The organism is Pseudactinotalea suaedae (assembly GCF_009733815.1).
GTDB classification, from domain to species: Bacteria; Actinomycetota; Actinomycetes; order Actinomycetales; family Beutenbergiaceae; genus Pseudactinotalea; species Pseudactinotalea suaedae.
Window position 1 is genome coordinate 1 of record NZ_WNXY01000011.1, and the last position, 56,432, is coordinate 56,432.

The 56,432-nt window shown below is 72.1% G+C and carries 51 protein-coding genes; 29 read left to right on the forward strand and 22 right to left on the reverse strand.

Annotated elements, in window-relative coordinates; genetic code table 11:
- Positions 1 to 346: 346 nt before the first annotated feature.
- On the reverse strand, positions 347 to 1,009 hold the full coding sequence (locus tag GPA04_RS17410; protein ID WP_156225490.1) for a hypothetical protein: 663 nt from the start codon (positions 1,007 to 1,009) through the stop codon (positions 347 to 349).
- A gap of 104 nt (positions 1,010 to 1,113) precedes the next feature.
- Here GPA04_RS17410 and GPA04_RS17415 point away from each other — a divergent pair, with 104 nt between their 5' ends.
- Positions 1,114 to 1,764 carry a TetR/AcrR family transcriptional regulator gene (locus tag GPA04_RS17415; RefSeq protein WP_156225491.1) on the forward strand — a complete coding sequence of 217 codons (651 nt, stop codon included), beginning with the start codon at positions 1,114 to 1,116 and terminating at the stop codon, positions 1,762 to 1,764.
- A gap of 78 nt (positions 1,765 to 1,842) precedes the next feature.
- Here the strand turns inward: GPA04_RS17415 and murJ are convergent, their stop codons facing one another.
- The 4 genes from murJ to GPA04_RS17435 form a co-directional block, all read right to left on the reverse strand.
- Positions 1,843 to 6,363: a murein biosynthesis integral membrane protein MurJ gene (gene murJ, locus GPA04_RS21245; protein WP_206674269.1), complete on the reverse strand. Its 4,521-nt coding sequence runs from the start codon at positions 6,361 to 6,363 to the stop codon at positions 1,843 to 1,845.
- A gap of 8 nt (positions 6,364 to 6,371) precedes the next feature.
- Complete coding sequence (locus GPA04_RS17425) at positions 6,372 to 8,471, reverse strand: DUF6049 family protein (protein WP_156225492.1); 2,100 nt, start codon at positions 8,469 to 8,471, stop codon at positions 6,372 to 6,374.
- A gap of 1 nt (position 8,472) precedes the next feature.
- The gene (locus tag GPA04_RS17430; protein ID WP_156225493.1) at positions 8,473 to 8,991 is read right to left on the reverse strand and encodes an NUDIX hydrolase; all 519 of its coding nucleotides are present in this window, start codon (positions 8,989 to 8,991) and stop codon (positions 8,473 to 8,475) included.
- 138 nt (positions 8,992 to 9,129) lie between these two features.
- On the reverse strand, positions 9,130 to 9,507 hold the full coding sequence (locus GPA04_RS17435; protein WP_241680890.1) for a VOC family protein: 378 nt from the start codon (positions 9,505 to 9,507) through the stop codon (positions 9,130 to 9,132).
- A 106-nt stretch (positions 9,508 to 9,613) separates the two neighbouring features.
- Between GPA04_RS17435 and GPA04_RS17440 the strand changes: the two genes are divergently transcribed.
- Entirely contained in the window at positions 9,614 to 11,086 is a 1,473-nt protein-coding gene (locus GPA04_RS17440; RefSeq protein WP_156225495.1) for a CCA tRNA nucleotidyltransferase, read from the forward strand.
- Here GPA04_RS17440 and GPA04_RS17445 read toward each other — a convergent pair.
- The 3 genes from GPA04_RS17445 to GPA04_RS17455 form a co-directional block, all read right to left on the reverse strand.
- Complete coding sequence (locus tag GPA04_RS17445; protein WP_156225496.1) at positions 11,058 to 11,846, reverse strand: glycerophosphodiester phosphodiesterase; 789 nt, start codon at positions 11,844 to 11,846, stop codon at positions 11,058 to 11,060. The two genes, GPA04_RS17440 and GPA04_RS17445, sit on opposite strands and share 29 nt — an antisense overlap.
- A gap of 444 nt (positions 11,847 to 12,290) precedes the next feature.
- Positions 12,291 to 13,640, reverse strand: coding sequence for an MFS transporter (locus GPA04_RS17450; RefSeq protein WP_156225497.1), 1,350 nt, complete (start codon positions 13,638 to 13,640; stop codon positions 12,291 to 12,293).
- Positions 13,641 to 14,458: 818 nt separating this feature from the next.
- Positions 14,459 to 14,995 carry a helix-turn-helix domain-containing protein gene (locus tag GPA04_RS17455; RefSeq protein WP_156225498.1) on the reverse strand — a complete coding sequence of 179 codons (537 nt, stop codon included), beginning with the start codon at positions 14,993 to 14,995 and terminating at the stop codon, positions 14,459 to 14,461.
- A gap of 146 nt (positions 14,996 to 15,141) precedes the next feature.
- Between GPA04_RS17455 and GPA04_RS17460 the strand changes: the two genes are divergently transcribed.
- The 10 genes from GPA04_RS17460 to GPA04_RS17505 all read left to right on the forward strand — a co-directional run bounded on the left by GPA04_RS17460 (position 15,142) and on the right by GPA04_RS17505 (position 25,297).
- Positions 15,142 to 16,779, forward strand: a complete 1,638-nt coding sequence (locus tag GPA04_RS17460; RefSeq protein WP_156225499.1) for an ABC transporter substrate-binding protein — start codon at positions 15,142 to 15,144, stop codon at positions 16,777 to 16,779.
- Between the two features lie 7 nt (positions 16,780 to 16,786).
- Positions 16,787 to 17,917: an ABC transporter permease gene (locus GPA04_RS17465; RefSeq protein ID WP_241680892.1), complete on the forward strand. Its 1,131-nt coding sequence runs from the start codon at positions 16,787 to 16,789 to the stop codon at positions 17,915 to 17,917.
- Positions 17,914 to 18,855 (forward strand): ABC transporter permease, encoded by a 942-nt coding sequence (locus tag GPA04_RS17470; RefSeq protein ID WP_156225500.1) that lies wholly within the window; start codon positions 17,914 to 17,916, stop codon positions 18,853 to 18,855. Before GPA04_RS17465 ends, GPA04_RS17470 begins: the two co-directional genes overlap by 4 nt.
- Entirely contained in the window at positions 18,852 to 19,679 is an 828-nt protein-coding gene (locus tag GPA04_RS17475) for an ABC transporter ATP-binding protein (protein ID WP_156225501.1), read from the forward strand. Before GPA04_RS17470 ends, GPA04_RS17475 begins: the two co-directional genes overlap by 4 nt.
- Positions 19,676 to 20,452, forward strand: a complete 777-nt coding sequence (locus GPA04_RS17480; RefSeq protein ID WP_156225502.1) for an ABC transporter ATP-binding protein — start codon at positions 19,676 to 19,678, stop codon at positions 20,450 to 20,452. The genes GPA04_RS17475 and GPA04_RS17480 overlap by 4 nt, the downstream gene beginning before the upstream one ends.
- A gap of 124 nt (positions 20,453 to 20,576) precedes the next feature.
- Positions 20,577 to 21,827 (forward strand): metal-dependent hydrolase family protein, encoded by a 1,251-nt coding sequence (locus GPA04_RS17485; RefSeq protein ID WP_156225503.1) that lies wholly within the window; start codon positions 20,577 to 20,579, stop codon positions 21,825 to 21,827.
- Positions 21,824 to 22,141 carry a TIGR04076 family protein gene (locus GPA04_RS17490; RefSeq protein ID WP_156225504.1) on the forward strand — a complete coding sequence of 106 codons (318 nt, stop codon included), beginning with the start codon at positions 21,824 to 21,826 and terminating at the stop codon, positions 22,139 to 22,141. Before GPA04_RS17485 ends, GPA04_RS17490 begins: the two co-directional genes overlap by 4 nt.
- Positions 22,138 to 23,229, forward strand: a complete 1,092-nt coding sequence (locus GPA04_RS17495; RefSeq protein WP_156225505.1) for an LLM class flavin-dependent oxidoreductase — start codon at positions 22,138 to 22,140, stop codon at positions 23,227 to 23,229. Before GPA04_RS17490 ends, GPA04_RS17495 begins: the two co-directional genes overlap by 4 nt.
- Entirely contained in the window at positions 23,226 to 24,893 is a 1,668-nt protein-coding gene (locus tag GPA04_RS17500) for a DUF885 domain-containing protein (protein ID WP_156225506.1), read from the forward strand. Before GPA04_RS17495 ends, GPA04_RS17500 begins: the two co-directional genes overlap by 4 nt.
- Entirely contained in the window at positions 24,890 to 25,297 is a 408-nt protein-coding gene (locus tag GPA04_RS17505; protein ID WP_156225507.1) for a nuclear transport factor 2 family protein, read from the forward strand. Before GPA04_RS17500 ends, GPA04_RS17505 begins: the two co-directional genes overlap by 4 nt.
- A 12-nt stretch (positions 25,298 to 25,309) precedes the next feature.
- On the opposite strand, the gene GPA04_RS17510 is transcribed toward GPA04_RS17505, so the two are convergent.
- A complete protein-coding gene (locus GPA04_RS17510) occupies positions 25,310 to 25,480 on the reverse strand; it encodes a hypothetical protein (RefSeq protein ID WP_156225508.1) in 171 nt (56 codons plus the stop codon).
- Positions 25,481 to 25,489: 9 nt separating this feature from the next.
- Positions 25,490 to 25,657, reverse strand: coding sequence for a hypothetical protein (locus GPA04_RS17515; RefSeq protein ID WP_156225509.1), 168 nt, complete (start codon positions 25,655 to 25,657; stop codon positions 25,490 to 25,492).
- A gap of 101 nt (positions 25,658 to 25,758) precedes the next feature.
- Here GPA04_RS17515 and GPA04_RS17520 point away from each other — a divergent pair, with 101 nt between their 5' ends.
- Positions 25,759 to 27,009, forward strand: coding sequence for a kynureninase (locus GPA04_RS17520; RefSeq protein ID WP_156225510.1), 1,251 nt, complete (start codon positions 25,759 to 25,761; stop codon positions 27,007 to 27,009).
- An 86-nt stretch (positions 27,010 to 27,095) separates the two neighbouring features.
- Here GPA04_RS17520 and GPA04_RS17525 read toward each other — a convergent pair whose 3' ends face one another.
- The 4 genes from GPA04_RS17525 to GPA04_RS17540 all read right to left on the reverse strand — a co-directional run bounded on the left by GPA04_RS17525 (position 27,096) and on the right by GPA04_RS17540 (position 29,975).
- A complete protein-coding gene (locus tag GPA04_RS17525; protein WP_156225511.1) occupies positions 27,096 to 27,458 on the reverse strand; it encodes an ArsR/SmtB family transcription factor in 363 nt (120 codons plus the stop codon).
- Positions 27,458 to 28,120 (reverse strand): SRPBCC family protein, encoded by a 663-nt coding sequence (locus GPA04_RS17530; protein WP_156225512.1) that lies wholly within the window; start codon positions 28,118 to 28,120, stop codon positions 27,458 to 27,460. The genes GPA04_RS17525 and GPA04_RS17530 overlap by 1 nt, the downstream gene beginning before the upstream one ends.
- 87 nt (positions 28,121 to 28,207) lie before the next feature.
- The gene (locus GPA04_RS17535; protein WP_156225513.1) at positions 28,208 to 29,296 is read right to left on the reverse strand and encodes an inositol-3-phosphate synthase; all 1,089 of its coding nucleotides are present in this window, start codon (positions 29,294 to 29,296) and stop codon (positions 28,208 to 28,210) included.
- A 7-nt stretch (positions 29,297 to 29,303) separates the two neighbouring features.
- Positions 29,304 to 29,975 carry a PadR family transcriptional regulator gene (locus GPA04_RS17540; RefSeq protein WP_156225514.1) on the reverse strand — a complete coding sequence of 224 codons (672 nt, stop codon included), beginning with the start codon at positions 29,973 to 29,975 and terminating at the stop codon, positions 29,304 to 29,306.
- A gap of 101 nt (positions 29,976 to 30,076) precedes the next feature.
- Between GPA04_RS17540 and GPA04_RS17545 the strand changes: the two genes are divergently transcribed.
- Positions 30,077 to 30,895: a carbohydrate-binding family 9-like protein gene (locus GPA04_RS17545; protein WP_156225515.1), complete on the forward strand. Its 819-nt coding sequence runs from the start codon at positions 30,077 to 30,079 to the stop codon at positions 30,893 to 30,895.
- Positions 30,896 to 30,900: 5 nt separating this feature from the next.
- On the opposite strand, the gene GPA04_RS17550 is transcribed toward GPA04_RS17545, so the two are convergent.
- The 4 genes from GPA04_RS17550 to GPA04_RS17565 all read right to left on the reverse strand — a co-directional run bounded on the left by GPA04_RS17550 (position 30,901) and on the right by GPA04_RS17565 (position 36,799).
- Positions 30,901 to 31,965, reverse strand: a complete 1,065-nt coding sequence (locus GPA04_RS17550) for a LacI family DNA-binding transcriptional regulator (RefSeq protein ID WP_156225516.1) — start codon at positions 31,963 to 31,965, stop codon at positions 30,901 to 30,903.
- Positions 31,966 to 32,060: 95 nt separating this feature from the next.
- A complete protein-coding gene (locus tag GPA04_RS17555) occupies positions 32,061 to 35,531 on the reverse strand; it encodes a hypothetical protein (RefSeq protein ID WP_156225517.1) in 3,471 nt (1,156 codons plus the stop codon).
- Between the two features lie 99 nt (positions 35,532 to 35,630).
- Positions 35,631 to 36,230 (reverse strand): DNA topoisomerase subunit B, encoded by a 600-nt coding sequence (locus tag GPA04_RS17560; RefSeq protein ID WP_156225518.1) that lies wholly within the window; start codon positions 36,228 to 36,230, stop codon positions 35,631 to 35,633.
- Complete coding sequence (locus GPA04_RS17565) at positions 36,227 to 36,799, reverse strand: NADPH-dependent FMN reductase (RefSeq protein WP_366464919.1); 573 nt, start codon at positions 36,797 to 36,799, stop codon at positions 36,227 to 36,229. The genes GPA04_RS17560 and GPA04_RS17565 overlap by 4 nt, the downstream gene beginning before the upstream one ends.
- 435 nt (positions 36,800 to 37,234) lie before the next feature.
- Between GPA04_RS17565 and GPA04_RS17570 the strand changes: the two genes are divergently transcribed.
- Positions 37,235 to 39,553: a transglycosylase domain-containing protein gene (locus GPA04_RS17570; protein WP_241680893.1), complete on the forward strand. Its 2,319-nt coding sequence runs from the start codon at positions 37,235 to 37,237 to the stop codon at positions 39,551 to 39,553.
- A 33-nt stretch (positions 39,554 to 39,586) separates the two neighbouring features.
- Here the strand turns inward: GPA04_RS17570 and GPA04_RS17575 are convergent, their stop codons facing one another.
- Positions 39,587 to 40,315, reverse strand: coding sequence for a FadR/GntR family transcriptional regulator (locus tag GPA04_RS17575; RefSeq protein ID WP_156225519.1), 729 nt, complete (start codon positions 40,313 to 40,315; stop codon positions 39,587 to 39,589).
- 276 nt (positions 40,316 to 40,591) lie between these two features.
- On the opposite strand from GPA04_RS17575, the gene GPA04_RS17580 reads away from it, so the two are divergent.
- The 9 genes from GPA04_RS17580 (at position 40,592) to rplI (ending at position 50,033) form a co-directional block, all read left to right on the forward strand.
- Positions 40,592 to 42,235: an ABC transporter substrate-binding protein gene (locus GPA04_RS17580; RefSeq protein ID WP_162458654.1), complete on the forward strand. Its 1,644-nt coding sequence runs from the start codon at positions 40,592 to 40,594 to the stop codon at positions 42,233 to 42,235.
- On the forward strand, positions 42,232 to 44,202 hold the full coding sequence (locus GPA04_RS17585; RefSeq protein WP_156225521.1) for an ABC transporter permease subunit: 1,971 nt from the start codon (positions 42,232 to 42,234) through the stop codon (positions 44,200 to 44,202). Before GPA04_RS17580 ends, GPA04_RS17585 begins: the two co-directional genes overlap by 4 nt.
- The gene (locus GPA04_RS17590) at positions 44,199 to 45,065 is read left to right on the forward strand and encodes a carbohydrate ABC transporter permease (protein ID WP_156225522.1); all 867 of its coding nucleotides are present in this window, start codon (positions 44,199 to 44,201) and stop codon (positions 45,063 to 45,065) included. Before GPA04_RS17585 ends, GPA04_RS17590 begins: the two co-directional genes overlap by 4 nt.
- A gap of 28 nt (positions 45,066 to 45,093) precedes the next feature.
- Complete coding sequence (locus GPA04_RS17595) at positions 45,094 to 47,136, forward strand: right-handed parallel beta-helix repeat-containing protein (protein ID WP_156225523.1); 2,043 nt, start codon at positions 45,094 to 45,096, stop codon at positions 47,134 to 47,136.
- Positions 47,133 to 48,176, forward strand: a complete 1,044-nt coding sequence (locus GPA04_RS17600; RefSeq protein ID WP_156225524.1) for an enolase C-terminal domain-like protein — start codon at positions 47,133 to 47,135, stop codon at positions 48,174 to 48,176. The genes GPA04_RS17595 and GPA04_RS17600 overlap by 4 nt, the downstream gene beginning before the upstream one ends.
- A 184-nt stretch (positions 48,177 to 48,360) precedes the next feature.
- Positions 48,361 to 48,687: a 30S ribosomal protein S6 gene (gene rpsF / locus GPA04_RS17605; protein WP_156225525.1), complete on the forward strand. Its 327-nt coding sequence runs from the start codon at positions 48,361 to 48,363 to the stop codon at positions 48,685 to 48,687.
- Positions 48,688 to 48,724: 37 nt separating this feature from the next.
- Complete coding sequence (locus GPA04_RS17610; protein ID WP_156225526.1) at positions 48,725 to 49,276, forward strand: single-stranded DNA-binding protein; 552 nt, start codon at positions 48,725 to 48,727, stop codon at positions 49,274 to 49,276.
- A gap of 48 nt (positions 49,277 to 49,324) precedes the next feature.
- The gene (gene rpsR / locus GPA04_RS17615; protein ID WP_156225527.1) at positions 49,325 to 49,564 is read left to right on the forward strand and encodes a 30S ribosomal protein S18; all 240 of its coding nucleotides are present in this window, start codon (positions 49,325 to 49,327) and stop codon (positions 49,562 to 49,564) included.
- Positions 49,565 to 49,580: 16 nt separating this feature from the next.
- Positions 49,581 to 50,033: a 50S ribosomal protein L9 gene (rplI, locus tag GPA04_RS17620; RefSeq protein WP_156225528.1), complete on the forward strand. Its 453-nt coding sequence runs from the start codon at positions 49,581 to 49,583 to the stop codon at positions 50,031 to 50,033.
- A gap of 79 nt (positions 50,034 to 50,112) precedes the next feature.
- Here the strand turns inward: rplI and GPA04_RS17625 are convergent, their stop codons facing one another.
- Together GPA04_RS17625 and GPA04_RS17630 are read right to left on the reverse strand one after the other, a co-directional pair.
- Entirely contained in the window at positions 50,113 to 50,775 is a 663-nt protein-coding gene (locus GPA04_RS17625; RefSeq protein WP_156225529.1) for a hypothetical protein, read from the reverse strand.
- 43 nt (positions 50,776 to 50,818) lie between these two features.
- Positions 50,819 to 52,210 (reverse strand): FAD-binding oxidoreductase, encoded by a 1,392-nt coding sequence (locus GPA04_RS17630; RefSeq protein ID WP_241680894.1) that lies wholly within the window; start codon positions 52,208 to 52,210, stop codon positions 50,819 to 50,821.
- 232 nt (positions 52,211 to 52,442) lie between these two features.
- Between GPA04_RS17630 and GPA04_RS17635 the strand changes: the two genes are divergently transcribed.
- The 4 genes from GPA04_RS17635 to GPA04_RS17650 are packed head-to-tail and all read left to right on the forward strand — an operon-like array spanning position 52,443 to position 54,846.
- Complete coding sequence (locus tag GPA04_RS17635; RefSeq protein WP_156225530.1) at positions 52,443 to 53,021, forward strand: hypothetical protein; 579 nt, start codon at positions 52,443 to 52,445, stop codon at positions 53,019 to 53,021.
- A complete protein-coding gene (locus tag GPA04_RS17640; RefSeq protein WP_162458655.1) occupies positions 53,018 to 53,611 on the forward strand; it encodes a GNAT family N-acetyltransferase in 594 nt (197 codons plus the stop codon). Before GPA04_RS17635 ends, GPA04_RS17640 begins: the two co-directional genes overlap by 4 nt.
- A 47-nt stretch (positions 53,612 to 53,658) precedes the next feature.
- The gene (locus GPA04_RS17645; protein ID WP_156225532.1) at positions 53,659 to 54,237 is read left to right on the forward strand and encodes a dihydrofolate reductase family protein; all 579 of its coding nucleotides are present in this window, start codon (positions 53,659 to 53,661) and stop codon (positions 54,235 to 54,237) included.
- Positions 54,238 to 54,246: 9 nt separating this feature from the next.
- Entirely contained in the window at positions 54,247 to 54,846 is a 600-nt protein-coding gene (locus GPA04_RS17650; RefSeq protein ID WP_241680895.1) for a dihydrofolate reductase family protein, read from the forward strand.
- Here GPA04_RS17650 and GPA04_RS17655 read toward each other — a convergent pair.
- Positions 54,843 to 55,421, reverse strand: coding sequence for a TetR/AcrR family transcriptional regulator (locus tag GPA04_RS17655; protein ID WP_156225533.1), 579 nt, complete (start codon positions 55,419 to 55,421; stop codon positions 54,843 to 54,845). The genes GPA04_RS17650 and GPA04_RS17655 overlap by 4 nt on opposite strands.
- Positions 55,422 to 55,506: 85 nt before the next feature.
- Between GPA04_RS17655 and GPA04_RS17660 the strand changes: the two genes are divergently transcribed.
- Complete coding sequence (locus GPA04_RS17660) at positions 55,507 to 56,286, forward strand: SDR family NAD(P)-dependent oxidoreductase (protein ID WP_156225534.1); 780 nt, start codon at positions 55,507 to 55,509, stop codon at positions 56,284 to 56,286.
- Positions 56,287 to 56,432 lie beyond the last annotated feature (146 nt).

Sequence of the window (56,432 nt, forward strand, 5' to 3'; positions counted from 1 at the left end):
GCCCGCCGGCCCGGCCCGCCGGCCCGGCCCGCCGGCCCGGCCCGCTGGCCGCCATCGCTGCCCGCTGCCCGCCGTCCGGTCCACTGCCCGCCGTCCCCTGCCCGCCGTCACTGCCCGCCGTTCAGCCTGCGCTGCACCAAGCCGTCGACTCAGCCCACGGCACCGTGCTCACCGCTGCGGCGGCCACCCGCGGGCAGAACTCGTCGCTCATCAGGCGCCTGCTGGCCAAGCAACCGGTTGCCATCGCGACCAGCGACGACTTCTGCCCGCCGGCCCGCCTCGGGGCCGCACAGCTCGTGCGCTGCGCAGCAGGTTCCCCCCGCAGCTGTCCCGCCACGCAGCCGATTCACCCCCGCATCGCGATCGGCACCCGGGCGCCCTCCGTCGGCGCGGCATCTCCGGACCGGACGACCGCGACGGCGAAGACCGCCGCGGCGACCGCGTAGACGACCCCGAATCCGATCCGGCCGGCGGGTGCGACGAAGTACTGCGCCGGGAACAGCGCGATCGCGATCGCGAGCGGCCAGGCCGACCAGGCGGGGCGCAGCGGCAGCGCCCGCGAGGCGGCGATCCCGATGGCGACGCCCGCCGCCGAGATCAGCACCAGCCCGATGCCGAACATCGTCATCGCGACGGGGTGGTTGCGCATCTCGTCGGCCAGCGCGAGCAGACCCGGCTCGGTCAGCGCTCGCCGCCCGATGACGTGCAGCGCGAATGTCTCGACGCCGTAGTACGGCAGCACCAGCACGGTGCCGACGAGGCCGGACAGGCGGGCGACCCGCGCCGAGACCGAGTCACTGCGGTCCGCCAGTCGCAACCCGAGCCGCCCGACCGACGCCAGGGCCAGGGCGCCGGCCACGTGGGCGATCACCCAGGCCGTCGAGGCGAAGGCCAGCGCCACCTCGAAATCGGACCCGGCGTCACCGTAGGGGCGGGCCAGCAGGTAGACGGCCATCAGCACGCCCGTGCCGACGGTCGGGGCGAGCAGCCGGTGGGATGTGGCGCGCATCGTGACCTCCAATAAGTGAGAGCGGTGCTCTCGGATACGAGCACCGTACGGCCCCGCCGTCGGGAAAGCAAGAGCAGTGCTCTCGGACGTGCGAGACTTCCGCAGTGACAGGAGTGCGCGAGACGAACCGGACCAGGACCACGGCGACGATTCTCAGCGCCGCCCGCCGCGAGATCGCCGAGCACGGCGGCAGCGGCCTGTCGATGCGGGCGGTCGCACGCCAGGTCGGGATGGTGTCCTCGGCGGTCTACCGCTACTTCCCCACCCGGGAGGCGCTGGTGAGCACGATGATCATCGAGAGCTACGGCAACCTGGCCGCGGCGCTCGCGGAGGTCACCGCCACCGATCCAGCCGCGCGCTGGCGCGAGCTCGCTCGGGCGATGCGCGCCTGGACGCTCGCGAACCCGCACGAGTTCCAGCTGATCTACGGCACCCCGATCCCCGGATACGTCGCACCGCCGGAGACCATCCCGGCGGCGGCGTCGGCGGCGCGGCCGTTCCTCGAGGTCGGCTCCCGCCATGCCGTCGGGGCCTTCGACGAGCTCCGGCTGACCGCCCAGATGGGGGAGATGACGGCGTTGGTCGCCGGCGCTCAGCCGTCAGGAGCCGCAGCCGTGCTCGCCGAGCTAGCGGCGTTGGTCGGCATGCTGACGCTCGAGCTCGCCGGTCACTTCGTGGGCTCCGCGGACCCCGCCGACCACCTCGTCGAGGCGCTGCTCGACCGCCAGGTCGCGACTCTCGGGCTCACCTCCTGACGCCGCACGAGCACGCAGACCGGGGTCGTCTCGGTCCAGCAGGCGGACCGATCGCACCCCAGAGCGCTTTCCGCGGCGTCAGCCCAGGGAGATCTCGGCGAGCTCGATCCGGTTGCGGCCATCGCTCTCGGCGACGGGGAGCTCGACGAACCAGAGCGAGATCGCCTGTGCCTCCACCGGCTCGGCGAGCGTGAAGGTGACGTTCTCACCCATCGACCCGGAGGCGAGCACGGCGCCCTGGTTCGGGTTCGCGGGGTCGCCCAGGCGGATCTCGACGAGCCCGCCCTCACCGTTGACGTCGAGCGTCACGGTCGAGACGAGCGCGGCCTCGGCGAGCACCACCGTGTAGCCGAGACCGGCCTTCATGCCGTAGGTGGGGCTGTTGTAGCGCAGCGAGTTCCACGTGGTGTCGGGGTTGCCGTCGAAGGCCAGGTACGCGGTGTCCTGGTTCTCGCCGCCGCTCGCGGTCGGGTCGAAGGTCACCCCCTCGGTGATCGCCACCGCACCCGCCGACGGCGGACCGTCGGGGTTCTCCTCGACGGGTGCCTCCTCCGTCGGGGTCACCTCGGGCGGCGGCTCGGTCGCCTCCGCCGAGGGCGGCACCTCCCCGGGGTTCGGGCCGGGCGTGAAGGCGCTCGACGCGTCCTTGAGCGTCAGCACAGCCATCACGAGCCCGAAGATCACCAGCGCGACCATCACGCACAGCGCGATGGGAGCCGGGTTGAATCGGGCACGGCCATCGTTCGAGGGCTCCTCGTCGACGACGGGGCGGAACTCGTCCCGGACGTCGTCCACGAACGCCCCGGCCCGCTGCGTAAGCGAACCGATCCGCTCACCGGCGCCGCCGATCAGGCCACGTGCACCCTCGCCGACCCTGATCGAGACCTCGTTGATCCTCCTGTTCGTGCCGCGGATCGGAGCCACCGCGGTGCGGGCGACAGCACCCAGCCCGACCACGGTCCCGAGGCCAGCCGTCTCGTCCGGCTCGGCCGGCTCCACCGGGCGCTCCTCGGGCGCGGCGTCGGAGCCGAGCGGCTCGTGGTCCGAGCCGGCTCGCATGGGCTCGTCGGGAAGCCGCTCGGGCGCCTCGCCGCCCGGCGCGTCCCAGCCCCGCGCCTGGCGGGTCAGCGTGGGCAGCCCGGCGATCGACACGATCGCCGCGCTCGGCGGCTGCGCAGAAAGCTCAGACCGAGCGGACTCGGTCAGCTCCGGCTCAGCGAGTTCCCGACCCGGCTCGACGGCGGCGGGCAGGCCCGCCACGGACGTCGCCTCGGGGCCTCCCTCGGCTGTGGCCGTCTCCTCAGCTGCGGCCGACATCTCGGTCGCGGCCGGATCGTCGGGTGCGCCGGACTCCTCGGGTGCTTCCGGTCCCTCCAGTGCCTCGGGCTCCTCGGCGGTGGCCAGCTCCTCAGCTGTCGCAGGCTCCTCGGTGACGGAGGGATCCGCGGTCGCGTCGGGCTCCTCGGCCCCGGCCGACTCCGACTCGATGGCCGGCTCCTCGCCCGCACTGTGCTCCTCGCCCGCGTCCGCTTCCTCGGCGGCCGGAGCCGCGATCGGCGCCCCGCGGACCAGGGTGGCCTCGGGGTCCGAGAAGGTCGCGGCCGGCGAACCTGGCAGGGGAGCAGCCAGCGGCGGGAGCGCGCCCGCGGCTCCGGCCGCGGGCAACGCCACGCGGGTCTCGGCACGAGGGGCGTGGGCCGGCTGGGCGTGCAGCGGACGCTGATAGGCGGGGATCGAGCCGGTGTCCGTCACGAGGTCGGCGAACGGGGTGGGCTCGGAAATGGTGGGCAGCGGGTGCGGCGCCCAGGTGGAGGTGTCGATCACGGACACCCGGGTCGGGCCCGCGGGCGATCCGGCGGCCTCGTCGGCTTTGTCGGCGCCGGCGTCGGCCGGCACCGCGTGGTGCACGGCGGTCTCCTCGCCGGGCTCAGCGGGACCGGAGCCCTGCCCAGCGGCAGGCGCGGCCACGGCGCCACCCTCATCGGGTCGGCCACCCTCGCCGGGCCGCACGACGGGCGGCAGCACCGCGAGCGCGGTCACGTCGATCTCGCCCCACGGCGCGAGGTCGGCCACCAGCTCACCGGGGGTGAACGGGCCGTCGTCGTGCTCACCCATGGTCACGGCGCAGAGCGTGTCGAGGTCGTTGGGCACGTTCGGGACGACGTCGCCCGCCGGCACGATCCCGTCGTCGTGCTCGGGAGCGGCGGGGAGCCCGTCAGCCGCACCGGGCCCGCCCGGCCAGGTCCCGGTCAGCGCGGCGTAGAGCAAATGGACCAGACCGAGAGCGTCGCGGCGGGCCGCGGCCTGCGCGTCGCCGAGGTCGATGCCGTGCCACGCGGCGTCGGTACCCAGCCCGAGCACGCGGACCTGGCCCTCGGGCGTCAGCAAGATCGAGGAGGGACGCAGCGCGAGGTGGTGCACCCCGCGGCGGCGCGCGGTCTCCAGCGCTGCGGCGGCCTCTCCCACGATGGCGCGCGCCTGCGACGGCGCCAGCGGCCCGGCGCGCAACAGGTCCGCCAGGGTGGCACCGGCCACCGGGTCGGTGACGACGAAGCCCTGGCCGCCCTCGATGCCGGCACGCATGATGCGCAGCAGCCGGGGGTCGTCGACCAGGGCGGCGCGGCGGGCCGCGTCGACCGTGTGGTCGCGGTTCGGGCCCTCGACCATGAGTAGCCGCACCGGTGCGTCGAGCGCGAGGTCGGTGCCGGACCAGATCGCACCCACGCCCGTGCCGTCAGAGACCGGGTGGTCGAGCTGGAACCGCTCCGCGAGCAGCTCGCCGGTCCTGGGGGTCACCGAAGCGCCTGTCGTCACGTCCTGCTCACCCCTCCCCGGCAACCCCCTGCTACCTGCCATGGTAGACGGCGCGCCCCCGCGTCCCCCGCGTCCGGGGAGGCGGGACAGCACGCGGTCCAACGGGCCGCGCACGCGCGCGGCCAGCACAGCGAGCTCGGTGACACCCATGGCGCGGACCAGGAACAAGAAGCCGCCGACGAGCAACCCACCCAGCACCACGATCCGCAGCAGGGCACCCCAGCCGTTGGTCTCCACACCCCACAGGTGCAGCAGGCCCCAGGCGGCGAGCGCCGGCGGGATCACGGCGAGCGTGACCCGCAGGTGCGTGCGCATCACCCGGCCGCCGTCGAGGCTCGGCAGGTACTTCCGGGTCGCGAGATAGCCGACCAGCGCGCCGATCGTGTTGGAGAGCGTCGTCGCCACACCGGTGCCGACCACCCACCACCGGGGATCGAGCAGCCACCAGCCGAGCACGGCCACGACCGCGAGGACGACCGCCATCGGGAGCTGGATCTTGAACAGCGTGCGGGTGTCCTCGTAGGCGTAGAAGACGCGCTGGACCATCGTCCAGATGCCCATCGCGGGCAGGCCGAACGCCATGGCGACCAGCACCGCGCCCACGGCCCGGTAGGAGGCGAAGTCCGCGCGGTCCAGTAGCACCACCTGCACGAGAGGCACCGCGAGCACCGCGAACGCTGCCGTGGCCAGCACGGTGAACACGCTCAGGGTGCGCAGCCCGAAGGAGAGGTCCTCGCGGACCTTGGCGCCGTCTCGCGCCGCGGCGTTGTGGGACACCCGGGTGAACAGCGCGGTGACCAGCGAGACCGTCACCAGCGACTGCGGCAGCATGAAGATCAGGAACGCGTTGTCGTAGGCGAAGTTGCCGGCGTAGTCCTGGGCGCTCGCGGCGGCGGCCACGTTCGAGATCGCGAGGTACCCGACCTGACCCACGGCGAGCGCGGCGAACGCCCAGGTCGCGACAGTGCTGGCCTTGCCCAGCCCGTGCCCGCGCAGCCCCCAGACCGGCTTGAACCGGAACCCGCTGCGGTGCAGCGGGATGATCAGCAGGAGCGCCTGGGCGATCACGCCCAGCGTGGCTGTCCCGGCCAGCAGAGTGATCCGGTCGGCCGTCCACCCCGAGGGCGCGATCCCGCCGTCGGGCAGGGATCCGAACATCACCAGGAACGCGACCAGACCCGCGATGGCGACCACGTTGTTGACCGCCGGGGCCCACATGTACGGGCCGAAGATGCTGCGCGCGTTGAGGACCTGACCGAGCAGGGTGTACAGGCCGTAGAAGAACAGCTGCGGTATGCACCAGTACGCGAGCGCGACCGCGACCGCCTTCCACTCCGGCGGGAACGCGCCCGCGTAGAGCGTGATCAGCAGCGTCGAGGCGGCCGTGAGCAGCAGCGTGATCCCGAGCAGGATCGCGATCGCGAAGGTCAGCAGGCGGTTGACGTGCTCCTGGCCGCCGTCCTTGCGGCGCATCGCCCGCACCACCTGGGGGACGAGCACCGCGTTGAGGATGCCGCCCGCGAGCAGCATCGAGATGATGTTCGGGAGCTTGTTGGCGACCGACCACGCATCGGCCATGCTGCCGCCCTGCCCGCCGGTCACCACCACGCCGACGACCGCCACGAGCAGCGCGTTGCGCAGCAGCCCGAGGATGCGTGAGACAAGGGTGCCGCTGGCCATCACCGCGGCGGAGGTCGCCAACGCCCGCGGTCCGCGCGGTGGCGTCGGATCCGCGGTGCTCTGCTGCGCCCGGGCGCTCCCCGGTCGCGTCTCATCACCTCTCATGACCGACCTCATTGTGCGCGAGCCCGGCGCCCCCCGCGCCGGATCGTGCGGATCAGACCGATGACGAACGCCACAGCCAGCAGCCCCGCCACCACCCCGGTGCCGATGTTCTCCCACTCGGCGCGCACCCGAACGGCGAAGGAGGCGGGCTCGGCGAGGTCGCGCTCGCCGGCCGCCGGGCGCACGTGCACGTCCACCATCACGTTGCCGTTGGCGACCGCGGTGATCGGGATCCGCGCGGTGGTGCTCTGCTGAGGCGGCAGCACCACGACCTCGGGCTGCCGCACCTGCAGCCGGCTCCCCTCGGGCACCAGCTCGACGACCACCTGGGCCTCGACCGGCAGCTGGTTGGACAGCGTCACCGGGAGGCTGGCGTCCCCCGAGATCAGCAGCACGTCGCTGCCGGTCTCCACGCTGATCATCGAGCCGAGCTCGTCGGTCGCGGTGACAGCGGCGTCGAGCAGCTGCTCGCGCAGCGGCGCGTCACCGTCGAGCGTCGCCGACAGCGGGGTCAGCAGCGCCGGCAGGTACGCCTCGTGGATCGTCGGGCCCGCCACCTCGGTGTAGGCCTCGACGACGGCGCGCCCCTCGAGCAGGCGGTCGACGGCGGAGGGCTCGATCGCGTCGAGGGCCGGGACCTCCGTGGGCAGGTCCAGGGTCACGCCGGTGCCCGTGCGGCCGAGCAGGCTGCGCAGCGTCGCGGTCTCGAACCACGGGGCGTCGTCCAGCGCCTGCACCTGGTCGGACACGTGGCCGAGGTCGCGCTCGCCCAGGTCCCGCGGCATCACCACGAGGAGCCCGGCAGGCTCCTGCGACAGGGCGCGGGTGAGCACCGCGGACAACGCGAGCGTCGCCTGCCGCGCCGCCACGCCGTCGAGCTCGGTCGAGGCGAGCGCGTCGCCGAGCTCGTCGTCGGCGAGGAGGGCGTCGAGCTGCCGGCTCCCCGAGGTGGCCGTCGCGTGCGTGCTGGTCCCGACCGCGAAGTCCGCGGCGTCGAGCACGACCGCCTCGGAGCCGCTGCCCATCAGCACCGAGAGCGTGTCCTGCGACAGCGGCCCCGGCGGCCACGCGACGTTCTCCACGGTCAGGCCCGCCTCGGCGAGCAGCGCCTCGGAGCGCGCCACGCCGTCCTCCCACAGCTCGGCACCGCCCGCGCCGACGAGCGTGGTGACGTCGGCATCGGCGTAGCCGAGCGCGATCAGGTCCCCGCGGCGCTCGGCCGCGGTCAGCGCCTCGAGCAGCGCCTCGAGCGCGGAGCCCTCGACCTCGGTGTCCGGCGGCGTGCCGTCCTCGGTGCCGGAGGTCTCGTCCGGGGACTCGTCCGCGGTCTCGTCCTCACCTGCGCTCGCGGGCACGGCGGCGGGGGGTTCGCTCTCCAGGAGCGCCGGGTCGATCGCGAGCGAGGCGTCGGTTCCGACGGCCTCGAGCACCGTGAGCAGGCGCGGCGCTGCGACCTCACCCACGGGAAGGCGCTGCGCGACGGCCTCCTGCCACTCCCGCGCGGTCGGCGTCAGCGGAACCAGGAGCGTGAGCTCGGAGGGGGTCCGGACCGGCGGGTCGTCCGGGTACCAGAGCATCGTGGTGCGGGTCGAGCCGGTGGCCTCGTCGGCGCGTGCCTCGATCTGGATGCCGCGCGGGCCCCACGCCGACAGCTCCGAGAACGTGCCGTCGGTGGCGATCTCGATCGTGAAGGGTGCCACCCCGTTCGGGGGCAGGGGCGGCGCATCCTCGGCGGCGTTCCAGCCGGTCAGGGCGCTGACGTTGAGGTTGTTGGTGCCGTCGAGCCAGGACGCGAGCGCCTGGGTCGAGCTCGGCACGTGCTTCTGCAGCAGCAGCCGGACCGCGGGCGGCGCCAGCTCCTCATCGGTGGTGTTCCGGATCCTGCCCGAGATCACGAGGGTGTCGCCCGTGGTGACCACAGCGGGTGTCAGGGAGATGAGCTCGACGACGAGATCGCCGTCGTCGGCCCGCGCCGGCGCGAGGGGCCACAGCGCGATGCCGATCCCGAGCACCGCCGCGAGCATCGCGAGCAGGGCGCGCGGCGCGCGGCGACGGCTGGGCGCCCACGGGCCCAGGGGCCCGGGGTGGGCCCCCGTACTCAGGGTCACGTCAGGCTCTCCCGATGAGGACGTCGCGCGCGGTCGCCACCACGCGCCGCTCGTTCGGGTAGGCCAGCCGGGACGCGACCTCGTCCAGCGACACCCAGGCCACGTCCTCGGCCTCGTGGTCGGGGTCGTTCTCGATGGTGAGGTCGCCGCCGGTGCGCTGCAGCAGGTAGTGGTGGACCACCTTGTGGACCCGCCGGTCGGTGCCGGCGAACCAGTAGTCGATCGTCGCGAGGTGCCGGATCACGAAGCCCTCGATGCCGGTCTCCTCCGCGATCTCGCGGACGGCGGCCTCCTCGGCGGTCTCGTCGCCCTCGAGGTGGCCCTTGGGCAGGCACCACTCGAGCCGTCCCGCCCGGTTGCGGCGCGCGATCACCGCGGTGACGGCCTGACCGTCGACGACGTCCACCACCAGCCCACCGGCCGACGTCTCGTCCACGACCGGCAGCGGGGGCGCGTAGAACCGGCGCTGCGGCGGTGTCGGGACGGGCCGCTGCGGCGGCGTCGGGACGGCGGCGGACATGATGACACTGTAGGAGGTTCCCTGCGGGAGGCTCCGACCGACGCTCACCCCCGCCCGGTTTCACCACGATTCCGTGCAGGCGCACCCGTGGCCGGGATCGCGGTGAAACCGGGGGATGGGTGACGGCGGAGCGGGAGGCTAGCCGTGCTCGTCCTCGGCGGTGTCCTCCAGATACACCAGGCCGTTGCCGTCGGGGTCGGTGAAGGAGAACATCGGCGGCATGCCCGCCATCCGCAGCACGTCCTCGTTGTGCAGGGCGACGCCGGCCTCGCGGATGGCGTCGTGGGCGCGCTGCGCGTCGGAGGTCCCCAGCCGGATCGCGACGGGGATCTCGCTGTCCGGTGGGAGCAGGAACAGGGACACGCTCGAGCCCGGTGGCACGACCTCCACCAGCCGCGCACCCGGCCAGACCTCGACGTCGGTGCGCAGCTCGCAGCCGAGCACCTCGGTGTAGAACCTCAGCGCGGCGTCCTGGTCGGCCACCGGGACGGACACGCTCAGCACTCTCGTCGTCATCGCCATGTCCCATTGCACCAGCGGGCGGGGCCGGTTGTCATGGTTTCGCACCCGGGCAGGCGCGGCCACCTGGGGATCACGACGGCGGAGCGCACCTCGTGCGGGCATGGCACCCTATGAGGCTGTGCCTGCTGCCCCCGGAAACCCCGACCCCGCGCTGCTCCGACGCGCCCTCGGCGTGCTCGCTCGGTACGCCCCGGAAGCGGTCGAGCTCGGACGACGGTTCGCGGAGGCGGGCTTCGAGCTCGCCCTGGTGGGCGGCCCGGTCCGGGACGCGTTCCTGGGCCGTGCGGGCGTGGACCTGGACTTCGCCACCTCGGCACGGCCCGACGACACCGAACGGATCCTTGCCGCCTGGGGCAGCGCCACCTGGGACATGGGGCGTGAGTTCGGCACGATCGGCGCGCGCAAGGGCGACGTCGTCGCCGAGGTGACGACCTACCGCACCGACACCTACGACCCGACCTCCCGCAAGCCCGAGGTCGCCTACGGCGACACGCTCGAGGGCGACCTGTCGCGGCGGGACTTCACCGTCAACGCGATGGCGGTGCGGCTGCCCGACCTGCAGTTCGTCGACCCGTTCGGCGGTCTGACCGACCTCGCCGACAAGGTGCTGCGCACCCCGGTGACGCCGGAGCAGAGCTTCGCCGACGACCCGCTCCGCATGATGCGCGCGGCCAGGTTCACCGCACAGCTGGGGTTCGAGGTCGAGGAGAAGACCTTCGCTGCCATGACGGCGATGTCGGGGCGTCTGGAGATCGTCTCGGCCGAGCGGGTCCAGGCCGAGCTGGTCAAGCTGCTGGTCGCCGACCGCCCGCGGGCCGGCCTGGAGCTGATGACCTTCACGGGCCTGGCCGACGTGGTGCTGCCCGAGGTCCCCGGTCTGCAGCTGACGATCGACGAGCACCACCGCCACAAGGACGTCTACGAGCACACGCTGACCGTGCTCGACCAGGCGATCGAGCTGGAGACCGGTCCCGACGGGCCCGTGCCCGGGCCGGATCTCGTGCTTCGGCTCGCGGCTCTGCTCCACGACATCGGCAAGCCCGCGACGCGCCGGCACGAGCCGGGCGGCGGTGTCAGCTTCCACCACCACGAGGTGGTCGGGGCCAAGATGGCGCGCAAGCGGATGCGCGCGCTGCGGTTCGACAAGGCGACCACCGAGGCGGTCTGCCAGCTGGTTTTCCTGCACCTGCGGTTCCACGGCTATGGGGAGGCGGCCTGGACCGACTCCGCCGTCCGCCGCTACGTGACCGACGCCGGTGATCAGCTCGAGCGTCTGCACCGGCTGACCCGCGCCGACTGCACCACCCGCAACCAGCGCAAGGCGGCGCGCCTCGCGCACGCCTACGACGACCTCGAGCGCCGCATCGCGGAGCTGGCCGAGCAGGAGGAGATCCGCGCCATCCGGCCCGATCTCGACGGCACCCAGATCATGGAGATCCTCGGGATCGGCCCGGGCCGCGACGTCGGCGCCGCCTACAAGCACATGCTCGCCCTCCGCATGGAGCACGGCCCGCTCGGCGAGGACCGCGCGCGCGAGGAGCTGCTCAGCTGGTGGGCCGAGCGCCAGTCCTGATCGCCTCGCGCGCGGCGATCACCTCGGCGGGAGCGTCGGTGCAGATCGCGTCGGCACCCATCGCCGCGATCTCGAGGGCCCGAGCCGGGTCGTTGACGGTCCACACCCACACCTGCAGCCCCGTGTGGTGGATCGCCGCGACGATCTCGGGCGTCAGCCCCGCCTCGTAGATCGACAACCCCGCCGCCCCGATCGCCAGCGCCCGCTCGAGCGCCACGGTCCAGTCGCTCGCGGAGCTGCGGATGTTCGCCGCCTGTGCGGCGGTGAGCTGGTCGCGGTAGCGCTCGATCAACCTGGCACCGTTCTCGGCGACGCCGAAGGAGAGCGGGTAGACCTCGGCACCGGTGCGCTCGCGCAGCGCGGCCAGGGCGTCCCAGTGCGCGCCGGAGGCGAACCAGTCGAGATCCTCGAACCGCGCGACCGCCGCGATCACGGCGTCGACGACCTCCGGGTCCTTCAGCTCGATGTTGACGCGCACCCTGCCCGCCGCGAGCGCCAGCACCTTCTCCAGCGTGGGCACGTGCTCGCCGTTGCCGGCATCGAGCGCACCGAGCTCGACGGCGGTGCGCTCCGTGACCGGACCGGTCCCGTTGGTCGTCCGGTCGAGGGTGTCGTCGTGGATGACGACGGCGATCCCGTCCCGGGACCGGTAGGTGTCCAGCTCGATGCCCTCGGCACCGATCTCGATCGCCCGCGCGAACGCGGCCAAGGTGTTCTCCGGCAGCTCGATCGAGGCGCCGCGGTGGGCGTACACGTCCATGGGTTCTCCCGTCGTCGTGGGTGTGTGCCTGACCACGACGCTACGGAGGCCGGTTGAACGCGAGGAGTCGACACCCTGAACGCCCGCGCTCAGGTAGGAGCCGCCACGTTGAGCAACTGACCACAACGGCACAGGGCGCAACGGCGGCGGTCACGCATCGTTGAGTAACTGACCACAACGGCACGGGACGCAACGGTCGCGGTCACGCACCGTTGAGTAACTGACCACAACGCCACGGCGCGCAACAGTCGCGGACGAGCACCGTCGACCAGCCGGCCGCGACGGTACCGTCCGCACCGGTGCGACCGGTCGCGCTGTTCGTCCGGGAGGTCGCCCGCCGAGCGGGCAGAGGACGCGCCGCCGTGTGCCGAGATCGGACATGCACGGCGACAACGGACTGCACGCGGTGCGAGCTCGTCGTGAATGTCGATCTCGCGAGGGCCGTCAGACCAGGTCGGTCGGTTCGTCCAAAGGCTGCGGTACCGGGACCTCGCGGGGGGTGTCGTCGATCCGGGCGATCCCGGCGCGGTAGCCGACCGCGAGCAGCACGTAGACCAGCGCCAGCACGGCGAACACCAGCGCGGACCAGCCCTCGTCGGGGAGCACGGCGGCCGCGAGCGCTGCGGCTCCGGCGAAGGCGGCGTTGTAGAGCATGTCGTAGAGCGAGAAGGCGCGGCCGCGGAAGGCGTCGTGGGTGTCGCGCTGCACGATGGTGTCGACGGCGATCTTCGCGCCCTGCACGCTGAGCCCCAGCAGCACGGCCGACGCGACGATCATCGCGAACGCCGGCGTGATCGCGAGCAGACCCTGGCTCACCGCACCGATGAGCAGGCACACCACGATCCACTGAGACGGCCGCACCCGCTCGTGCGCCAACGGCGTCAGCACGATCGCGAGGCCGTTGCCCGCGAAGGAGAGGCCGGCGAGCAGCCCGAACGTCGCGAGCCCAGCACCGGCGTCGGCGGGGTCGTTGAGCAGGTTGCGCGAGATCAGGATGAGCGCGATGAAGTTGACCCCGTACAGGAAGCGGTGGATCGCCATCACGCCCAACCCCATGCCTGGCGTGCGTCGGCGGACCAGGTACCGGGCGCCGTCGGCCATGTCGACGGCGGTGGCGCGCAGGTCCTGGGCGACCTCCGCCCAGCTCCTGCCGCGGCCGGTCGCGGCCCGGTCCGGGCCGAGCTGGTCCTTGCCCAGGCGGAGCGCGAGCGCCGAGGCGCAGCCGAAGAGCACGGCGGCGACCGTGAGCGTGAGGCCGTCCTTGAGGACGCCGGCCGGGGAGATCGCGCCGATGAGGAAGCCGAGCCCGGCGCCGGCGACGGCGCTGACCGCCCCCAGGGTGGGCGTCAGCGTGTTCGCCATCAGCAGCTGCTCACGCGGGACCACGCGCGGGAGGCCGGCCGACAGCGCCGCGAGCAGGAACCGGTTGACGCCGAGCGTGACGAGCGCGAGCACGTAGACGGCGACACTCACCCCCTGCGTCACCATGATCACCGCGAGCACGAGCGTCAGGACCACACGGATCGCGTTGCCGCCCAGCAGCACCTGCCGGCGGCGCCACCGGTCCAGCAGCGGGCCGGCGAACGGTGCCACGAGCGTGAACGGCAGCAGCAGGATCGCGAAGGCGCCCGCCACCGCGGCCGCCGTCGCCAGGTTCTGGGGATTGAAGAAGAACAGGGTCGCGAGGCCGGCCTGGAACATGCCGTCGCCGCACTGCGACACCAGGCGCACCGCGAACAGCTTCCGGAAATCCCGGTGCACCGCGACGGTCTTGAGGTCCGAGAGCACCGACATCAGACTGCGCCCCCCGCCTCGATCACGCACGGCAGGCTATCGCCCTCGGCTGAGGGGTGCTCCGCCTGGGTCAGCCTCCGCGGAGCCATGCTCCGCCTGGGTCAGGCTGCGGCCTGACCCGTGGCGGCCGCCCTCCCGGTTGGCGCCCGCGGCCGCCTGTCTTCCCGGTCGGCCGCGCGACCGCCCGTCCCTGCCGACGAGATCGTACGTGCGGCGCGAGATCGCACTCCCGGAAGTGCGATCTCGAACCGAAGGTCCGATCTCGACAAGTTCTCGGTGCTCCCGCGTGGCGTGGCGTGGAGGGCCGCGCGCACGGCCTGGTGACCGCATGCCCCCGCCACCCGGCGCACCGGCCTGCCCCCGCCACCCGGCGCACCGGCCTGCCGCCACCACCGCGCCTCGCGTCACTCCCCGGGAAAGCGCTTTGGGGTGTCCGCGAGCCACGTGGTGGACCGCAATGACCCCAGTCCACGCGCAGCCGGCGGCGCGCTGGTCGAGGCGAGCTGGGGGCGGAGCTCCGTGGCTCGTGGAGGCGACAACCGGGGTCATCTCGGCTCACCGCGTGGCCCGCGGATACCCCAAAGCGCTTTCCGAGGGGGAGCGGGTCGCGGGAGCCCGGGGCAGCGCGGGAGCCGGGGCCAGCGCGGAGGCGAAGCGAGCTGGGGCGGAGCTCCGTCGGGTCCTGGTGGCGGCGACCGGGGTCATCTCGGTTCACCACATGGCCCGCGGATACCCCAAAGCGCTTTCCGGGCCGAGGGGGAGCCGGGGCAGGCCGGGGCGGCTACGGGCGGGAGCGGGACGGCTCGGGCGAGCAACCCCTACGGGGCGGGCGGTGTCACGGCGAGGAGGATGACGGCGTCGATGTCGCCGTCGTTGCGGAACAGGTGGGGCAGGCGGGAGTCGAACGTGATCGCCTCACCGCCCACGACAGGGTGGTCGATGCCACCGATCGAGGCGACGATCTCGCCCTCGATGACGTACACGCACTCCGAGGAGGCGTGGCCACGTGGCTCGGCGGCGCTGGTGTCGCCGGGCGCCAGCACGCCTCGCAGCATCTCGAAGTTGCCGCGCCCTGAGGTGAGCCGCTCGTAGGTGAGCAGGCCGGTCGGGGCCTGCATGCGGAGCCGCTCGCCCGGTCGGGACAGGTGGACCTCGGGCGCGTCCGGTTCCCGGAACAGGTCGGCGAGATCGGAGTCGAAGACCTTCGCCAGGCGCCGCAACGTCTCGATGCTGGGGTCGGTGCGACCGTTCTCCAGCTGCGACAGCAGCCCGGCGGACAGGCCGGTCTCGTCGGCCAGTCGACGCAGCGTGAGCCCGCGTGCCGAGCGCAGCTCGCGCAGTCGTTCACCCAGCATCCATCGCCCCCCGGACGTTTCGCCCTCGTGAACTTGTTCATCAAGGCTATACATTGCTGCCCATCAGATAATCCCATGTCGGTCAGCCGACGGCGGTCGAACCGAGCGGCGAGCCCGGAACCACCGTCGGTGGAAGGAGAACCCCCATGCAGGGCTCGGCATCGCGACGCGCACGCGTCGCTGCGGCGTTGGCCGTCACCGCGGCGTTGGCGATCGCCGGCTGCACGGCAGGGGGCGGCGGCAACGGAGGCGGCGGCGGCGGCAACGGAGGCTCCGACGAGGGCGGCGGCCAGGGCGGCACGCTCACGGTCAACACCTCGTTCGTCGTCAACAGCCTCGACCCCGCGCAGGTCTACGAGGCGACCGGCAACCTCAGCGTGCACGCGATGTACGACACCCTCGTCACGTTCGAGGGCGACGACGTCAGCAACCCGGTCGGGCTGCTCGCCGAGTCGTGGGAGGCCAACGCAGAGGCGACCGAGTTCACCTTCCAGCTCCGCGAGGACGCCACGTTCCCGGACGGCGACCCCGTCACCGCCGAGGACGTCGTCTTCAGCCTCAACCGGCTCGTCAACCTCAAGGGCAGCCCCTCGGTGATCGTCGAGGGCTTCGCGGCCAGCAGCCCGGGCGAGGGCGTCGTCGTCGTCACGACCGAGGCCCCGAACCCCAACGTGCCCACCATCCTGGCGATGCCGGCCACCGGGATCGTCGACGCCGAGGCCGCCCAGGCCGAGGGCGCCACCGACGCCGCGGACGCGGCGAGCACCGACGCCGCCACCACCTTCCTCAACGGCACCTCGCTCGGCTCGGGGCCGTACGTGCTCGAGTCCTTCGACCCGGCCTCGGAGATCGTGCTGACGGCGAACGGCGACTACTGGGGCGCCGAGCCCGGGTACGCACGCATCGTCATCACCAACGTCGAGACCGAGACCCAGAAGCTCACGATGCAGCGGGCCGAGGCCGGCCAGGTCGCGCTCGACCTCTCGGGTCGCCTCCTCGACGGGCTCCCGGAGACCCTGCAGATCACGGGCAACCAGGACACCTTCTACTTCGTCTCCTTCCACCAGGATCCCGCGGTCTCCGAGGTCACCTCGAACCTGGACTTCGTGCGCGCGGTCCGCGCCTCGATGGACTACGCGGGCATCGCGGCACTGTTCGGCGAGGAGGCGCTGCCCGCGGGCGGGCTCGTCCCCACCGCCTTCGCGGGCGCCCTGCCCGGTGACGAGGCCCAGGTGCAGGACCTCGACGCCGCCGCGAGCTACCTCGAGGCGTCCGGCGTCACGGACCCGACCGTCAGCCTCATGTACCCCGCGATCACCTACCAGGGCGTCGATCTCGGGACGATCGCGACCAAGATCCAGAACGACGCCGCGCAGGCCGGCATCACGATCGAGCTCGACCCGCAGCCGATCGCCGCCTTCCTCGAGGCCCAGACCGCGGGCAAGGTGCCGTTCCGGTTCAGCCCGCAGTCGCTCAACTACCCGGTCGCCTCCTCGCTGGTGAACAACTTCGCACCGGGGCAGCCGTCGGCGATGCGGGTCGACTGGAGCGCGGAGCGCGCCACGCCGGAGATGATCGCCGCCGGCGAGGCCGTGATGGCCGCCACCGACCCGGATGCGCAGGTGCAGGCGATGCAGGACTGGCAGCGCCTGCTCAACGAGGAGAGCCCGTACATCTCGCTCGCCTTCAACTCGGGCACCGTGGTCGCGACCGGCGACGTCGGTGGCGCCGTCTACTCACCCGCCGGCTGGCTGCTCGACCTGCGGGCGGTCGCGCCGCAGTGACCGACCAGTGACCGGCACGACGGCCACCGTCGCGCCCTCGACGGCGACCGGCCGGGGTCCCCAGGACCGAGGGCACCGTGGGCGTGGCACGAGCCGTCGTGCCCGCGCGGTGCTCGGTTCGGTGCTGCTGGGGTTCCTGGTGCGGCGCGCGATCATCACCGTGGTGCTGCTCGTGGGCGTCACGCTGGTCTCGTTCCTGCTGATCCAGGCCGTCCCGGGCGACACGATGTCGGCGACGCTGTCCGAGCAGGCGCTGCAGGACCCCGAGATCGTGGCCGCCTACCGCGAGCGCTGGGGCCTGGACCAGCCGCTGTACGTGCAGTACCTCGTCTACATGCGGAACCTGCTGCAGGGGGACCTCGGCGTCTCGCAGCAGACGGGCAGGCCGGTGCTCGACGACCTGCTCACCTACGTGCCCGCGACGCTCGAGCTGGCGCTGCCCGCGATGGTGCTGTCACTGGTCATCGGGGTGGCTGTCGGCCTCTACGCCGCCGTCAAGCACGACCGCCTCGGCGACCACGCGGTCCGCGCCGGCACCCTGGTCGGGCTCTCGACGCCGCCGTTCTGGCTCGCGCTCGTGGTGCTGTACGTGTTCTTCTTCCTGCTCGGCGTCTCGCCCTCCGGCGGCCGGCTCTCCACCTGGATCGTGCCGCCCGAGCAGGTCACGGGGTCCGTGGTCCTCGACGCCGCGCTCGAGGGCCGGTGGGACGTCGCGTGGGACGCCGTCCAGCACACCGCGCTGCCGATCCTCGTGCTCACGGTGCTGACGGTCGCGATGCTGGTGCGGTTCGTCCGGTCGGCGATGCTCGAGGTCCTCGACGCCGACTACGTGCGCGCCGCCCGCGCCAAGGGGCTTCCCGGATCGAGGGTCCTGACGGCGCACGTCCTCCGGGCGGGCATGGTCCCGGTGATCACCGTGTCGGGTCTGGCGTTCGCCTCGCTGCTGTCCGGCACGGTGCTGGTCGAGCAGATCTTCAGCTGGCCCGGTGTCGGCCAGTACGCCTACCGCTCCGCGACCGCGCTCGACCTGCCCGCGGTGCTCGGCGTCAGCCTGTTCGTGGCGGTCGTGTACACCGCCGTCAACCTCGTCGTCGACCTGGCCTACGGGCTCATCGACCCCCGGATCCGGCTCTCATGAGCACCCTGCCCACCCGAGATCCCGGGCACGACGAGGCCCCCGAGGCCCCCGCCGCCGACCCGCGGGCCGACCGGCTGCTGGCCCGGCGCCGCTGGCCGCAACGCCTGCGCCTCGCCTCGGTCCACACCATCTGGCGGCAGCCCGCGGTGATCGCCGCCGCCGCGATCCTCGCGGCCTGGGTGCTGCTCGCCGTCCTGGCCCCGGTGCTGACCGCCGACCCGATCGCCCAGTCGCCCGAGCTGTACCGACCGCCGTCGAGCCTGCACTGGTTCGGCACCGACGAGCTCGGGCGCGACGTGTTCGCGCGGGTGGTGCACGGCGCGCGGCTGTCGCTGCCGCTCGCGGTCGTGATCGTCGCCTGCTCGCTCGCGATCGGCGGGCTGGTCGGTCTGCTCGCGGGGTACCTGGGCCGCGCCGCCGACGAGATCCTCATGCGGCTGACCGACCTGGTGTTCGCGTTCCCGCAGATCATCCTGGCGATGGCGGTCGCCGCGGTGTTCGGCCCCAGCACCCGCAACGCCGTCATCGCGCTGATCATCGTGTCCTGGCCGATCTACGCACGCGTGATCCGCAGCGCCGTGCTCAGCATCCGGTCCTCGGAGTTCCTGTCCTCGTCCCGGCTGCTCGGCGTCGGCCCGTGGCAGGCGCTGCGCCGCGACGTGGTGCCCAACAGCGTGGGTCCGGCTGTGGTGCTCGCGACCCTCGAGCTCGGCAACGCGGTGCTGATGCTCGCGGCGCTGTCGTTCCTCGGGCTCGGTCCGCGCCCACCCGCGCCGGAGTGGGGCGCGATGATCGCCGCCGGCTCGCGCGATCTGTCGATCTGGTGGGTGAGCGTGTTCCCCGGGCTCGCGATCCTCACCGTGGTGCTGGCCTTCAACATCGTGGGCGACGCGCTGCGCGACCGCCTCGACCCCCGCTACGCGAGGGGTCTGAGATGAGTCCCATCCTCAGCATCGAGCAGCTCGCGATCACCCTGCGGGGCGACCTGCGCGTGGTCGACGACGTCTCCCTGGAGGTCCCCGAGGGCGAGATCGTGGGCATCGCCGGGGAGAGCGGTTCGGGCAAGTCGATGACGGCATCCGCGCTGCTGGGACTGCTGCCCGACCGGTCCGTGACCGCCGGCCAGGCCTGGTGGCGCGGCGGCCGTGAGCCGGTGGACCTGCTGACGCTCGACCAGCGCTCCTGGAACCGGGTCCGCGGCCGCGAGATCGCGATGGTGTTCCAGGACGCGACAGCCTCGCTGCACCCGATGCTCACGGTCGGCACCCAGATCACCGAGCACATGCGGGTCCACCTGAAGATGTCGCGACGCGCTGCCCGGGCTCGCGCGATCGAGCTGCTCGACCGCGTGCGGATCCCCGATCCCGAGGGCGCCCTGCGCAGCTACCCCCACCAGTTCTCCGGCGGAATGCGGCAGCGGGTCGCGATCGCCGCCGCGCTCGCGTGCGAGCCCCGCCTGCTCGTCGCCGACGAGCCGACGACGGCGCTCGACGTCACCGTGCAGGCCGGCATCCTCCGGCTGCTGGAAGAGCTGCGGATCGAGTCCGGGCTGTCGGTGCTCTTCATCACCCACGACCTCGCGGTGCTGGCCGCGCTCACCACCCACGCCTACGTGTTCCGCGAGGGCCGGGTCATCGAGAGCGGCCCCACCGAGGCGCTGCTGTTCCACCCCGAGCACGACTACACCAAGACCCTCGTCGCCGCCCGCCCGCAGGCCGACGACTGGGACGACCCGGAACCGGTCGCGGGAGCCACGGCATGAGCGCGCTCGAGATCAACGGCGCCCACGTGGTCTACCGCTCGCGCGGCCGCGGCGAGGTGCACGCGGTCGACGGCGTCGACCTCGGCCTGGACCGCGGCGAGATCCTCGGCCTGGTGGGGGAGTCGGGCAGCGGCAAGTCCTCGCTGGCGCGCGCCGTCGTCGGCCTGGAGCGCCTGCACGGCGGCGAGATCCTCCTCGACGGCGTCCCGGTCGAGCCGGTCGGTTGGCGCACCCGGACCGACGTCCGCGTGCAGATGGTGTTCCAGAGCCCGTACGCCTCGCTCAACCCGCGGCGCACGATCGCCTCCCAGCTGCGGGACGGCATCCCGCGCGACGCCGCCGACCCGGCCGCCGAGGTGGCCGAGCTGCTCGAGCGGGTCGGGATGCCGGCGAGCGCCGCTGCCCGGTACCCGCACCAGTTCTCCGGTGGCCAGCGGCAGCGGATCGCGATCGCCCGCGCGCTCGCGCCGCGCCCCGAGGTGCTGGTGGCCGACGAGCCGGTGACGGCGCTCGACGCCTCCGCGCAGGCGCAGGTGGTGGCGCTGCTCGGCTCCCTGGTCCGCGACCTCGGGGTCGGGATGCTGTTCATCTCGCACGACCTCGCCCTGGTGCGGCACCTCGCCGACCGGGTCGCCGTGATGCACCAGGGGCGGATCGTGGAGCAGGGCGGCACCGAGCAGGTCTGGCGCGAGCGCGCACACCCTTACACGCGCGAGCTGATCGCCGCCGTGCCCCGGCTCGGCGCAGCCCGCCGCAGGAAGGAGAGCGCATGAGTCGCTCCAGCACCCGAGTCCACCCGCCACGAGATCGCACCTCCGGGGCGAGATCGCACCCCCGGCGGTCCGATCTCGCGCCACAGGTCCGATCTCGTGCCCACCGTGTGGAAGGAACCGACCGATGAGCAGCACCGACACCGGATACGTGCTGGCGGGGTGCCGGCTCTGGGACGGCACGGCCGCGGCCACCGCGGACGACCAGGGGCTCTGGGTCGGCGCGGACGGCCGCATCCGCGCGGTCGGCGACGCCCAGCACGTGCTCGACGAGGCCCGCGCCGACCAGGCGCGCGTGATCGACCTCCAGGGCGCCGTCGTCGTGCCCGGGTTGATCAACATGCACGTGCACCTCAGCCTCGCGCTGCCCGGCCCGATGCAGGACTCGATCCAGGGCGCGGACCTCGCCGAGCTGGTGCTGCTGATGGCCGGCAACGGGCGCGGCACGCTGCACAGCGGCGTCACCACCGCCCGGCTGGTCGGGGAGTCGCGGTTCGCCGACATGGCGCTGCGCAGGGCGATCCGTCGGGGCGCCGTCGAGGGTCCGCGCATCTACACAGCCGGGCACGCGCTGTGCTGCACCGGCGGCCACGGCCACGACGCCGACGCCCAGGAGGCCGACGGCGCAGACGGGTTCCGCCGCGCCACCCGCGAGCAGCTGCGCGCCGGTGCCGACCTCATCAAGGTGTGCATCTCGGGCGGCATCGCCGGTGAGCACGAGGCGATCGACACGCCGCAGCTGACCGATGACGAGATGGCCGCGGTGCTCGAGACCGCCCACGACTGGGGGCGCAAGGTCACCGCCCACGCCGGGCCGGCACCGGTGATCGAGCGGGCCGTCGAGCTGGGGCTGGACTGCGTCGAGCACGGCTACGAGCTGACCCCTGAGCTGACCGCGACCATGGCGGCCCGCGGCGTGAGCTACGTGCCGACCATCACCGTCAGCCGCTGCGAGGAGTTCTTCCGCGCCAACGGGGTGCCGGAGTGGATGATCGAGCGGGCGCTCGGTGCCGGCCCGCGGCACTGGGAGAGCCTGCAGCACGCGATCGCCGCCGGCGTGGAGATCCTCATGGGTTCCGACATGCCGCCGCACGCCCCCTACGACGAGACCACCGCGACCGTGCGGGAGATGGAGTTCATGGTCGACGCCGGGATGTCGCCTCGCGAGGTCATGGTCTCGGCGACCTCGGCCGCGGCCGGGTGGCTGGGCGCGACCGGGTCGGTCGGCTCGCTGACGGCGGGCGCGTTCGCCGACCTCGTGGTGCTCGACGGCGACCCGCTCGCCGACATCTCGGCGTTGCGTGGGCTCTCCGCCGTCGTGCAGGGCGGGCGCGCCGTGCGCGACGACCGCGGCCTCGTCCGCGGAGGCCAGGCATGAGCAAGCAGACCCGCCTCCACGACCTCCGGGTCGTCGTCGACCGGATCGAGGGCCGCTCGGTGTGCGGCATGGCGGTCGGGGACTCCTTCGACCTCACGTGCTCGAGCCGGTTGTCGATCCCCGAAGGCAAGCACGTCTGCCTGTACGCGCTGGCTGCGGTGCTGCCGCTGCTGCCAGCCATGCAGCGCCCCCTGGAGGACGGCGACTGGCTCGCCCACGAGAACGAGGTGGCGTGCCCCGATCCGCAGGAGCGGCTGATCATGCGGATCGAGCGGACCGGCACCTCCACGATGCCGATGGAGGACCTGACATGAGCGAGGTCACCGAGCCGGTCCCCACCGGTGCGCCGGCCCGGCCGGCCGCGCGGGCATCCCGGCCGCGCCGCGAGGTGAGTGTCGCGCTGCAGTCGACGTGGACCAGCACCCAGTACGGCGAGCTGGGCGCGCTGGTGGAGAACCTCGGGTTCGACGGGCTGTCGGTCTACGGCGACCTCGGGTTCCAGCCGCCGATCCCCGCGCTGCTGGCCGTGGCCCGGGCGACCAACCGCATCACGCTCGGCCCGGCGTGCCTCAACCCCTACCTCACCCACCCGGTCGAGATCGCGGGCCAGATCGCGGCCCTGGACGAGGCCTCCGGCGGACGCGCCTACCTCGGGCTGGCCCGTGGTTCGTGGCTGCAGCAGCTGGGGCTGCGGCAGGAGCGGCCGCTGGCGCACCTGGAGGACTCCGTCGAGATCGTGCGCCGGCTGCTGGCTCGCGACGACAGCGGCTACCGCGGCCGCGCCTTCACGCTCGAGCCCGGGCTGCGCTGGCAGTTCCAGCCGCTGCGGGCCGACATCGACGTGCTGCTGGGCGTCTGGGGCCCGCGCGGCTCGGCGCTCGCAGGCCGGATCGCGCAGGAGGTCAAGCTCGGTGGCAGCGCGAACCCGGACATGGTGCGGCTGATGCGCACACGGCTCGACCAGGCCTCGGTGGCCGCCGGTCGTGGCGAGGGTGCGGTGCGGGTCGCCGCCGGTGCGGTCACCGTCGTGGATCTCGACGGCGACCTCGCCCGCCGCGTCGCGCGCCGCGAGGTCGCGATGTACGTGGACGTCGTGGGTCAGCTGGACGAGACCGTCGCGATCGAGCCCGAGCTGCAGGCGCGGCTGGGCTCGCTGATCCGGGAGGGCCGGCTCGACGAGGCGGGTGGGCTGCTGCCCACCGACCTGCTGCGCCGGTTCTGCCTCGCGGGCACGCCCGAGGAGGTCGCCGAGCACACGGTGGAGCTGTTCCGGTCCGGTGCGGACCGAGTGGAGTACGGCACGCCGCACGGGACCTCCGCGGGCGGCCACGGCATCCGGCTGCTCGGCGAGCGAGTGCTGCCACAGGTGCGCGAGGCGATGGATCGGGAGAACGCGGCATGAGACGTCTGTACGCACGAGGCCTGTCCGCGACCGAGATCGCCGACATCTACCTGCAGGCCAGGTCGAGCGTCGACCCGGCCGCAGCCGACGCGCTCGGCACCGGCCCGGAGACGCGGTTCCCCGACTTCTCTCCCAAGGCCTACGAGCTCCGGCACTCGGCGGACAAGGCGGCCCTCCACGCGCTGCACGGGGTGCCGGGCCTGCTGGCCTCGGCGATGCGCGAGCGGCTGGAGTCCGAGATCGCGCTCGACGAGGTCGGGTTCACACGGCGGCTGCTCGCACCGCTCGCCACCCCGGTGCACCAGATCCGGCAGGTCTTCGACGACCTGGCCAGCGAGTCGGCGGGCGACCGGATCCGGGTGCGCACGGCGCTCGCCGCGGTCCCGACCGCGCTGTCCGACCTGCAGCACACGCTCGAGGCCGAGGCAGAGGCCGGCAACGTCGTCGCGCAGCGGCAGGTGCGGGTGGTCGCCGAGCAGGTCGAGCGGTGGCTGGCGGACGGGTTCTTCGCGTCGTTGCTCGCTGGCGAGGGCGGCATCGAGGTCGAGGCGGCACAGGCGGCGTTCGCCGGTTTCGCCGACTTCCTGCGGACCAGGCTGCTCCCGCTCGCCCCGGAGGCGGACGGCGTCGGCCGGGAGGTCTACGAGGTCACCGCCGCAGCGTTCCTGGGTGAGCGGGTCGACCTCGACGAGCTCTACAACTACGGCTGGGAGCTCGTCGCCGAGCTGCAGGAGCAGGCCCGCGCGCTGGCGACCGAGATCGTCGGCGCCCCGGACGTGCGCGCCGCCGTGGCTCAGCTCGACGCCGACCCGAGCGGCAGGGTCGCCGTGGGGGAGCCGCTGGTGCAGTGGCTGCAGCACCGCATCGACGCGGCCGCCGACGTGGCGCACGAGCGGGTGGCCGCGATCCCCGAGCGGACCCGGGCGGTCGAGGCCCGGCTCGTGACCGCCGTCTCCGGCGTCATGTACTACAACCCGCCGGACGCCGCGCTGACCCGACCGGGGCGGGTCTGGTGGACCGTGCCCGACGGGACCACCGACGTCGCCACCTGGCGCGAGGTCAGCACCGCCCACCACGAGGGCGTGCCCGGGCACCACCTGCAGCACGCGATCACCCACGAGCGCGCCGAGCTGCACCCGTGGCAGCGCTACCTGTGCCACGTGCACGGGTATGCCGAGGGGTGGGCGCACTACGCGGAGGCGCTCGCGGACGAGGTCGGGCTGATCCACACGCCCGGTGAGCGGCTGGGCCTGGTGTTCGCCCGGCTGTGGCGGGCGTGCCGGGTCGTGATCGACCTCGGGCTGCACCTGGACCTGCCGATCCCGGCGGGAGCGCCGGGTTTCGAGGACGTCACGACAGGCTCCTCCTGGACGCCCGAGCTCGGCGCCCGGATGCTGCACGAGGTGGCCGAGGTCGACCCGCAGACCGCGCGGTTCGAGGTGGACCGCTATCTCGGCTGGCCGGGTCAGGCGCTGGCGTTCGCCGTCGGCGCCCGGCTGTGGCGGCAGGCGCGGGCGGAGGTCGAGCTGCGCCAGGGTGCGGAGTTCGACCTGCGCGCCTTCCACACGCACGCGCTGGGCCTGGGGCCGATGGGCCTCGGGCCGCTGCGCGCCGCGCTGAGCATGCCCGACGCCGCCGCTCTCACCCCCGGAGAACCCGCATGACCGACGACGTGACCGCCGTGCTGGCCGACCCCTACCTCGACGAGGTGGCCGGGACGATCCGCTCGCTCTACCGGGCGCTGGGTGACCGCCCGGCGTTCGACGCGCACCTGCACCCCGAGATCACCATCTGGGAGAGCGACGCGCCTGCGCTGCTGTCGCTGGCCGAGCTCGACGCGCTGCGCGACCAGCGGGCCGCCGCCGGGTCGCGGGGGCCGGCGCCGGCCTGGGTGCGCCCCGAGCAGATCCGGGTGGACCGGTGGGAGGACTCCGCGGTGGTGCGGTTCGTCCTGCGCGCGCACGTCGACGGCGGTGAGGACGAGACCTTCCGCGTCACCGACGTGCTGCGCCGCGACGAGGCCGGCTGGCGGATCGTCCACCACCACGCGGAGCGCCGGTCCGGCTAGGAGGGACCGAGCTCAGCCTCCGAGACCGCCCTGGAAGGTCCGGCCCTGCTGCTCCTGCCGCGGGTGCACCTGCGCCTGGCGGGTGATGCGGGCGTCGCTGACGGGATCGGGTCCGAACAGCGAGCCGACGACGCTGCGGATCGCGCGCCAGATCCGGATGACGAGGCTGGGCCTGGTCGTCATGGCTCCCTCTCAGGCCCTCACGTCGCGGTGCATCCACAACGTCGGGTCCCGATCGGCGGCGAGGCCGCCGGTGCCGCCACGCCAGGCGAGGAGCCTGGACAGCCAGCCAGGTCGCTCAGGTGCGATGGGCTCATCCAGGTGAGCGCCGCCGTCGGGCTCGTTCTTGACGATCTCCATACGTCAGTATGGGCTGCACCTGACGTCTTGTCAGCCGATCGGCCCCGGGTCCGCGCCGGTTTCACCTGAGCGCGGTGGCGCGGGTGCGCGAGTATGGGGCCATGACGTTCACCCGCGGGCACGCCCAGGCTCGCGACGAGGCGGACCCGCTGAGCCGTTCTCGGTGGATGTTCTCCTACGCCGACGAGACGATCTACCTCGACGCCAACTCGCTGGGCAGGATGCCGGTCTCGACACCGCTCGCGCTGCGGACCGTGACGCGCGACGAGTGGGCGCGCGACCTGATCCGGTCCTGGCCGAAGTGGCTCGAGGAGGCGCGGACCACCGCCGATCTGCTCGGGCGCGAGATCCTCGGCGTCGAGCCGGGACAGGTCGCGCTCAGCGACTCCACGTCGGTCAACCTCTACAAGCTGGCGGTCGCGGCGGTGCGCGCCCGACCGGGCCGCCGCCGGATCGTGGTCGAGGCCGACAACTTCCCCACCGATCTCTACGTGCTCGACGGCGTCGCTCGCGACCACGATCTCGAGGTCACCCGCGTGGTCGCCGACATCAACGACGGCGTGCGCGCCGTCGACCTCGCCGCGGTGCTGGACGAGGACGTCGCGCTCGTGTGCCTCTCCCACGTCAGCTACCGATCGGGTGCGCTGCTCGACATGGAGGGCCTCACCCGGCAGGTGCACGACGTCGGCGCGCTGATGCTGTGGGACCTGTGCCACTCGGCGGGCGCGGCCCCGACGCCGCTCGCAGAGTCCCGGGCAGACCTCGCGGTCGGCTGCACCTACAAGTACCTCAACGGAGGACCGGGCGCGCCGGCGTTCCTGTACGTGCGGGCGGATCTGCAGGGCGCGTTGCGGTCGCCGATCCAAGGATGGTTCGGGCAGCAGGACCAGTTCGACATGACACCCACCTACCAGCCGGTCGAGGGCATCGAGCGGTTCCTGGTCGGCACCCCCAACGTGCTGGGCGTGGTGATGGTCCGCGAGGGTGTCCGCTCGGTCGCCCTGGCCGGGGTCGAGGCGGTGCGGGAGAAGGCCCAGGCGCTGACCGAGTACGTGATCGCGCTCGCGGACCAGTGGCTGACCCCGCTCGGGTTCCGGCTCGCCAGCCCGCGCGACCCGGCGTTGCGTGGCTCGCACGTGACGCTCGAGCACCCGCAGGCGTGGCAGGCCTGCCAGGCGTGGATCGACGAGGGCGTCGTCGCCGACTACCGCATGCCGGACCGGTTGCGGATCGGGCCGTCGCCGTTGTCGACGTCGTTCGAAGAGGTGTGGCTCGCGCTCGACCGGTTGCGGGTGATCGTCGAGAGCGGCGCCCACCTCACCTACCCCGAGAAGCGCAGCCGCGTCACCTGAGGCGTTCGGCGCTGGCCGGCCGGCCAGCCCTCGCCCCCGCTCCAGCCCTCCCGCCGTGCGACCTCACCGAGACGGGCGGCACCCGGTCAGGGCTGCTCGGGCTCGGGCTGCTCGGGTGCCGCGCTGCGGCGCTCGCGCCGACCGCGGGCGAGCTCGGTGCCGAGCGCGTCGAGGTGACGCGACCACCCGGCGCGGAGCTGGTCGAGGTAGGCGTCGACCGCCACGAAGCCCGCCCGGTCGATCCTGTACAGCCGGCGCGTGCCCTCGGGGCGCACGGTGGCGAAGCCGCTCTCGCGCAGCACCCGCAGGTGCTGGCTCGCGGCGGGCTGGCTGATGCCGAACTCGCGCCTGACGATCTGCGCCACCTCGCCCGAGGAGGTCTCGCCGTCGGCGAGCAGCTCCAGGATGCGGCGGCGGACCGGGTCGCCGAGGACGTCGAACGCGTGCATCAGGCGGGTGCGCCTGCCGTGGGGTCGCCGGCGCCCGCCTCCTCGGGCAGGGTGGTGTAGAACCGCACGCAGGCGTCGGCGCGAGCGCGGGACTCGCCCTCGTCGGCGCCGGCGGCAGTGTCCGCGGCGCGCCAGGCCTCGGCGCACGCCGTGATGTAGTCGACGCCCTCGCGGCTCATGCTCCACATCTGCTCGGCCTCAGGGTCGAGATCGGCGCCGGTCCTCAGGTGCAGTCCCAGACCGTAGAAGCCGAGGTCCCACCCGATCCCGACGGCGGCGGGCCCGAACTGGCGCCAGTGGTCGTTGTCGGTGGCCACGGTGTGCGCGAGGCGCACCGTGGTGCGGTCCTCGCCGTCGGGGATCAGCTCGACGGCGAGCCAGCTCGTGAAGTCGCCGAGCTCCCACGTCGAGGCGAACGCGTGCGGCGGGTCGCAGCTGGTGACCGTGCCGCCCGCGTTCCCCTCCAGCTGGTAGCGCCCACCGAGCCTCAGCTCGCCGCTGACCGGCAGGAACCAGCGCGGCAGCCGCTCGGCGTTGGTCAGGGCGTCCCAGACGTCGGTGACCTCGCCCGGGTAGGTGCGCAGCACCTCGACGACGGCGACGTCCTCGCCGTCGCGGGTGGTGTAGCTGACGGTGTGCTCGGGAACCTGTGCTTCGCTCATGCACCTATCCTGAAGGCCCCACTTATATAAGTCAAGACCGAATCTCGGGCAGGCCGTGCTCGAGATCGGACCTCCGCCGCTACGCGGTCACTCCTCGCCGCGGATGAAGGCCTCGACCTTGGCGCGAGCGGTCTCGTCGTCGTACTGCTCGGGCGGGCTCTTCATGAAGTAGCTCGACGCCGACAGGATCGGTCCCCCGATGCCGCGGTCCTTGGCGATCTTGGCGGCGCGGAGGGCGTCGATGATGATGCCTGCCGAGTTGGGGGAGTCCCAGACCTCGAGCTTGTACTCCAGGTTGAGCGGGACCTCGCCGAAGGCGCGGCCCTCGAGGCGCACGTACGCCCACTTGCGGTCGTCGAGCCACGCCACGTAGTCGCTGGGGCCGATGTGGACGTTGCGGTCCTCCTTCTTGCCCGCCAGCGGGCCGTCGTGGAGGTTGGAGGTGACCGCCTGGGTCTTGGAGACCTTCTTCGACTCCAGCCGGTCGCGCTCCAGCATGTTCTTGAAGTCCATGTTGCCGCCGACGTTGAGCTGGTAGGTGCGGTCCAGCACCACGCCGCGGTCCTCGAAGAGCTTGGCGAGCACGCGATGCGTGATGGTCGCGCCGACCTGCGACTTGATGTCGTCGCCGACGATCGGCACGCCCGCCGCGCGGAACTTCTCCGCCCACTCGGGGGTGCCGGCGATGAACACGGGCAGCGCGTTGACGAACGCCACACCGGCGTCGATCGCGGCCTGCGCGTAGTACTTCGCGGCCGCCTCGGACCCGACCGGCAGGTAGCAGATCAGCACGTCGGCCCGCGCGTCGCGCAGCGCCTGCACCACGTCGACGGGCTCGGAGTCGGACTCGGTGATCGTCTCGCGGTAGTACTTGCCGAGGCCGTCGAGGGTGTGCCCGCGCTGCACGGGCACGTTCAGCGGCGGCACGTCGGCGATCTTGATCGTGTTGTTCTCGCTCGAGGAGATCGCCTCGGACAGGTCGAACCCGACCTTCTTGGCGTCGACGTCGAACGCCGCCACGAACTCGATGTCCCGCACGTGGTACTCGCCGAACTCGACGTGCATGAGGCCGGGGACCTTCGCGCGGGGATCGGCGTCGGCGTAGAACTGGACGCCCTGGACGAGCGAGCTGGCGCAGTTGCCCACGCCGGCGATGGCGACTCGGATTGAACCCATTCTGCGGTTACTCCTTGGTGAGGTCCGACGGCGGAGCCGTCGGGTCGGGTGGTTCTGCGGGGTTGGTCGTGGTGCTGGGTCGGGTGGTGCCGGGTGCGTCGGTGCGGGGTGCGCCGGGGCCGGCCTCGTGGGTGTGGCGGCGCTCGCTGGTGATGAGGTCCTCGAGCCAGCCGACCTCGCGGTCGATCTGCTCCAGCCCGTGGCGCTGCAGCTCGAGCGTCCAGGCGTCGCGACGGTCGCGGCCCGCCTGCATGTGCTGCCGCATGTCTTCGCGTCGTTCGAGCATCCGCATGCGTCGGCCCTCGAGGACCCGCAGCCGGACCTCCGGCGACACCTCGGCGAACAGCGAGAACCGCACGTCGAAGTTCTCGTCCTCCCAGGCGTCCGGGCCTGCCGCGCCGAGGGTGCTGGCGAGACGCTCCTTGCCCTCGGCGGTGAGCTGGTAGACGATCCGCGTCCGCTTGCCGGCCAGCGCGTGGGGGAGGTCGGCGGTATCGATCGCCTCGATGTGGCCCGCCGCCGTCAGCGCCTTGAGCGCGGGGTACAGCGAGCCGTAGGAGAGTGCGCGCACCATCCCGAGCGTGGCGTTGAGCCGCTTGCGCAGCTCGTAGCCGTGCAGGGGTGTGTCCTGCAGCTGGCCGAGGATCGCCAGCTCGAGGACGTCGGAACGTGCGCGCATCATCACCTTTCGATGTATCGACCTGATACATCGGTCGAGAGGGTCAGTGAACCACAGACCGCGCTCGGCCGTCATCCGCCCGGGACCGCTAGGGTCCGGCCATGACGCAGAGCTGGCCGTTCCCCTGGCCGCAGGAGCAGATCGAGCGCTACCAGGCGCTCCGGGTCGAGGAGCCGCTCGTCATCGACGGTCGGCTGGACGAGCCGGCCTGGCAGCGGGCTCCCCGATCGCCTCGTTTCCGCGACATGGTGCACGGGACCGAGGCGGTGCACGCCACCGAGGCCGCGATCCTGTGGGACGAGCAGCATCTCTACGTCGGCTTCTGGGTCGAGGAGCCGTTCGTCGAGGCGACCATCAGCGAGCGCGACGGGCTGGTGTACGAGGGCAACGACGTCGAGCTCTTCATCGGCGGGCCGGACGCCTACTACGAGCTCGAGGTCAACGCGCTCGGCACGATCTACGAGGCGCTGTTCGTCTGGTCCGACGCCTACCGGAGCGCCGGCTACGACGCCCTGCCGGGGCTGGCGCCGGGCAGCGTCGGCCACCAGCCGTTCGGTGGTGTGGGCCTCGATCACCCGCGCGGGGGTCGGGAGGGCTTCTTCCGGTGGGACCTGCCCGGCCTGGAGGTGGCCGTCGCCGTCGACGGGACCCTCAACGACAGCAGCGACCGGGACCGAGGCTGGACGGTCGAGATCGCGGTGCCGTGGGCGTCGCTGAGCGTGCTCACCCATGGGCACGACATCGCCCTGCCGCCCCGACCGGGCGACGTCTGGCCCATGGATCTGTCGCGTTTCAACACCTACCGGGCTGCACCGCCGGCGCGCGACTCCGGCGGCTGGGTGTGGAGCCCGCACGGGGTGTGGGACTCCCACGTGCCCGAGCTGTTCACGCAGGTCGAGATCAGCGACCGTCCCGTCTGAGGTGCTCAGCCGCGGGTGGTGGACCGGATCCTCAGCTCGGGTGTGAGCTCCATCCGGGCCCACGCGTGCGGCGCGCTCGCACGCAGCCGGGACATCACGCGGCGCAGGCACAGCTGTGCGCCGGTCTCGCCGACCTCGCGGCGCGGCGGTGCCACCGCGGTCAGCGGGGTGGCGCAGAGTGCGGCGACCTCGTCGTCGTAGGCCACCACCGCGAGGTCGTCGGGGACGGCGATCCCGGCGTCCTCGGCGGCGTCCACCAACCCGATGGCCACCTCGTCCGGGACCACGACGACGCCGTCGACCTCAGCCGAGGTGCAGCGGGCGACCAGGTCGCGCAGCGTCTCCTGCAGGGCTGCGGGCGGGGCGTCGGCCGAGGGCAGCGTGAGCGCCACGGTCTCCAGCCCGGCCGCGGCCGCGGCGCGTGCGACGCCGCGCCGGACCAGCGGCGCCGTCGGGCCGGTCCGGGTCGCCACCACGATCCTGGTGCACCCGGTCGCGAGCAGGTGCTCGGCCGCCAGCACGCCGCCGACCTCGTGGTCGCAACGCACGACCTCGAGCGCGCCGTGCCACGGGGAGCCGTCGAGGCTGCGCTCCATGACCACGACGGCGGCGGGCGCCTGCGCGAGCAGCTCGTAGGTCATGGGGTCGTCGGCCGCATGGCTGGCCGGCGTGACCAGCAGCCCGTCCACGCCGCGTGCCAGCAGCCGACCGATCTGCTCACGCTCCCGCGCGGCCGAGTAGTCCGAGACGGCCAGGATCAGGCGGGCGCCGGCATCGCCCAACGCAGCGCGGGTGCCGCGGATCACCTCCGGGAAGTAGTAGGTCGCCGACGGCACCACCATCCCGATCGTGGCGACCGGCGCGCTCACCCGGGGCGCGAGCCCGTGCTCGCTCGGCGCCACCGCGCCTCCGTGCACCCGGTGCAGGAGCCCGGCCGCCTCGAGATCGGCCAGGTCCCGCCGGATCGTCATGCCCGAGGCGCCGATGTTCGCCGCGAACTCCTCGGTGCGGACCGTGCCGTGCACGCGCAGCTCGCGCAGGAGTCGGGCACGCCTCTCGGCCGGGAGCATGCGGACATTGTGCGCAGGCTCGCCGGGACCGGCGTACGGGATCGAAACCGCGGACCGGTCTCGACCACGGGCGTCGACCTCGACGACGAGCCCTCTCAGCGGACCCTGACGGTGATCGGTGCCGACTCCGTGGTCCCCGCCGCGTTGATCCACTCGACGCGGTAGACGTAGCTGCCCGGCGCCAGCGCCTGCGCGCCGTAGGTGACCCGCTGGTGCGCGGGCGTCGCCGCCACGAGGTCGCCCTCGGCCACGAGCACGTCGTCCTGGTAGAGCCGGTAGCGGTCGGCGTTGGTGCCCCACCACAGGTCGGCGGTCACCGTGAACGAGCCGTCGCCGTCCCGGTTGTCATGGCTGAGCACGGGCGTGCCGGGGGAGGCGTGCGTGACCCTCACGGTGAGCGGCGCCGTCGTCGTCCGACCCGCACCGTTGACGAGCTCGGCCGTGTAGACGTAGCTGCCGTTGGTGCGTCCAGCCACCGGGAACGTGACGCGCTGGGCGCCCGGGGTGGCGGGCTGCACGCGCTCGGACGCGATGAGCCGGCCGTCCTCGTACAGGTGCACGCGGCTGGCGTTGCTGCCCCACCACAGGTTCATGGTGATGGTGTAGTCACCGTCCTGCAGCCCGGTGTCCCAGCCGTTGTCGCTGCTCAGCACGCCGACGGCGGGGGGTTGCGTGGCGCCGTCGTCGGCCGGTGCGAAGCCGTTCCCGACCGAGCCGAGGTCGGTGACGTCGATGACGCGGTCGTCGAGGATGAGGACGCCGTCGACGACCTCAGCCGTCAGCGGCCCGGCCGCCGTCGCGAGCACGATCCCGAACTCGGCCGAGGTGCCGGTGCGGGTGAGCCGGAGGGTGTGGTCGATGACCTGCACCTGCAGGCCGTCCCGGTCGGGGACGAACCCGGAGAGCGTCGCACCGTCGCTGCTCGTGAACGTGAACAGCGGCTCGTGGGCGGCGCTGTCGGGGAAGGTCGCGACGGCCACGGAGTCCTCGGGTCGCAGCTGCCAGTCCCAGTCGTGGGACTCGACGTCGGCGAAGGTGTCGTGGATCGCGACGATCGCGTCTGCGGCGCCGCCCTGGGCGAGGTCGACGACCTGTTCGCGCTCCGCCGTCGAGACCTCGAAGTTCGCCGACCCGTCGAGGTGGACGTACCCGCCGCCCTGGCCGTCGAACGAGCGGGACGCCAGGGTGATGCCCTCGCCCCGCACCGTCTCGTACTGGTTGGCGTACGGCTCCAGCTCACCGTCGACGAGCGGCTTGCTCCACAGCAGCGGGTCCTGGACCTTGCCGCCCTGCAGGGTCCACGAGGTGTCGTGGCTCATCCACGACAGCGCGAACGTCTCCGCCGCCGACCACCCCTTGTGCTGGAGGTTGCGGTTCGAGGTGGAGATCAGCGTGTCGTCGACGCCGGCGTACTCCGAGCGGAACGCGTAGAAGCCTGCCTCGTCGTCGAGCAGCGCCGTGTGCGCGGCCGGCGCACCGAGGTCCGCCGGGTCGTCGCTCACGCCCTCCGGGTAGTAGAGGACCGCGAACATGCTGTGCACGTCGTCGAAGGCCACGCTGGTGGAGTCGACGCCCTGCAGCTCGTCGTACAGGTGCACCAGCCCGGGCAGCGCGTCCGCCGATGCGGTCGGGAACAGCAGCGGGAAGGTGCCGCTGACCTGGTTGCTCGGGCCGGACACCCCGAACTGGAGCACGTCGCCCGCGGCCCGGGAGGAGACGACGTGCAGCGCGAGGTTCCAGAAGTCGACCGCGGCGAGCGGGGCGTCCAGCGCGAGCACGCCGGCGTCGCGGGTCATGAACAGCGCGGGGAACAGGTACAGCTGGGCGTAGTGGAAGTAGTCCCAGCCCTCCTGCGTCCAGCCGGTCTCGGTGTAGCCGTCCTGCAGGTGCCGTGCCACCTGGTTGATCAGGTAGGTGATCCGCTCGTCATGGGTGCCGAAGTCACCGTCGCCGCGGGCGGCGAGCAGCAGCGCGAGCTCGGTGCCGTGGGTGACGGCGACCCAGTTGGACGCGCGGTCGGCGCCGTCGAGGGTGTCGTGGTGGTAGGTCGAGAGCAGGTCGGTGGTCTTCGTCATCAGGTCGCGGACGTCGGCACGCTGGGCCTCGGTCCAGCCCTGGTGGGCGAGGTCGTAGGCCGGGGCCAGGTTGAGGGCGCCGCGCCCGAGCTCCAGACCCATGTTGGTCTCGCGCGCCACGATCCAGTCCGCCCCGGCCATGACGGCGTCGTAGGCCTGCTGGGCGTAGTCGGGATCGCCGGTGACCGCGTAGGCGAAGGCGGCGTCGCGGGCGCGGTAGAGCTCGGTCGCCGAGCCGGGGTAGGGGGCACCGGTGCCGTCGAGGCGGGCGAGGAGCGCGTCCCAGGCGCCGCTGACGGTCGGGGCGCCGGCGGCCAGGTCGGCCTGGATCCGCGCCACGACGTCGGCATCGACCAGCGTGCGCGGGTGCTGCTCGGCACCGACCGCCGCGCGGGCCAGCTCGGTGCCGCCCGAGCGCAGGACGACGTCGGAACCGGGAGCGGCGGCGAACGTCTCGAGGTTGCCCGCGTACCCGGTCACCGGCACGGGCGCGGCGTCGCCCACCTGGACCGACAGGGCGACGGTCGGGTCGCCGTCGGCCACGGCCCAGCTCACGTGCGTGGCATCACCCTGCTGCAGCGCCGTGACCAGGCTGAGGACAGTGCGGTCGGCGAACGTGCTCGCGGTGGTGGTCGTGGCCGCCGGGCTGGTCTCGAGCACCGAGCCGTCGGCGGCGAGCGCCTGCACGAGGTAGGTGTACGTGGTCGCGGGGGCGGCGGTGGCGTCCGCGGTCGTGGGGGCGAGCGCGTGCTTGAGCACGTGGTCGGGGGTCGCGGCCGGGGGCGTGGAGCCCTCGGCGCGGTAGAGGGCGTACCGGTCGGCGACGTCGTCCTCGAAGGTCCAGGCGAGCTCGACCGGCCCGCGCGCGCTCGGTGACGCCGTGAGCGTGCCGCCGCCGACGGTCTCGGTGATGCTGAGGTCGGCGAACCACACGGTCCCGCCCGCGCGGTCGAGCATCGGCTCGATCGAGATGCGGGCCGCGTCCGGCGGCAGCACCAGGTCGGTCGAGTAGGTGCGCCAGTCGAAGGTGCCGGTCACGTAGGGACCGGAGCGCACCGGCAGCACGACCTGCCCGGCCGCGTTCCAGGCCTGGATGCGGAGCATGCTGAAACCGCCCGTGAGCCCGTCGCCGCGCACCCAGCCGGTGAGCGTGAGCTCGCGTGCGACCGAGGCATCGATGTCGATGCGCTGGGTGAGCGCGAGCCTGGCGGTCGCGCCCGAGGTCGAGGTGATCGCGACGGCAGGCCCACCGGTCGGTCCGGCGGTCTGGTCGACCGTCACGCGGGCGGTGCCCGCGGGAGCCCAGGTGCCCCAGCCGGTGGGCATGCCGTTCGCGCCGACCGCACCGAAGCTCGGGTTGGTGATGACCGGCACCGCGGCCGCCAGCGCGGGCGTCGCGACGCCGGCGGTCGCGGCCGTCCCGATCAGCGCCGCGGCGAGCAGGCTCCCCAGGACGGAGCGCACACGGGTGCGCACGAACCATGACCTCATCACGGACCTCCTTGGCGGCGACGGGCTGCTGCGCCGACTGTGACAGCCGAGCTGCCGGGTTGCACGCATCTGAACAGAACTGAACAGGCGCGCGGGGTCTCAGCCCTCGCGGCGGAGGCGGACGTCGAGCCAGAGGTCCGTCAGCAGCGTGGCGTCGAGCTCGCCAGCCAGACCGAAACCGGGGTCCGGCAGGAAGTGCACCGTGGTCCCGGTGCCCCCGGTGGGCTCGGCCTCACGCAGCTCCTGCGCCGGGACGCCGTGGCGGTACTCCTGCGTCCAGGACCCCTCGCCGCGATGGTTGGTGTGACGCAACCAGGTGCTCAGCGCGGCGACCACCGACATGCCGTGACGCGGCAGGCCGTCGGCCAGTCGCGGGGCGCCCTGCTCGAAGAACCGGACGTCGCGGGTCGCCATCACCGGCTTGCGGACGACGCGACCCTGCTCGTCACGGCGGGTCTCGGTGCCGCGGCCGTCGTCGGTCACCGAGATCGACCCGTCGTCGTGCACGACGACGTCGCACCGCCCCGCCCGGCCCCTCGCCTCGGCCTCCTCGGCGGCGTAGGCGAGGACCTCGAGCACGAGGTGCGTGACGCCGTCGGCGTATCGGGTCGGGTTCGCGCGGATCGCCTCGAGGTGCTCCCGGTCGACCGGGTGAGCCCAGACGTGGGTCGTGGTCGCCCAGGCCTGCGGACCCGTCATGACCGCCGCAGCGGGGCGATGGCCCGGGTGGTGCGCTCGAGCAGGTCGAGGAGGTTCATGAGCTCCTCGGGGCGGCGCTCGGTCGGGGCGAACGCGCCGTCCTCGTCCCAGTCGAGGAACTCGTACAGCGCGACCTGGTGCCGCACCACGGTGCCCATGACGTTGGCGAGGATGCCGCGCCAGTGCTCGGTGGCGCGGGTGCCGCCATCGGAGCCGTAGGAGACGATGCCGAAGCCCTTGTACCCCCACTCCGGGTACAGCACGTCGAGCGCGTTCTTCATCGCCGCCGGTACCCCGTGGTTGTACTCCGGGGTGACCCACACGAAGCCGTCGAACCGGTCGACCGTGGCGCTCCACTCGCGCGTCTGCGGCACCTCGTACTGCCGGTCGGCCGAGCCGGGCACGGTCGGCTCGCACAGCAGCGGCAGGTCGAACGCCTTGAGGTCGACCAGCTCGTACTCGGCGGCCTCGCGCCCCTGCGCCTGCTCGAGCACCCAGCGCGCGACCGCCTCACCCTTGCGGCCGGGACGGGTGCTTCCGAGGACGACGGCGATGCGCAGCGGGGTCATGCCTCCATCGAACAGCATGTCCACGACGACGCTCGACCTCCGAGGGCGCACGGCCGACCGCACCCTGGCGCAGCGGGGTCGATGGCGACGGGTCGTGACACACGGCGGGTCCCGGCAGAGGGCCAGTCGTTCGACCGCGCCGGAACCCGTCGCCCACGCCCGATCCCGATTGTCTAGAGGATCGGACCAGTTGTGATCCGTGGCTACCGGTCGCGCCGTGGATCGCCACCACCCCCGTACCCCATAGCGCCCGAGGCATGCATGGCAACCGTGACGCCGGCCGAACCCGCGGCTCCCCGGGGGTGAGATGCGTCGCAACCGGAGCGGGGATCGTGTGAAGGTTGCCGGCCGCTCCACGGCGACGGACGTCTCCGTGCGCATACTGGGTCCGGTCAGATCCTGGCCACCCCTGTCCTTCGTCGAGAGCGAGATCGCGTGCCGTCCGAGCGCAAGCCGACCGGCCCCACCCGTCGGAGCGTGACGTCGACCGGGTCGGCGTCGCGACCGAAGGCTCCCGGTTCGCGCACGACCGCGTCGAAGCCGGCCGCACGCACGAGCACCGCCGCGCGCAGCGGCGGCGCCGGCAAGAACGGCAAGAACGGCAAGAAGAAGTTCTGGAACTACCCCCGCCGCGGCAAGGGTCCGATCCGTCGCTGGCTGCCGAGCTGGCGGTTCCTGCTGGTCTCGGCGCTGGGTGTGTTCGTGCTCGGCGCGGGCGTCTTCTTCTACTTCTACGCCACGACGGACGTCCCGGAGGCGCAGGACATCGCGCTCGCCGAGTCCAGCACCGTCTACTTCGCCGACGGCGAGAGCGAGATGGGCAGGTTCGCCGAGGTCGACCGGGACATCATCGACCCCGCCACGCTGCCCGACCACGTCGGCCAGGCGGTGGTCGCCTCCGAGGACCGCCGGTTCTACTCCAACTCCGGGATCGACCCGATCGGTCTGGTGCGGGCGCTGTGGAACAACCTGCGCGGGAACCCGACGCAGGGCGGCTCCACCCTGACGCAGCAGTACGTCGAGCGCTACTACACCGGCCAGACCTCCGGCTACGGGGACAAGGTCCGCGAGGTCATCCTGGCGCTCAAGATCGACCGGGAGCAGAGCAAGGACGAGATCCTCGGCAACTACCTCAACACGATCTACTTCGGGCGCGGCTCCTACGGCGTCGAGGCGGCCTCGCAGGCCTACTTCGGCAAGCCCGCCACCGAGCTGACGGTCAGCGAGTCGGCGCTGCTGGCGGGGATCATCCCCTCGCCCTCGCGCTGGGACCCGGCCGTGGACCCGGAGCAGGCCGAGGCGCGCTGGAACCGCACGCTCGACTTCATGGTCGACGGCGGGTTCCTCACCCAGGCGGACCGGGACGCGCTCGTCTACCCGGAGACGATCGCCAACGAGCAGACCGACTCCCTCGGTGGCCCGACCGGATACCTCCTCGACATGGTCCGCACCGAGCTGATCACCCGGGGCGAGCTCAGCGAGGCGGACATCGACGGCGGTGGCCTCGAGATCGTCACCACGATCGACGCCCGCCTGCAGGAGCTGGCGGTCACCGCGGCGGAGGGCCTGCCCGACGACGCGCCGGAGAACCTCAAGGTCGCGCTGGTGTCGATGGACCCGACGACGGGCGCCATCGTCTCGCTGTACGGCGGTCCCGACTTCGTGAGCGAGTCCCGGAACCGGGTCACGCAGGACGTGGCCCAGGGCGGTTCGACGTTCAAGCCCTTCACGCTGATCGCGGCGCTCGAGAGCGGGGTGCCGCTCGAGGAGCGCTACGCCAGCTACTCGCCGATGGAGCTCGAGTGCTACGGCGACCAGGCGGTGCGCAACTTCGACCGCGTCAACCGCGGCAACATCGACCTCGTCGAGGCCACCGAGAACTCGGTCAACACCGTGTACGTGCAGCTCAACTGCGACGTCGGACCCGAGAACACGCTGGACGTCGCCACGCGTCTCGGTCTCCCGGAGGACACGGCGGGTCTGGAGCCGGTGCCCTCGAACGTGCTGGGCTCGGCCTCGCCGCACCCGCTCGACATGGTCACGGCGTACTCGACGATCGCCGCCGGCGGCGAACGCCACCAGAGCTTCATCGTGGCGCAGGCGACCGACCCGGCCGGCACGGTCGTGTACGCCGGTGCCCAGCCGGGCGAGCAGGTCGTCGACGAGCAGGTCATCGCCGACGCGACGTACGCGATGACCCAGGTCGTCGAGCAGGGCACCGGCGAGACCGCGAGCGAGATCGGCCGCCCCGCGGCCGGCAAGACCGGGTCCTCGCAGGACTACCGGTCGGCGTGGTTCGTCGGGTTCGTCCCGCAGCTGACGACGGCGGTCGCGCTCTACCAGCCGGCCGAGGACGGCACCGAGGAGGTGCTCACCCCGTTCGGTGGCGTCGACCCGATCGCCGGCGGCACCTGGCCGACGACGATCTGGACGAGCTACATGACCGAGGCGGTCGCGGACCTGCCGGTCGTGGACTTCCCCCAGCGCAGCGCGCCGTCGACCCCCAGCCGCGAGCCGACCCAGCAGCCGACGACGGAGGAGCCCACCACCGAGGAGCCGACGACGGAGGAGCCGACCACGGAGGAGCCGACGACGACCCCGCCGCCGGAGCCGACGGAGGAGCCGACGACGACCCCGCCGCCGGAGCCGACCGAAGAGCCGACGACGACCCCACCGCCGGAGGAGCCGACGACGACGCCGGCCGAGCCAACCAGCGAACCCACCGACGAAGGCGACGCCGACGGCGGTGGGTGAGCTCCGCCGTCGGCCATCGGCTGATGCCGGGGCCTACGCCTCGCCGGACTCCTCGCCGCGCGCGTTCTGGATGTGCTCGGTCAGCCACGTCGCGGTCCGCAGCACGTGCGCCGACATGGCCGCGGCCGCCGTACCGGGGTCGCGCGCGTCGAGAGCGGCGACCACGGCACGGTGGGCCCGGTCGGTCGTGCCCTTGGCGACCTCGGGCGGGAGCACGAAGTAGAGGTTGAACCGCCCGCCCAGGCGGTGGAAGGTCCGGGCCACGCCGGCCAGCGTGCGGTTGCCGCCGATGGTGCTGACGAGATGGTGGAACTCGGTGTCGATCTGGCCCATGCGTTCGGGGTCGGACTCGGCGGTGAAGGCATCGAGCAAGCGGTGCAGCTCGAGCGAGTCCTCGGCCGTCATGCGCGCCGCAGCCATCGCTGCGCTGTGCGACTCCAGCACGCGGCGGATCTCTGAGAGCTCTCCGATCCGGTCCACGGGCGTGACCTGGAGCGCGATGGCGAACTGCGCGAACATCCGCCCCGGCTCGAGATCGGTGATGTAGCTGCCGCCGCCGTGCCGGGTGTCCAGGATGCCCATCGTCGCGAGCGAACGGATCGCCTCACGCACCGTGCCCCTGCCGACCGCCAGAGCCTGCGCGACCTCGGCCTCGCCCGGGGCCCTGTCCCCCGGCTGCAGCTCACCGGCAGCGATCTGGTCGATCAGCCACGTCATGACGACCTGGGTCGCACTGCCACGGCTGCGGGTGGGGTCATCCATGATCGGTCCGCTTCCTCGTCATCGTCGTCGTGCCGCTCACGCTAGCGGCCGCCACCACCGTCGGATGGGTGGCTTGCACCGGGAGCTCCCGGCGCTCGCTCCCGCGGTCGTGCCCACGTGCGGTCGCCATCACGACATCCTAGACTTGTAGGACGACTACTTGACACTCGCGCCTGAATCGCCATAGTGTCCCGTCCGGCAGGACGTGGTTGTCCTACATCCTGTCTGATCTGCGTGTGCGCCCCCACCCCAGAACTTGAGCCGATGGAGCTTCTTGTGACCCGTAACGACGGACCTGTGCCGAACTCGCTGTCCCCCGTCTCCCGGCTGCTGCCGCGCCGCCGCTTCCTCGCGGTCGCCGGTGCGCTCGGCGCCGGCGTCCCGTTGGCCGCTGCTCTCACCGGGTGCTCCGACAGCAACGGCGGCTTCCAGCCGTCCGCGAGCCCCACGGCGCCGGCGGGAACCCTGAGCGGGGAGGTCGTGGTCGCCATCCAGCAGAACCCCGACGATGCCGCGAAGAAGGCGCTGACCGACGCCTACGCCCAGGTGCAGCCCGACGTCACGATCGTCTGGGAGACCAAGGAGCAGCCGCGCGCCGAGTACCTGACCTATCTGGGGACGCAGCTCGCGGCCAACGAGATCCGCCTCGACCTGGTGTCGGGCAACTACGTGCCGACCTTCGCGAACTTCGTCAACTTCGACGCCCACCGCGGCGAGGAGAACCCCTACACCGGCAACCCGTGGGACACCGATCTCGACTTCGACTTCGCACGCTCGGTCAACGCCCAGGGCGAGCTGATCATGCTGGCCTCGCAGTCGGTCCACGTCGGTTGGTACTACAACAAGACGATCTTCGCCGAGGTGGGTGTCGAGCCGCCGACCACGTGGGAGGAGTTCATCGCCGTGTGCGCCGCGATCAAGGAGCACGACGTGACACCGATCTCGATCAACTTCGAGTTCCAGCTGCCGCAGTGGGTCATCGAGGTCTACTTCGACCAGTACCACGCCGACTGGGTCGAGACCGTCCGCGCCCAGGACGGCGACTGGAACTTCAACCCCGAGGTCGACGCCGACTTCAGCTTCGACCCCGAGAACCCCAACCTGCACTCCACCTACACCTACAACCTGCAGCGGTTCTACCAGGCGCTGCGCGACGGCACGCTGCGCTACGACACCGACCGCATGGTCGAGATGATCACGAACCTCACCAAGGTCTTCCCGCAGTACGCCACCGACGACATGTTCGTGCTGGACGACGCCTACGCGCCGTTCCTGCAGCAGCGCACGGCGATCATGTCCAGCGGCTCGTGGTCGATGGTCGAGATCGCCAACGACCTCAGCTCGATCACGCCGGAGCGGCTGGCGGAGCTGGGGCTCGAGCCCGGGTCGATCGAGAGCTTCGAGTGGGGCACCTTCGAGAACCCCGCGATGCAGAGCGGACTGGTGCAGACGTCGATCCCCCGCGCCGTGGAGTCGGCCGCGGGTGAGTACATCAGCGTCGTCGACAAGCAGAACGGTCAGACAGAGGCAGCGATCGACTTCGCGCGGTTCTGGTTGTCGAGCGCCGGCTACCAGCCCTACCTGGACGCCACGGTGGCCGAGGGGAGCTGGGTCCCCCGAGGTCCTCTGGAGGTCGCGAACCTCGAGGAGCCCGAGGCCAACAGCGTCTTCGAGACCCTGGAGTCGCGAGGCAACGCCGAGATCAACTACAACGGCTTCTGGATGTTCGGTGGGCCGGCCTCGCAGGCCGCCGACAAGAAGCAGCTGTTCCACGACGTGCTGCAGGGCAAGACCACGCCGCAGGAATACGCCGCACAGCTGCAGCACTACATCACCGACCACATCGACGAGACGATCGCCGATGCCGGCCTGAGCACGGCCGACATCGAGAACCCGGCACGTCGGCCCAGCGGTCTGTGAGCGTGCTGCCCGCCCTCAGGCGGCGCAGGACGGCGTGGATCGCAGCACTGCTCGTGGCTCTCGCCGTGGCCGGCAACCTCGCCGTCCTCGCATGGGACCACGCCCGCGCACAAGCCGGGCAGGTCCGCACCTTTGCGGCGGAGATCGACGACATCGGCGCGGTCGCGGCCCTGGACGACACCGATGTGGCGGTCGCCGGCCTGGGGACGAGGGTGAGCCTCGTCCGTGAGGGCGCCGTCGTCGTCGAGGTCGATCTCGACGCACGGGTCAGCGCGATCGCCGCCGAGCCGGGCAGCATCGTCGTCGGCACGGCGACGGGCGAGGTGCTGTGGCTCGACCCACGGCTGCAGGTCACCGATCGTGCCGAGGTCGACGGCAGCGTCGTCGCGCTGGCGCAGGCCGCACAGACCACGGTCGCGGCGTCAGGATCGGGTGCCTACTCGCGGGACTACCAGATCTCGCGGTGGACCGACGGTCGTGACGCGGGTGCGGCCGGTGCGGCCTACACGGTCAGCGCGATCACCGTGCTGGGCGAGCACGCGGTCTACGGGACCACCAACGGAAGCGTGGGCGCCGTCGACGACGCGGGGTCCGAGGCCTGGCTCGTCGGACTCGGTGCGCCGGTCACCGCCGTCCTCGCCGTGCCGGACCGCGGCCTGGTCGCGGTCGGCGACCAGGACGGTCGCATCCACCTGATCGACAGCACGGGGCAGGCGCTCGGATCGGTTCGCGTCTCGGCGGGATCGGTCTCGGCGATGGTGTGGGACCCCGAGCACGAGTACTACCTCGTGGGCGACTCGCGAGGTGCGCTGCACGTGCTCGACGTCGACGGACGGCTGATCAGCTCACGCACCCTGATGGCCGCGCCGATCCGGGGCGTGGTCGACACCACCGCCGGCACCATCCTGGCGGGAGAGGACGGCAGCTGGCTGTCCTTCGACGTCGACCAGGTCGCGGAGTCGGTCGCCCGCGACGCGGTCCGGCCGTGGTGGATCGCCGGCAACGTCGTGGCGGCGATGGCGCTGGCGCTGCTGCTGGGCCTGGGAACCGCGGTGCGCCGTCGGTCTGCCGGGCTGCTCGCCCGCCGGGTCTGGGGCGGGCGGGTCGGGTACGCCCTCGTGGGCGCGGCGGTCCTGGGCGTGCTGGTCTTCTGCTACTACCCGGTGGCCAGCGCGCTCTGGTACTCGCTGACCAACTTCAGCCTGCGAGAGCTGGAGCCGGAGTTCATCGGTCTCGACAACTACATCCAGATCCTGTTCCACGACCGCTACTTCCGCATCGGGCTGTGGAACATGCTGATCATCACGGTGGCGAGCCTGGTCAAGACGATCGCCGTGCCGCTGCTGGCCGCCGAGCTCGTCTACTGGGTGAAGCGGTCCACCACGCAGTACGTGTTCCGCACCGTGTTCGTGATGTCCACCGTCGTGCCCGGCCTCGTGACCACGCTGCTGTGGAAGCGGGTGTACGACCCCGACGTCGGAGCGCTCAACCAGCTGTTGCGGCTGGTCGGGCTCGACGACTGGACGCGCGCCTGGCTGGCCGACGAGGGCACCGCGCTGGGCGCGGTCATCGCTGTCGGCTTCCCCTACCTGGCGGCCTTCCCGTTCCTGATCCTGCTCGGTGGGTTGATCGCGATCAACCGTGATCTCTACGACTCCGCGGCCCTCGACGGCGCCGGACGCTGGCTGCAGTTCCGTCACATCGATCTCGCGCACCTGCGCCCGCAGTTCCGCATCCTCGCGTTCTTCGCCGTCACGGGCGCGGTCGAGGGCTTCGCCTCGACGTTCCTGCTCACGCGCGGCGGACCCGGTACGGCGACCTACGTCCCGGCCCTGCAGATGTACCTGCGGATCGCCGAGGGCGACCTCGGCTACGCCTCGGCGATCGGGGCGATCCTGGTGATCGGTCTCCTCGCCATCTCCGTGGTGATCCTGCGGTTCCGCCGCAACGAGCTGGAGGCATCGTGAGGACCACGAACCGCTCCACCGGGCGGCCTCGACCGCCGGTCAGGGTGGCGACCATCGTCCAGTACGCGGCCCTGGTCGCCCTGGCCGTGGCGTCCTTCGCCCTGATCGCGCTCATGGTGGTGCTGTCGCTGCGGCCGGGTCTGGCGATCTACGTCGACTTCTGGAGGCTGCCGATCCCGCCCTACCTCGGGAACTTCACCACGGCGCTGGGCAGCCTGCTGCCGGCGATGGGCCGGACGCTGCTGATCAGCGCCGTCTCGATCGCGTTGCTGCTGATCATCTCGACGGTGGCCAGCTACTCCTTCGCCCGCCTGCAGTTCCCGGGCCGGGACGTGATCTTCTACGGGATCCTCGCCGTGATGACGGTGCCCGCCGTGATCACGCTCAGCCCGAACTTCATCCTCGCCGACCAGCTGAACCTGCTGGGCTCGCTCTGGGGCCTGATCGTGTTCTACGTGGCCGGGGGGCTGCCGTTCGCGATCTTCCTCATCACCACGTTCTTCCGCACGCAGCCGGTGGAGATCTTCGAGGCGGCCCGGGTGGACGGCGCCTCCGAGCTGCGGATCATGCTGCGTCTCGCGGTGCCGCTGGCGATGCCGATCCTCGTGACCGTCGCGATCCTGAACTTCCTCACCTTCTACGGCGACTACATCTGGCCCAGCCTCGTCCTCACCGAGGCCAACCAGACCCTGCTGCTGGCGCTGCAGCAGTTCAACCCGTCCGTCGGCCAGTTCGGCAACCGGCCCGACTACGGCGTGCAGACCGCCGGCTACGTGGTCGCCACGATCCCGCAGCTGCTCGTCTTCGCGTTCGGCATGAAGTACTTCGTCGCCGGCGTCACGTCGGGCGCGATCAAGGCATGACCCCGACCGCTCATCTCTGGAGGAGACCGTGACAACCCTGACCGTCCACGTCGCGCCGGGAGGGCGCGCCGATGGTGCCGGCACGGCCGAGGACCCGGTCGCCACCCCTGTGCAGGCTCGCGACCTGCTCCGCCGGAGCCGTCGCGGTGACGAGCACGCCACGGTCCTCGTGGCGCCCGGCACGTACGCGCTGACGGAACCGCTGCTCCTGGAAGCCGTGGACTCGCACACCTCGTGGGTGGCGACGTCGCCCGGGAGCGCGGTGCTCGACGGCGGTCGGCGGCTGACGGGCTGGTCGCCGGTGGGCCCGGATGGTGACGTGTGGGTCGCCGACCTGCCCGAGGGCGACCCGCGGTCGCTGTACGTCGATGGCCGCTGCCGCCCTCGGGCGGCATGGCCGCGTGAGGGCGAGGTCACCATGACGCACGCCGAGTCCGTCCTGGCCCACCCCGACCTGATCGAGCTGTTCGCCGGCGGAAGCACGTTCGGGTACGACCGCGATCAGATCGGCGCGCTCACCAGGCCCGAGATCGTCGAGGTCCTCGTCCCGCACTACTGGGTGCAGGAGCGGATGCCGGTGGCGAGCCAGGACGTCGACGCCGCGACGCTGACGTGCTCGCGGCGCAGCCTGCTCGCGCTGCGCGACGACGTCGGGTCCGACCACGCGCGGTTCCGGCTCGAGAACGTGATGGACGCGCTGGGTGAGGTGCCCGGTGAGTGGGTGCTCGACCACGTGCACCGGCAGGTGCTGTACGCGCCGGCAGCCGGTGAGCACGCCGAGGACCTCGACGTGGTCGTCCCGGTGACGGTGCGCCTGGTGGAGGTACGCGGCACCGCTGCCGCACCCGTGACGGACGTGCACTGGTCCGGGTTCGAGCTCGCCCACGCCGCCGCGACGCAGGTCGACGGCGTGTGGAAGCTGCCCCAGCAGGACATGCTCGACGGCGTCGAGTTCGCGACCTCGCCCCAGGCCGAGGTCGGGGTGAGCGGCGCTATCGAGCTGAGCTACGCCGTCGACGTCTCGATGTCCGACTGCACGGTCCGACGCGTCGACGGGCACGCCGTGTGCGCGCGCGAGGGTGTCCAGGGTCTGCATCTGGAGCACTGCCTCCTGACCGAGCTCGGCGCGGGCGGCGTGCACCTGGACGGCGCAGCGGCGTCGGCCGCTGCTGCCTCGGACCCCTCGGCGACCAGCGGGAACCGCATCAGCGACTGCGAGATCGGCCCAGGTGGCCGCGTCTATCCGGGCGCCGTGGGCGTCCTGATCCGGGACAGCCACGACAACGCGGTGGTCCACAACCACATCCACGACATGACCTACTCCGGCGTGTCGGTGGGATGGGTGTGGGGGTACGAGCCGAGCGCCGCGTACGGCAACCTCATCGAGGCGAACCGGATCCACCACCTCGGCGGGCCGCTGCTGTCGGACATGGGCGGGATCTATCTGCTCGGCGTCGCCCCGGGCACGGTCGTGCGGCGCAATCTCGTCCACGACGTGGCCTGCGCCAACTACGGCGGCTGGGGCATCTACCTCGACGAGGGCAGCTCCCACGTGGTGGTCAGCGAGAACGTCGTGCACAGCACAGCCACGCAGGCGTTCCACCAGCACTACGGCCGCGAAAACATCGTGCGCGGCAACGTGCTCGCCTTCGGGGAGCGCGGGCAGGTCAAGCTGACGCGCCCCGAGCCGCACGTGTCGGCCTCGTTCCACGGGAACCTCGTGGTGGGCGACAAGCCGGGCTTCGTCAGCCGCGACGAGGGCTGGATCGAGGAGCTGAGCGTGCTGAGCGACCTCAACCAGATCTGGGGCACCGGTGCGCAGACCGTGGTCGCCGCCTTCGGGCGTCCCGACCGGGTCGAGCCCGACGCCCCGTTCACGGATGCGACCGAACGGTGGCGCGCGCAGGGCAGGGACCGCCACTCCACCATCGTCGATCCCGGGCTCGTGGTGCACGAGGACGGCACCGTCAGCGCCACGGGTGACCTCGCGGACGGTATCCACGTGCCCGACCTGACCGACGTCGGGCCGCGTCGGCACAACGCGACAACCGCCCAGGAGGGCCAGCAATGAAGATCGTTCGCGTCGACGTCGAGATGGTCGAACTGCCCGCCGTCACGCCCGCCTTCCGGTGGCGTGACGGGCTGCCCGGTTCCGAGCCCGCGCGCACCGGGGCCTGGCTGCGGCTGACGACCGACGACGGCGTCGTCGGGCGGGCGTGGTGCGTGCGCGGCGTGATCCTCGCCGACCTCGTCAATCGCCGGCTGCGGCAGGAGCTGCTGGGGGCCGACCCGTTCGCGCGGGAGACTCTCTGGCACCGCATCTGGGAGATGGATCGGATCGAAGAGCTCCCCGTCTACGTGCCCGGCGTGGTCGACGTCGCCCTGTGGGACCTGGTCAGCACCGCGCTCGGCATACCGGCCCATGCGCTCGCCGGGACGGCCCGGACCGGGATCGAGGCCTACGCGTCGACCGTCACCTTCGACACGGTCGAGGAGTTCTGCGACGTCGCCACCCAGTGCCTGGAGCTGGGGTACAAGGCGATCAAGCTGCACGCCTGGGGCGACGCGCGCCGCGACGCCGCCCTCGTGACCGCCTTGCGGGAGCACGTCGGTGATGACGTGCCGCTGATGTACGACGGCTCCGCCGGGTTCGACCTCGCCGACGCGTTGCACGTGGGCCGCGCCTGCGCCGACGCCGACTACCTCTGGTACGAGGAACCGATGCGTGAGGCGAGCATCACCTCCTACGAGTGGCTCGCGGAGCGGTGTGACGTGCCGCTGCTGGTGGCCGAGACCAGCGACGGCGCGCACTGGAACACCGCCGACTGGATCCGTTCGGGCTGCGCCACCTACGTACGAACCAGTGCGATGTTCAAGGGCGGCTTCACCGGTGCGTTGCGTGTGGCGCACCTGGCCGAGTCCTTCGGGCTGCGGGCCGAGGTGCACGGGTCCGGCCCCGAGAGCGTCCACCTCGCGATGGCGGTGCCGAACACCACGTACTACGAGTCGCTCGTCACCTCGAACCCCGTGGTGCGCGAACCGCTGGTCGGGGCCGACGGCGTGGTGCGCCCCGCCGACGTGCCCGGGATCGGTTGGGACGCCTACCTCTGACCCGCGGCTGCACGGAACCGCAGCGCCGGAGCGGCTGTGCGGCGTCTCAGCAGCCGGCGCCGATCGGCTAGACTCCTGGGGCTTGTGCTTGCGTCCGAACCTTCGGCGCAGCCAGAAGCACCGCATGAACCCTCCTGTCACGGAAAGACCGTGACCGCCAAGACCGAAGGAGGTGGGTATACACATGCGTCAGTACGAGCTGATGATCATCCTCGACCCCGAGGTGGACGAGCGCACCGTCGCACCCTCCCTGGACAAGTTCCTCTCCGTCATCACCACCGGTGGTGGCACCGTCGACAAGGTCGACATCTGGGGCAAGCGCCGCCTGGCTTTCGAGATCGCCAAGCGCACCGAAGGCATCTACGCAGTCGTCGACCTGACGGCCACGCCCGAGCTCGCCAAGGAGCTCGACCGCCAGCTGGGGCTGAACGAGTCGGTGCTGCGCACCAAGCTCATCCGCCCCGACGCTCACCGCCAGCCCAAGCGCCGCGCAGCCGCCAAGGCCAGCTGAGCGTCCAGGCCCCGACAGCACAGCAGGAGGCACCGATATGGCAGGCGACACCGTCATCACCGTCGTCGGGAACCTGACCGCCGACCCGGAGCTGCGTTTCACGCCCTCCGGAGCTGCGGTCGCGAACTTCACCGTCGCGTCCACGCCGCGGCAGTTCGACCGCCAGAGCAACGAGTGGAAGGACGGCGACACGCTGTTCATGCGCTGCTCGGTCTGGCGCGAGGCAGCCGAGAACGTGGCCGAGTCGCTCACCAAGGGCACCCGTGTGATCGTGCAGGGCCGGCTGGTCCAGCGGTCCTACGAGACCCGTGAGGGCGAGAAGCGCACGGTCGTCGAGCTTCAGGTCGACGAGGTCGCTCCCTCGCTGCGGTACGCCACGGCCAAGGTCACCCGGAGCCAGCGCTCCGGTGGTGGCGGCGGCGGCAACTTCGGCGGCGGCGGCGGTGGCTACTCCGGTGGCGGCAGCGGCGGCGGTTACGGCGGCAACAGCGGTGGCGGCAACGCCGGTGGCGGCCAGGGCAGCGGCAGCAATGCCGAGGACCCGTGGGCCAGCAGCGGTGCGTCGTTCTCCGACGAGCCCCCCTTCTAACGACATCCCGCGTCCCGCTGGGACGCGCAGTACCGAGGAGACATCACCATGGCGAGGAACACTCGCAAGCCGGTCATCAAGAAGGTGAAGCCGGTCAAGCGCCCCGTTCTCGAGAACGGCATCAACTACAAGGACACCGCGACCCTGCGGAAGTTCATCTCCGACCGCGGCAAGATCCGGGCCCGCCGGGTCACCGGGGTCAACGTGCAGGAGCAGCGACTGATCGCGAGGGCCGTGAAGAACGCCCGCGAGATGGCTCTGCTGCCGTACTCCGGCTCGGGCCGCTGAGGAAGGGGCAGACATCATGACGACGAAGCTCATCCTCACGCACGAGGTGACGGGGCTCGGTGCACCGGGCGACGTCATCGACGTCAAGGACGGCTATGCCCGCAACTTCCTCCTCCCGCGTGGCCTCGCCACCGGGTGGACGAAGGGCGCGCAGAAGCAGATCGACGCGATCCAGGCAGCTCGCCGCAAGCGCGAGATCGCCACGATCGAGGGCGCCCGCGCTGCACGTGACTCGCTGCAGAGCAAGCCGGTCATCGTGAAGGTTCGCTCCGGCGAGTCCGGCCGACTGTTCGGTGCGGTCACCACGAGTGACATCGCCGACGCGGTCGCCGCTGCCGGTGGCGTCCAGGTCGACCGTCGCAAGATCGAGGTCAAGAACCCGATCAAGTCGCTCGGCAGCCACCAGGTCTCGGTGCGTCTGCACGACGACGTCTCCGCGACCCTCGAGGTCCAGGTCGTCCCGGCCTGACGCAGCATCTGAACGACGTGAAGGCCCGGCTTCCCTCCAGGGGAGCCGGGCCTTCACGCGTCTGCTGACGAGGTGACGGCTACTCGTCGCCCTCGAAGAGGCCGCCGTCGAGGAGCCAGTGGTACCGCAGCCGCAGTGCTCGCTCGGTGCTCGCCACCGCGGCGGCCACCCCGAGCCCGATGTTGAGCCAGCCGGGCAGGTGCACCGGTGAGGTGAAGGTGCCGACGTTCTCCGCGACCGGTGGGATCTGCGTGATCTGCTCGACGATCTGGGGGATGCCCAGCACCAGCGCGACCGCCAGCACGGTCCACGTGAGTGCGCCGATCGCGCGGCTCAGGCCCGGCCGGTCCCGCTCCAGGCGTGCGCGGCGCCCCTCCGCGGAGGCGGGGTCCGGCACGAGCTGTCGTTCCTGCCCGCTCTCGGTCACGTAGTGGCAGCGCCGGAGGCCGTAGCTGCTGGTGGCCACCTGCACGGTGCCGCCGGTGACCGGGAGCTCTGCCGGCACCTTCGAGCGGGCGTGGTGCGCGCCGTTGCGGTACAGCTCGGCGAAGACGTCGCCGTTGTCGTCGCCCCAGAGCCGCACGTCCACGGACCAGGTCTCCGGCTCGCCGTCGGCGCCGGTGAGCGAGAGGTGGAAGAGCGCGCGAGAGAGCGGCTGCCACCAGCGGAAGCGTGGGAGGGGATGCCCGTCCCCGGGCTTGACGCGGCGGGCTCGCCGCCGCCGGTTCCAGTCCGAGAGCATCGGTCCCACCGTAGCCGCGCCGGCGCGCCGTGCTGCACACGGGCTAGAAGCCGGCCCCCGGGTTGAGGATCCCCTGCGGGTCGAGGGCGGTCTTGACGACCTGGTTGAGCCGGACCACGTCGGAGCCCACGTTCGCCGCGAGCCACGGCCGCTTGAGCCGCCCCACGCCGTGCTCGCCGGTGATGGTCCCGTCGAGGGCGATCGCGAGATCCATCACGCGGCCGTAGGCGGCGTCGGCGCGGGCGATGCTCTCGGCGCTGGAGGTGTCGCGCATGACGAGCGGGTGCGTGTTGCCGTCGCCGGCGTGCGCGATCAGCGCGATCGGCACACCCGCCTCCCGAGCGATCTCCTCGATGCCCACCATCAGCCGACCCAGGCTGGGCAGCGGCACGCCGACGTCCCCGAGCAGCAGCGAGCCCGCCGCGGCCTCGACCGAGGGGATCGCGCCACGGCGCAGCTGCGCCCAGTGCTGGCCCTCGGCGGCGGTGCGTGCCTGGCTCACGGTGATCGCGCCACCCCGGGTGCAGATCGCGGCCGACTCAGCGATGGTGGCGGCCCCGGCCTCCCCGGGCTCGTCCGACTGCACGATCAGCGTGGCGCAGGCCCCGGTGTCCAGCCCACCGCGGTGCTCGTGCTCCACGCACTCGACGGTGGTGCGGTCCATCAGCTCGAGCATCGACAGCCGACCGGTGCGCGCGAGAGCCACCACCACCTCGCCGGCAGCGTCGATGTCGTCGAACGTCACGAGCAGCGTGCTCGACGGCGGCGGGGCGGCCCGCAGCCGCACGGTCACCGAGACGATCACGCCGAGCGTGCCCTCGCTGCCGATGAAGAGCTGCATGAGGGGCAGGCCGGCGACGTCCTTGATCAGCCGGCCGCCGAGCTCGACCACGGAGCCGTCGGCGAGCACCACCGTCATCCCCAGCACGTAGTCACGGGTGACGCCGTACTTCACGCAGCACAGGCCGCCGGCGTTGGTGGCGACGTTGCCCCCGATGCTGCAGAACTCGAACGAGGCGGGGTCCGGCGGGTACCAGAGGCCGTGCTGGGCGGCAGCGGCCTTGAGCTCGGCGTTGAGCACCCCGGGTCCCGCGGTCGCGGTCATGGTCACCGGGTCGACGGCGATCTCGCGCATGTCCTCCACGCTCAGCACCACCGCGCCGTCGACGGCGGACGCCCCACCGGACAGACCGCTCCCGGCGCCGCGGGGGATCACGGCGACGCCGTGCGCGGCCGCGAGCTCGATCACGGCCTGGACATCGGTGACCGACTGCGCCCGCACCACCGCGAGCGGCGTTCCCGCACCCGGGTCCGCGGCCCGGTCGCGGCGGTAGGGCTGGAGATCGTCCGTGGCGGTCAGCACCGGACCACTCACCCGGGCGCGGAGCGCTGCGAGCAGGGTCTCCAGGACTGCAGGCGTTCGGGCGACGGTCACGGTGCTTCCTCCAGGGTCGAAGCCACTGTCGTGCGTCCCACCATCGTCGCGCGAACACCGACAGGCAACTATTCCGAGATGCGGAGTATTGTGCCCGCACTATGGAAGAATCCTAGCGAAGGCATGCGCGTGCCCACGGCTCCGCTCGGAGCCCTTCCCTTAAGTCGGACGGCGTTGTACAGTTACTAACTCGAACATGCTTGTATGACTACGCGATGCCGAGAGGTACGAGATGAGCACCGTCGCTGAAGGCGCACGCGAGACCGATTCGCGGTCACGCTCGTGGTGGCGCACGATCTGGCCGGCAGCACTGAGTCTCCTCGTCGCGGCGGGTACCGCGTTCGGGCTCGAGGACGGTCGGGACGTCGCCGCGGTCGTCGCCGCCTCAGGTTTCGTGTACCTCGCTGCCGCGGCACTCGGACGGCCGGGGGTCGCGTGGCCGGCGTTCGGTCTCAGCTTCGTGCTCGTCACACTGGCCAAGCTCGCCGGGGTGGACGCGATGGCGTGGATCCTCGTGCTCGCCGGGGTGATGCTGGTGGTCGGGATCGCGCGGCGCCGCTGGCAGCCCACCTGGGGACTCCCGCTGCAGGCCGCCGCGATGCTCGTGCTCGGCGCGGTCGCGCTGCTCGCGGTGCAGGTGAGCCCGCAGCTGGGCGGTCTGCTGGTGTCGGCCGCCCTGCTGGCGCACGCCGGATGGGATCTCTACCACCACCGCACCGGCAGGGTGGTGACCCGGAGCCTGGCGGAGTTCTGCTGCGTTCTCGACGTCGTCGCGGCTGTCGTGGTGGCGATCGTCGCGCTGAACGCATGATCACCGAGCCGATGGCAGCACCCTGGTCCCGCGTCGTGACCCGCGACGGCGTGCTGCTGCGCCGCCCGGCCGAGGCCGATGCGCACGGCGTGCTCGCGGTCCACGGCGATCCCGCCGTCTACGCCTACGACCCCCACGAGACGCACCCGGACCTCGAGCACAGCGCCCGCTTCCTGGCACCGATGATCGGCCACTGGGCCATGCACGGCTTCGGGTACTGGTCGGTGCTGGTGCCGAGGCCCCGCTGGCCGGGGGGCGTGCCGGGCGCGGAGGCGGCCGACGAGGGGCGCATCTTCGCCGGCCTCGGCGGCATCCAGTCGCACAGCCTGCGGGGTGTGCCCGTCCTCAACGTCTACCTCCGGTTCGCCGTCCCGGCCCAGGGCCGCGGGCTTGCGCGCGCCGTGCTGGAGCAGGCGCTGGCCACGGCGCCGCTGGTCGCACCCGGTGTGGACGTGGTGGTCCGCACGCGGCCGGCCAACGCGGTGACCAGGCACGTGGCCGAGCGTGCCGGGTTCGTCGACGAGGGTCTCGAACCGGGCACCGCCGACATGCAGCTGCTGCGCCACCGAGGTGTCCTGCTCGGCGAGTGAGGCCGAGCGGGTCGAGCGGAGACCGACACAACAGGAGGAGGAGACCGATGCAGACCTTGACCGTGGACTTCATCATGTCCCTCGACGGCTTCGGGGCCGCCGAGGGTTGGCCCGGGTTCTGGGGCATGGAGGGCCCGGAATACCTGCAGTGGCTCGACGAGTCACCGGAGAAGGACCACCCGGCGCTCATGGGCGCCAACACCTACCGCCTCATGCACGGCCTCGCCGCGAGCGGCGAACCGGGTACTGAGGTGATGGACGAGATGCCGAAGGTGGTGTTCTCCTCCTCGATGGACAGCGTCGACTGGGCAAACACCACGCTGGTCACGACCGACGCCCTCGAGGCGGTGCGCCGGATGAAGGCGGAGTCCGACCTGCCGCTGCGCACCCTCGGCAGCGTCTCGCTGTGCCGCTCGTTGGTGGCGGCTGGGCTCGTCGACAGGATCCGCACCGTCGTGTTCCCGGTGATCACCGGCGCGACCGGGGCCGACCCGGTGTTCGGCGGCTATCCGGACGTGCGGCTCGAGCTGGTCGAGCATCGGCTCTTCGACGGCAGGCTGCAGCTGCTCGAGTACGTCCCCACCGTGCTCGACGGCCCGCCGCTCGGCGCCGACGCGGCGAGCTAGGGTCACGCTGTGGCGACGACGGTCCTGGACATGTCGATGTCGGTCGACGGGTTCATCGCCGGGCCGAACGTGGCCCTCGACAACGGGCTCGGCGACGGCGGCACCCGCCTGCACGAGTGGTTGCTCGGGCCCGACGGGTCCTTCGACGAGCGGCGCTTCGCGGACCTGACCGACAGCGACCGCGCGGTGTACGAGGAGCTGATGTCCACCGGTGCGGTCATCGCCGGGCGCGGCACCTTCGAGCCCGCGGGCGGGTGGGGCGGCGACCATCACGACGGCGTCCCGATCTTCGTGCTCAGCCGTCACCCCGCGCCGCCCAGGTTCGCCGACATGCCCCTGGTGACGTACACGCCCGACATCAGCACCGCCGTCGGGCGGGCCAGGGCGGCGGCCGGTGACGGGAGCATCCTGGTCCATGGCTCGGGGGCCGCGTCGATGCTGCTCGCGGCCGCTGAGCTCGACGAGATCCAGCTCCACGTGGTCCCGGTCCTGCTCGGGCGCGGCCGACAGCTGGTGGACGAGCTTCATGCGCAGGTGGAGCTGGAGCTGATGAGCAGCCGGCAGGGTGCCGAGGCGCTGCACCTGCGGTATCGGGTGCGGTATCCCTAGCGTCGCGGAGTCGAGGCGGCGAGTGCACCGAGGGCGGTGTCGCGCACGAGGGTGGGTGCCTCGTCGGCGGTGATCTCGCCGCGGTGCACGGCGGCCGAGGCTGCGTGCAGGATCGCCTGGATGGTGCTGACCTGCCACGTGACAGGCTGGTCGGAGCGGAAGGCGCCGGAGTCGCGGCCGCGCTCCAGCAGCCCGATGACCCGCGCGGCCGGTCCGACGTGGGCACGCCGCAGCGCGTCGGGAGGCAGCGCGTGCTCGGCGGCCACCACGAGCGCGCCGAACCGGTGGGTCAGGTGCCAGCTCGCCTCGAGGACGCGCCCGAGGGCGTCACGGGGGTCGCCCTCGAGATCGATCTCGGCCAGGGCGGACTCGGTCTGGGCGATCGCGCGCTCGGTGACCACGTCGAGCAACGCGGCGCGGTTCTCGAAGTGCCCGTAGAGCGTCACGCGGCCGACCCCGGCTGCCGCGGCGATGTCGTTGATCGAGGCGTCCGGGTCGGTCGCGAGCAGTCGGGTCGCCGCGCCGATGATCGCCTCGACGTTGCGACGCGCGTCCGCACGGAGGGGCCGGGTCACCTGCACGTCGCTCCTTCTCGCCGCGAACCTACTCGTACATCGACGTCCACATTAGCGGTACCGCAGGACCGGGCATGATGCAGTCATGACAGCACGATTCGACGGAGCGGTCGCGGCGGTGACCGGGGCTGCGCACGGTATCGGCGCGGCGGTGGCGAGCCGGCTCGCCGCGGAGGGTGCCTCGGTCGCGGTTCTCGACCTCGATCGCGACGCCGCCCAGCAGGTCGCCGAGGCGCTGCCGCGCGAGCACGGCAACGACCATCTCGCCCACGGCGTGGACGTCACCGACGTGACATCGGTGACGGAGGCGCTCGCCGCCGTCGAGCATCGGTTCGGACGTCTGGACACGCTGGTCAACGTGGCCGGCGGGGGTGAGCACGAGCCCACCTTCGAGGACGGTGACGACGGCGCGTTCCAGCGCATGTGGGACCTGAACTTCCTCGGCACGGTGCGGATGTGCCGGGCTTCGATCCCGCTGCTGAAGCGGTCGGACCGTGCGGCGATCGTGGTCACGTCCTCGGTCAACGGGCTGATGGTGTTCGGGAGCGAGGCGTACTCCTCGGCGAAGGCGGCGCTGGGCTCGCTCACCACGAACCTCGCCATGCGTTACGCACCACAGATCCGCGTCAACGGCGTCGCGCCCGGCACGATCCGCACGCGCGTGTGGGACCGCCAGGGCGGCCCTGACAAGTTCACCCCCTTGTACCCGATGGGTCGGGTCGGGGAGCCCGAGGACATCGCGTCCGCGGTCGCCTTCCTCGCCTCGGCGGACGCCTCCTGGATCACCGGGCAGATGCTCGCCGTGGACGGCGGGATCACGGTCCGCGGGGTGCCCGAGTTCGGCAGGCGAGGCCGTGAGACATGAACGGTCAATAGATGAGATGTCATCAAACCGTTACCAACTGCACACCTGAATAGTTGAACCTTCCCGCTAGCGTCAGCCCCACTGCCCGTTCCCGGGCAGCTCCAGCACGACGCAGTCGGGGGATTTACGTGAAAGTAGTTACACGA

Coding starts and splice junctions, on each gene's coding strand:
- GPA04_RS17410 (WP_156225490.1), bottom strand. CDS start 1,009: ATGCGCGCCACATCCCACCGGCTGCTCGCCCCGACCGTCGGCACGGGC.
- murJ (WP_206674269.1), bottom strand. CDS start 6,363: ATGAGAGGTGATGAGACGCGACCGGGGAGCGCCCGGGCGCAGCAGAGC.
- GPA04_RS17430 (WP_156225493.1), bottom strand. CDS start 8,991: ATGTCCGCCGCCGTCCCGACGCCGCCGCAGCGGCCCGTCCCGACACCG.
- GPA04_RS17435 (WP_241680890.1), bottom strand. CDS start 9,507: ATGACGACGAGAGTGCTGAGCGTGTCCGTCCCGGTGGCCGACCAGGAC.
- GPA04_RS17440 (WP_156225495.1), top strand. CDS start 9,614: ATGGCACCCTATGAGGCTGTGCCTGCTGCCCCCGGAAACCCCGACCCC.
- GPA04_RS17445 (WP_156225496.1), bottom strand. CDS start 11,846: ATGGACGTGTACGCCCACCGCGGCGCCTCGATCGAGCTGCCGGAGAAC.
- GPA04_RS17450 (WP_156225497.1), bottom strand. CDS start 13,640: ATGTCGGTGCTCTCGGACCTCAAGACCGTCGCGGTGCACCGGGATTTC.
- GPA04_RS17455 (WP_156225498.1), bottom strand. CDS start 14,995: ATGCTGGGTGAACGACTGCGCGAGCTGCGCTCGGCACGCGGGCTCACG.
- GPA04_RS17460 (WP_156225499.1), top strand. CDS start 15,142: ATGCAGGGCTCGGCATCGCGACGCGCACGCGTCGCTGCGGCGTTGGCC.
- GPA04_RS17470 (WP_156225500.1), top strand. CDS start 17,914: ATGAGCACCCTGCCCACCCGAGATCCCGGGCACGACGAGGCCCCCGAG.
- GPA04_RS17475 (WP_156225501.1), top strand. CDS start 18,852: ATGAGTCCCATCCTCAGCATCGAGCAGCTCGCGATCACCCTGCGGGGC.
- GPA04_RS17480 (WP_156225502.1), top strand. CDS start 19,676: ATGAGCGCGCTCGAGATCAACGGCGCCCACGTGGTCTACCGCTCGCGC.
- GPA04_RS17485 (WP_156225503.1), top strand. CDS start 20,577: ATGAGCAGCACCGACACCGGATACGTGCTGGCGGGGTGCCGGCTCTGG.
- GPA04_RS17490 (WP_156225504.1), top strand. CDS start 21,824: ATGAGCAAGCAGACCCGCCTCCACGACCTCCGGGTCGTCGTCGACCGG.
- GPA04_RS17495 (WP_156225505.1), top strand. CDS start 22,138: ATGAGCGAGGTCACCGAGCCGGTCCCCACCGGTGCGCCGGCCCGGCCG.
- GPA04_RS17500 (WP_156225506.1), top strand. CDS start 23,226: ATGAGACGTCTGTACGCACGAGGCCTGTCCGCGACCGAGATCGCCGAC.
- GPA04_RS17505 (WP_156225507.1), top strand. CDS start 24,890: ATGACCGACGACGTGACCGCCGTGCTGGCCGACCCCTACCTCGACGAG.
- GPA04_RS17510 (WP_156225508.1), bottom strand. CDS start 25,480: ATGACGACCAGGCCCAGCCTCGTCATCCGGATCTGGCGCGCGATCCGC.
- GPA04_RS17515 (WP_156225509.1), bottom strand. CDS start 25,657: ATGGAGATCGTCAAGAACGAGCCCGACGGCGGCGCTCACCTGGATGAG.
- GPA04_RS17520 (WP_156225510.1), top strand. CDS start 25,759: ATGACGTTCACCCGCGGGCACGCCCAGGCTCGCGACGAGGCGGACCCG.
- GPA04_RS17525 (WP_156225511.1), bottom strand. CDS start 27,458: ATGCACGCGTTCGACGTCCTCGGCGACCCGGTCCGCCGCCGCATCCTG.
- GPA04_RS17530 (WP_156225512.1), bottom strand. CDS start 28,120: ATGAGCGAAGCACAGGTTCCCGAGCACACCGTCAGCTACACCACCCGC.
- GPA04_RS17535 (WP_156225513.1), bottom strand. CDS start 29,296: ATGGGTTCAATCCGAGTCGCCATCGCCGGCGTGGGCAACTGCGCCAGC.
- GPA04_RS17540 (WP_156225514.1), bottom strand. CDS start 29,975: ATGCGCGCACGTTCCGACGTCCTCGAGCTGGCGATCCTCGGCCAGCTG.
- GPA04_RS17545 (WP_156225515.1), top strand. CDS start 30,077: ATGACGCAGAGCTGGCCGTTCCCCTGGCCGCAGGAGCAGATCGAGCGC.
- GPA04_RS17550 (WP_156225516.1), bottom strand. CDS start 31,965: ATGCTCCCGGCCGAGAGGCGTGCCCGACTCCTGCGCGAGCTGCGCGTG.
- GPA04_RS17555 (WP_156225517.1), bottom strand. CDS start 35,531: ATGAGGTCATGGTTCGTGCGCACCCGTGTGCGCTCCGTCCTGGGGAGC.
- GPA04_RS17560 (WP_156225518.1), bottom strand. CDS start 36,230: ATGACGGGTCCGCAGGCCTGGGCGACCACGACCCACGTCTGGGCTCAC.
- GPA04_RS17565 (WP_366464919.1), bottom strand. CDS start 36,799: ATGACCCCGCTGCGCATCGCCGTCGTCCTCGGAAGCACCCGTCCCGGC.
- GPA04_RS17575 (WP_156225519.1), bottom strand. CDS start 40,315: ATGGATGACCCCACCCGCAGCCGTGGCAGTGCGACCCAGGTCGTCATG.
- GPA04_RS17600 (WP_156225524.1), top strand. CDS start 47,133: ATGAAGATCGTTCGCGTCGACGTCGAGATGGTCGAACTGCCCGCCGTC.
- rpsF (WP_156225525.1), top strand. CDS start 48,361: ATGCGTCAGTACGAGCTGATGATCATCCTCGACCCCGAGGTGGACGAG.
- GPA04_RS17610 (WP_156225526.1), top strand. CDS start 48,725: ATGGCAGGCGACACCGTCATCACCGTCGTCGGGAACCTGACCGCCGAC.
- rpsR (WP_156225527.1), top strand. CDS start 49,325: ATGGCGAGGAACACTCGCAAGCCGGTCATCAAGAAGGTGAAGCCGGTC.
- rplI (WP_156225528.1), top strand. CDS start 49,581: ATGACGACGAAGCTCATCCTCACGCACGAGGTGACGGGGCTCGGTGCA.
- GPA04_RS17625 (WP_156225529.1), bottom strand. CDS start 50,775: ATGCTCTCGGACTGGAACCGGCGGCGGCGAGCCCGCCGCGTCAAGCCC.
- GPA04_RS17635 (WP_156225530.1), top strand. CDS start 52,443: ATGAGCACCGTCGCTGAAGGCGCACGCGAGACCGATTCGCGGTCACGC.
- GPA04_RS17640 (WP_162458655.1), top strand. CDS start 53,018: ATGATCACCGAGCCGATGGCAGCACCCTGGTCCCGCGTCGTGACCCGC.
- GPA04_RS17645 (WP_156225532.1), top strand. CDS start 53,659: ATGCAGACCTTGACCGTGGACTTCATCATGTCCCTCGACGGCTTCGGG.
- GPA04_RS17660 (WP_156225534.1), top strand. CDS start 55,507: ATGACAGCACGATTCGACGGAGCGGTCGCGGCGGTGACCGGGGCTGCG.